This window comes from Pseudomonas triticifolii, from assembly GCF_014358015.1.
In the GTDB taxonomy this organism is placed as follows: Bacteria; Pseudomonadota; Gammaproteobacteria; order Pseudomonadales; family Pseudomonadaceae; genus Aquipseudomonas; species Aquipseudomonas triticifolii.
The window spans coordinates 57,672-115,342 of the sequence record NZ_JACONV010000009.1; the positions used below are offsets into that span (position 1 = coordinate 57,672).

The 57,671-nt window shown below is 57.6% G+C and carries 49 protein-coding genes, 1 other RNA gene and 3 pseudogenes (2 of these 53 cut by a window edge); 33 read left to right on the forward strand and 20 right to left on the reverse strand.

All coding sequences use genetic code 11. From position 1 onward, the window contains the following. From carA to grpE, 5 genes are all read right to left on the reverse strand, one after another. Positions 1-757, reverse strand: the 5' portion of a protein-coding gene (gene carA / locus H8S56_RS14070; protein WP_024688913.1) for a glutamine-hydrolyzing carbamoyl-phosphate synthase small subunit. Its footprint begins 380 nt before the window's first position; 757 of the gene's 1,137 nt are visible here — the first part of the coding sequence; the start codon lies at positions 755-757; the stop codon falls past the left edge of the window. A 273-nt stretch (positions 758-1,030) separates the two neighbouring features. Next, positions 1,031-1,834: a 4-hydroxy-tetrahydrodipicolinate reductase gene (gene dapB / locus H8S56_RS14075; protein ID WP_187518977.1), complete on the reverse strand. Its 804-nt coding sequence runs from the start codon at positions 1,832-1,834 to the stop codon at positions 1,031-1,033. A 20-nt stretch (positions 1,835-1,854) separates the two neighbouring features. Further along, positions 1,855-2,991 (reverse strand): molecular chaperone DnaJ, encoded by a 1,137-nt coding sequence (gene dnaJ / locus H8S56_RS14080; RefSeq protein WP_024688911.1) that lies wholly within the window; start codon positions 2,989-2,991, stop codon positions 1,855-1,857. Between the two features lie 326 nt (positions 2,992-3,317). After that, positions 3,318-5,270 carry a molecular chaperone DnaK gene (gene dnaK, locus H8S56_RS14085; protein ID WP_268946023.1) on the reverse strand — a complete coding sequence of 651 codons (1,953 nt, stop codon included), beginning with the start codon at positions 5,268-5,270 and terminating at the stop codon, positions 3,318-3,320. A gap of 65 nt (positions 5,271-5,335) precedes the next feature. Next, positions 5,336-5,899 (reverse strand): nucleotide exchange factor GrpE, encoded by a 564-nt coding sequence (gene grpE / locus H8S56_RS14090; protein WP_024688909.1) that lies wholly within the window; start codon positions 5,897-5,899, stop codon positions 5,336-5,338. A gap of 270 nt (positions 5,900-6,169) precedes the next feature. Between grpE and recN the strand changes: the two genes are divergently transcribed. After that, the gene (gene recN, locus H8S56_RS14095) at positions 6,170-7,843 is read left to right on the forward strand and encodes a DNA repair protein RecN (RefSeq protein ID WP_024688908.1); all 1,674 of its coding nucleotides are present in this window, start codon (positions 6,170-6,172) and stop codon (positions 7,841-7,843) included. Between the two features lie 51 nt (positions 7,844-7,894). Here the strand turns inward: recN and fur are convergent, their stop codons facing one another. Continuing rightward, a complete protein-coding gene (fur, locus tag H8S56_RS14100) occupies positions 7,895-8,302 on the reverse strand; it encodes a ferric iron uptake transcriptional regulator (RefSeq protein ID WP_024688907.1) in 408 nt (135 codons plus the stop codon). A 98-nt stretch (positions 8,303-8,400) separates the two neighbouring features. On the opposite strand from fur, the gene H8S56_RS14105 reads away from it, so the two are divergent. Further along, positions 8,401-8,925 (forward strand): outer membrane protein assembly factor BamE, encoded by a 525-nt coding sequence (locus H8S56_RS14105; protein WP_187518979.1) that lies wholly within the window; start codon positions 8,401-8,403, stop codon positions 8,923-8,925. A gap of 60 nt (positions 8,926-8,985) precedes the next feature. Here the strand turns inward: H8S56_RS14105 and H8S56_RS14110 are convergent, their stop codons facing one another. From H8S56_RS14110 to H8S56_RS14120, 3 genes are read right to left on the reverse strand one after another with little or no spacing between them, the layout of a single operon-like run. Next, entirely contained in the window at positions 8,986-9,303 is a 318-nt protein-coding gene (locus H8S56_RS14110; RefSeq protein ID WP_024688905.1) for an RnfH family protein, read from the reverse strand. Continuing rightward, complete coding sequence (locus H8S56_RS14115; RefSeq protein ID WP_024688904.1) at positions 9,296-9,730, reverse strand: type II toxin-antitoxin system RatA family toxin; 435 nt, start codon at positions 9,728-9,730, stop codon at positions 9,296-9,298. Before H8S56_RS14115 ends, H8S56_RS14110 begins: the two co-directional genes overlap by 8 nt. A gap of 7 nt (positions 9,731-9,737) precedes the next feature. Further along, complete coding sequence (locus H8S56_RS14120; RefSeq protein WP_187518980.1) at positions 9,738-11,141, reverse strand: sodium-dependent transporter; 1,404 nt, start codon at positions 11,139-11,141, stop codon at positions 9,738-9,740. 113 nt (positions 11,142-11,254) lie between these two features. Between H8S56_RS14120 and smpB the strand changes: the two genes are divergently transcribed. Beyond that, positions 11,255-11,737: an SsrA-binding protein SmpB gene (gene smpB / locus H8S56_RS14125; RefSeq protein ID WP_024688902.1), complete on the forward strand. Its 483-nt coding sequence runs from the start codon at positions 11,255-11,257 to the stop codon at positions 11,735-11,737. 422 nt (positions 11,738-12,159) lie between these two features. Here smpB and H8S56_RS14130 read toward each other — a convergent pair whose 3' ends face one another. Continuing rightward, entirely contained in the window at positions 12,160-12,927 is a 768-nt protein-coding gene (locus H8S56_RS14130; RefSeq protein ID WP_024689138.1) for a GntR family transcriptional regulator, read from the reverse strand. A 397-nt stretch (positions 12,928-13,324) separates the two neighbouring features. Here H8S56_RS14130 and H8S56_RS14135 point away from each other — a divergent pair, with 397 nt between their 5' ends. The 8 genes from H8S56_RS14135 to H8S56_RS14170 all read left to right on the forward strand — a co-directional run bounded on the left by H8S56_RS14135 (position 13,325) and on the right by H8S56_RS14170 (position 23,308). Continuing rightward, on the forward strand, positions 13,325-15,016 hold the full coding sequence (locus tag H8S56_RS14135) for a lactate permease LctP family transporter (protein WP_024689137.1): 1,692 nt from the start codon (positions 13,325-13,327) through the stop codon (positions 15,014-15,016). 84 nt (positions 15,017-15,100) lie between these two features. Further along, positions 15,101-15,937, forward strand: coding sequence for a (Fe-S)-binding protein (locus H8S56_RS14140; protein WP_187518981.1), 837 nt, complete (start codon positions 15,101-15,103; stop codon positions 15,935-15,937). Further along, positions 15,934-17,397 (forward strand): LutB/LldF family L-lactate oxidation iron-sulfur protein, encoded by a 1,464-nt coding sequence (locus tag H8S56_RS14145; RefSeq protein WP_024689135.1) that lies wholly within the window; start codon positions 15,934-15,936, stop codon positions 17,395-17,397. The genes H8S56_RS14140 and H8S56_RS14145 overlap by 4 nt, the downstream gene beginning before the upstream one ends. Further along, positions 17,394-18,065 carry a LutC/YkgG family protein gene (locus tag H8S56_RS14150; RefSeq protein WP_187518982.1) on the forward strand — a complete coding sequence of 224 codons (672 nt, stop codon included), beginning with the start codon at positions 17,394-17,396 and terminating at the stop codon, positions 18,063-18,065. The genes H8S56_RS14145 and H8S56_RS14150 overlap by 4 nt, the downstream gene beginning before the upstream one ends. Beyond that, the gene (locus tag H8S56_RS14155; protein ID WP_187518983.1) at positions 18,062-20,890 is read left to right on the forward strand and encodes an FAD-binding and (Fe-S)-binding domain-containing protein; all 2,829 of its coding nucleotides are present in this window, start codon (positions 18,062-18,064) and stop codon (positions 20,888-20,890) included. Before H8S56_RS14150 ends, H8S56_RS14155 begins: the two co-directional genes overlap by 4 nt. 187 nt (positions 20,891-21,077) lie before the next feature. Then, complete coding sequence (locus H8S56_RS14160; RefSeq protein ID WP_024689132.1) at positions 21,078-21,365, forward strand: hypothetical protein; 288 nt, start codon at positions 21,078-21,080, stop codon at positions 21,363-21,365. A gap of 109 nt (positions 21,366-21,474) precedes the next feature. After that, positions 21,475-21,866, forward strand: a transfer-messenger RNA (tmRNA) gene (gene ssrA, locus H8S56_RS14165). 185 nt (positions 21,867-22,051) lie between these two features. Then, positions 22,052-23,308 (forward strand): integrase domain-containing protein, encoded by a 1,257-nt coding sequence (locus tag H8S56_RS14170; protein WP_187518984.1) that lies wholly within the window; start codon positions 22,052-22,054, stop codon positions 23,306-23,308. A 314-nt stretch (positions 23,309-23,622) separates the two neighbouring features. On the opposite strand, the gene H8S56_RS14175 is transcribed toward H8S56_RS14170, so the two are convergent. From H8S56_RS14175 to H8S56_RS24700, 3 genes are all read right to left on the reverse strand, one after another. Next, the gene (locus tag H8S56_RS14175; RefSeq protein WP_187518985.1) at positions 23,623-26,541 is read right to left on the reverse strand and encodes an AAA family ATPase; all 2,919 of its coding nucleotides are present in this window, start codon (positions 26,539-26,541) and stop codon (positions 23,623-23,625) included. A 598-nt stretch (positions 26,542-27,139) separates the two neighbouring features. Further along, entirely contained in the window at positions 27,140-28,702 is a 1,563-nt protein-coding gene (locus tag H8S56_RS14180; RefSeq protein WP_328803404.1) for an ABC-three component system protein, read from the reverse strand. A 376-nt stretch (positions 28,703-29,078) separates the two neighbouring features. Next, positions 29,079-29,981, reverse strand: a complete 903-nt coding sequence (locus H8S56_RS24700) for a restriction endonuclease (protein ID WP_214654095.1) — start codon at positions 29,979-29,981, stop codon at positions 29,079-29,081. A gap of 408 nt (positions 29,982-30,389) precedes the next feature. Here H8S56_RS24700 and H8S56_RS24505 point away from each other — a divergent pair. From H8S56_RS24505 to tnpB, 6 genes and pseudogenes are all read left to right on the forward strand, one after another. Then, positions 30,390-30,554: pseudogene (locus H8S56_RS24505) on the forward strand (transposase domain-containing protein); the annotation flags it as partial. Between the two features lie 104 nt (positions 30,555-30,658). Then, on the forward strand, positions 30,659-31,204 hold the full coding sequence (locus H8S56_RS14190) for a hypothetical protein (protein ID WP_214654096.1): 546 nt from the start codon (positions 30,659-30,661) through the stop codon (positions 31,202-31,204). Further along, on the forward strand, positions 31,204-32,577 hold the full coding sequence (locus tag H8S56_RS14195) for a 7-cyano-7-deazaguanine synthase (protein WP_187518988.1): 1,374 nt from the start codon (positions 31,204-31,206) through the stop codon (positions 32,575-32,577). The genes H8S56_RS14190 and H8S56_RS14195 overlap by 1 nt, the downstream gene beginning before the upstream one ends. Further along, the gene (locus H8S56_RS14200) at positions 32,574-33,743 is read left to right on the forward strand and encodes an XRE family transcriptional regulator (RefSeq protein ID WP_187518989.1); all 1,170 of its coding nucleotides are present in this window, start codon (positions 32,574-32,576) and stop codon (positions 33,741-33,743) included. The genes H8S56_RS14195 and H8S56_RS14200 overlap by 4 nt, the downstream gene beginning before the upstream one ends. Continuing rightward, positions 33,718-34,344, forward strand: coding sequence for a PIN domain-containing protein (locus H8S56_RS14205; protein WP_187518990.1), 627 nt, complete (start codon positions 33,718-33,720; stop codon positions 34,342-34,344). Before H8S56_RS14200 ends, H8S56_RS14205 begins: the two co-directional genes overlap by 26 nt. A gap of 269 nt (positions 34,345-34,613) precedes the next feature. Continuing rightward, positions 34,614-35,063 (forward strand): IS66 family insertion sequence element accessory protein TnpB, encoded by a 450-nt coding sequence (gene tnpB / locus H8S56_RS14210; protein WP_187518991.1) that lies wholly within the window; start codon positions 34,614-34,616, stop codon positions 35,061-35,063. Here tnpB and H8S56_RS14215 read toward each other — a convergent pair. Next, positions 35,008-35,949: a HEPN domain-containing protein gene (locus tag H8S56_RS14215; protein ID WP_187518992.1), complete on the reverse strand. Its 942-nt coding sequence runs from the start codon at positions 35,947-35,949 to the stop codon at positions 35,008-35,010. The genes tnpB and H8S56_RS14215 overlap by 56 nt on opposite strands. Positions 35,950-36,252: 303 nt before the next feature. On the opposite strand from H8S56_RS14215, the pseudogene H8S56_RS24510 reads away from it, so the two are divergent. After that, a pseudogene (locus H8S56_RS24510) lies at positions 36,253-36,586 on the forward strand (integrase arm-type DNA-binding domain-containing protein); the annotation flags it as partial. Positions 36,587-36,665: 79 nt separating this feature from the next. On the opposite strand, the gene H8S56_RS14220 reads toward H8S56_RS24510, so the two are convergent. The 3 genes and pseudogenes from H8S56_RS14220 to H8S56_RS14230 form a co-directional block, all read right to left on the reverse strand. Continuing rightward, on the reverse strand, positions 36,666-37,829 hold the full coding sequence (locus tag H8S56_RS14220; RefSeq protein ID WP_187518993.1) for an AlbA family DNA-binding domain-containing protein: 1,164 nt from the start codon (positions 37,827-37,829) through the stop codon (positions 36,666-36,668). A gap of 131 nt (positions 37,830-37,960) precedes the next feature. Next, positions 37,961-38,365 carry a winged helix-turn-helix domain-containing protein gene (locus H8S56_RS24515; RefSeq protein WP_328803402.1) on the reverse strand — a complete coding sequence of 135 codons (405 nt, stop codon included), beginning with the start codon at positions 38,363-38,365 and terminating at the stop codon, positions 37,961-37,963. A 27-nt stretch (positions 38,366-38,392) separates the two neighbouring features. Next, positions 38,393-38,917 (reverse strand): annotated as a pseudogene (locus H8S56_RS14230) (type I restriction endonuclease subunit R); the annotation flags it as partial. Between the two features lie 342 nt (positions 38,918-39,259). Here H8S56_RS14230 and H8S56_RS14235 point away from each other — a divergent pair. From H8S56_RS14235 to H8S56_RS14305, 15 genes are all read left to right on the forward strand, one after another. Further along, positions 39,260-40,207, forward strand: coding sequence for a LysR family transcriptional regulator (locus tag H8S56_RS14235; RefSeq protein ID WP_187518994.1), 948 nt, complete (start codon positions 39,260-39,262; stop codon positions 40,205-40,207). Between the two features lie 90 nt (positions 40,208-40,297). Then, positions 40,298-41,101 carry a putative hydro-lyase gene (locus H8S56_RS14240; RefSeq protein ID WP_187518995.1) on the forward strand — a complete coding sequence of 268 codons (804 nt, stop codon included), beginning with the start codon at positions 40,298-40,300 and terminating at the stop codon, positions 41,099-41,101. 93 nt (positions 41,102-41,194) lie between these two features. Then, entirely contained in the window at positions 41,195-41,758 is a 564-nt protein-coding gene (locus H8S56_RS14245) for a hypothetical protein (protein WP_187518996.1), read from the forward strand. A 218-nt stretch (positions 41,759-41,976) separates the two neighbouring features. Then, positions 41,977-42,216 (forward strand): hypothetical protein, encoded by a 240-nt coding sequence (locus H8S56_RS14250; protein WP_024684778.1) that lies wholly within the window; start codon positions 41,977-41,979, stop codon positions 42,214-42,216. A gap of 238 nt (positions 42,217-42,454) precedes the next feature. Continuing rightward, the gene (gene atzF, locus H8S56_RS14255) at positions 42,455-44,263 is read left to right on the forward strand and encodes an allophanate hydrolase (RefSeq protein ID WP_187518997.1); all 1,809 of its coding nucleotides are present in this window, start codon (positions 42,455-42,457) and stop codon (positions 44,261-44,263) included. Positions 44,264-44,278: 15 nt separating this feature from the next. Continuing rightward, positions 44,279-45,388, forward strand: a complete 1,110-nt coding sequence (locus H8S56_RS14260) for a BMP family ABC transporter substrate-binding protein (protein ID WP_024684776.1) — start codon at positions 44,279-44,281, stop codon at positions 45,386-45,388. A 10-nt stretch (positions 45,389-45,398) separates the two neighbouring features. Further along, complete coding sequence (locus H8S56_RS14265) at positions 45,399-46,508, forward strand: ABC transporter permease (RefSeq protein WP_187518998.1); 1,110 nt, start codon at positions 45,399-45,401, stop codon at positions 46,506-46,508. After that, positions 46,501-47,421, forward strand: a complete 921-nt coding sequence (locus H8S56_RS14270) for an ABC transporter permease (RefSeq protein ID WP_024694623.1) — start codon at positions 46,501-46,503, stop codon at positions 47,419-47,421. Before H8S56_RS14265 ends, H8S56_RS14270 begins: the two co-directional genes overlap by 8 nt. 216 nt (positions 47,422-47,637) lie before the next feature. Next, positions 47,638-48,654, forward strand: a complete 1,017-nt coding sequence (locus tag H8S56_RS14275; protein WP_187518999.1) for a formamidase — start codon at positions 47,638-47,640, stop codon at positions 48,652-48,654. 5 nt (positions 48,655-48,659) lie between these two features. Next, entirely contained in the window at positions 48,660-49,346 is a 687-nt protein-coding gene (gene biuH, locus H8S56_RS14280; RefSeq protein WP_187519000.1) for a biuret amidohydrolase, read from the forward strand. A 2-nt stretch (positions 49,347-49,348) separates the two neighbouring features. Beyond that, complete coding sequence (locus H8S56_RS14285) at positions 49,349-50,884, forward strand: ABC transporter ATP-binding protein (RefSeq protein WP_187519001.1); 1,536 nt, start codon at positions 49,349-49,351, stop codon at positions 50,882-50,884. Next, positions 50,881-51,558 (forward strand): cysteine hydrolase family protein, encoded by a 678-nt coding sequence (locus H8S56_RS14290; protein ID WP_187519002.1) that lies wholly within the window; start codon positions 50,881-50,883, stop codon positions 51,556-51,558. Before H8S56_RS14285 ends, H8S56_RS14290 begins: the two co-directional genes overlap by 4 nt. Continuing rightward, positions 51,558-51,944, forward strand: a complete 387-nt coding sequence (gene hpxZ / locus H8S56_RS14295; RefSeq protein WP_187519003.1) for an oxalurate catabolism protein HpxZ — start codon at positions 51,558-51,560, stop codon at positions 51,942-51,944. The genes H8S56_RS14290 and hpxZ overlap by 1 nt, the downstream gene beginning before the upstream one ends. Continuing rightward, positions 51,941-52,636 carry a GntR family transcriptional regulator gene (locus H8S56_RS14300; protein WP_032610409.1) on the forward strand — a complete coding sequence of 232 codons (696 nt, stop codon included), beginning with the start codon at positions 51,941-51,943 and terminating at the stop codon, positions 52,634-52,636. The genes hpxZ and H8S56_RS14300 overlap by 4 nt, the downstream gene beginning before the upstream one ends. Positions 52,637-53,095: 459 nt before the next feature. Next, complete coding sequence (locus tag H8S56_RS14305; RefSeq protein WP_024694620.1) at positions 53,096-53,959, forward strand: sensor domain-containing diguanylate cyclase; 864 nt, start codon at positions 53,096-53,098, stop codon at positions 53,957-53,959. Positions 53,960-54,286: 327 nt separating this feature from the next. Here the strand turns inward: H8S56_RS14305 and H8S56_RS14310 are convergent, their stop codons facing one another. The 3 genes in view from H8S56_RS14310 to H8S56_RS14320 are tightly spaced (at most 45 nt apart) and all read right to left on the reverse strand, a layout consistent with a single transcriptional unit that may run on beyond the window. After that, positions 54,287-55,801, reverse strand: a complete 1,515-nt coding sequence (locus H8S56_RS14310) for an ABC transporter substrate-binding protein (RefSeq protein ID WP_187519004.1) — start codon at positions 55,799-55,801, stop codon at positions 54,287-54,289. Positions 55,802-55,846: 45 nt separating this feature from the next. Then, complete coding sequence (locus H8S56_RS14315; RefSeq protein ID WP_187519005.1) at positions 55,847-56,827, reverse strand: ABC transporter ATP-binding protein; 981 nt, start codon at positions 56,825-56,827, stop codon at positions 55,847-55,849. After that, positions 56,824-57,671 carry the 3' portion of an ABC transporter ATP-binding protein gene (locus H8S56_RS14320; protein WP_187519006.1) on the reverse strand. Its footprint extends 157 nt past the window's final position, so only the last 848 of its 1,005 coding nucleotides appear in the window; the start codon falls outside the window, past its right edge; it ends in the stop codon at positions 56,824-56,826. The genes H8S56_RS14315 and H8S56_RS14320 overlap by 4 nt, the downstream gene beginning before the upstream one ends.

Sequence of the window (57,671 nt, forward strand, 5' to 3'; positions counted from 1 at the left end):
TGATGGCGTAGTCGCAAGGCTCAGGGTCGCCAGGGCCGTTGGACAGGAACACACCATCAGGGTTGTAGGCCAGGACGTCCTTGGCAGGCGTCTGGGCCGGAACCACAGTCACGCGACAACCGCGCTCGACCAGCATGCGCAGGATGTTCAGCTTCACGCCGTAATCGTAAGCGACAACATGATAAGGCAGCTCGGAGGCAGCGATTTCAGGATGGCTATCGGTTTTCAGGTTCCAGACGCTGGAACGCCACTCGTAGGCTTCTTTGGTGCTGACCTCTTTGGCCAGATCCATGCCCTTGAGCCCAGGGAAGCCGCGCGCCGCCGCGATCGCAGCCTCTTCGGAAATATTGTCGCCAGCCATGATGCAGCCGTTCTGTGCGCCTTTCTCACGCAGGATGCGGGTCAGGCGGCGGGTATCGATGCCGGCGATGGCAACGACATTGTTGGCTTTCAGGTAATCATCCAGCGACATCTTGTTACGCCAGTTGCTGGCGACCAGCGGCAGATCACGAATGACCAGGCCTGCGGACCAAACGCGATCGGACTCTGCGTCCTCAGGCGTGGTGCCGGTGTTGCCGATGTGCGGGTAGGTCAGGGTAACGATTTGCTGGGCATAGGAAGGATCGGTAAGGATTTCCTGATAGCCTGTCATTGCGGTGTTGAACACCACCTCACCAACGGTCTGACCGTCGGCTCCAATGGCTTCGCCGCGAAAAATGCTGCCATCAGCAAGGGCGAGTATGGCTGGCTTAGTCAAGAAGACCTCCCGTAAATAAAGCCTGAAAGGGCGTTCGCAGGTTGCAAAAAAGCGGAATGACGTAGATACGTCACCCCGCTTTCTTATAGAATCATCTGCGCGCTTTTAGTGGACACACTAAAGCTGTAGCTTACAGAAAAGGCCCATTTTGGTCTACCACCAATGTGCCTCAAATGCGGGGAAATGCGACAGTTTTTCGATCAGCGACAGTTGGCAAGAGGCCGAATCCCGCACCCTGTACGAAATCCGGCCCGATAACCACAAGTGCATCGATCAATGCAGATCCAGCACGTCCTGCATGTCATAAAGGCCCGGCGCCTTGCCATCAAGCCACATCGCAGCTCTGACAGCACCCTTGGCGAAGGTCATGCGACTGGACGCCTTGTGAGTGATCTCGACACGCTCACCTTCAGCAGCGAACAGCACCGTGTGATCACCGACCACGTCACCCGCGCGAATCGTTGCAAAGCCGATGCTCTGACGATCACGCGCACCGGCCTGCCCTTCACGCCCATAGACCGCAACCTTTTCAAGATCACGACCCAGAGCACTGGCCACCACTTCACCCATGCGCAACGCCGTGCCTGACGGCGCGTCGACCTTATGACGGTGATGCGCTTCAGTGATCTCGATGTCGACGTCATCGCCCAGAACCCGGGCTGCAGTATCGAGCAGCTTCAGGCACAGGTTCACACCGACACTGAAATTGGCGGCGAACACGATCGGGATCTCCTTGCCCGCCTCGACCAGCCGCTGCTTTTCTTCAACGCTGAACCCGGTTGTGCCGATGATCATCGCCTTACCCGCCTTGCGGCAGAACGCAAGGTTTTTCAGTGTTACCGAGGGGTGCGTAAAGTCGATCAGCACGTCGAACTCGTCGACCACTCTTGCCAGATCGCCGGACAGCGGAACACCAATACGCCCCAGCGCTGCCAGCTCACCCGCGTCCGCGCCGACCAGCGTACTGTCAGGACGGTCGATCGCAGCAGTCAACCCGGCGCCAGGCGCCTGCTGAATCGCTTCGATCAAGGTCTTGCCCATGCGCCCGGCGGCGCCTACTACTGCAATACGTCGCATGCCGTTTTCCTTAGATAGCCTTACAAATCGCCGAAGAACCGCTTCACACCCTCAAACCAGCCACTGGCCTTGGGAGAATGGGATTCGTCGTTCTCAAGCGATGTGCGGAACTCTTCAAGCAGCTCGCGCTGACGCTTGCTCAGGTTCACCGGCGTTTCTACCGCCACACGACACATCAGGTCGCCAGCACCCCCACCACGCACGGGCGCAACACCCTTGCCACGCAGGCGGAACTGCTTACCGGTCTGAGTCCCTTCAGGGATCTTCAGTTTGACGCGACCATCAAGGGTCGGCACTTCCAGCTCGCCACCCAATGCTGCATCGGTAAAGCTGATCGGCACTTCGCAGAACAGGTGCTTGCCATCGCGCTGAAAGATGTCGTGTTCACGCACATTGATCACAACGTACAGATCGCCGGTAGGGCCACCTTGAACACCCGCCTCGCCTTCGCCCGACAGACGAATGCGGTCGCCAGTATCGACACCTGGCGGCACTTTGACAGACAGCGTCTTGTACTCTTCGACACGACCTTCGCCGTGGCACGAATCGCACGGATCGGAAATGATCTTGCCGTGACCATGGCAACGCGGGCAGGTCTGCTGCACAGAGAAGAAGCCCTGCTGCATGCGCACCTGACCGATACCACCACAGGTCGGGCACGTAACCGGCGAGGAACCCTTCTTCGCACCGCTGCCATCGCAGGGTTTGCAATTGACCAGCGTCGGCACACGGATGCTGACCGTGGTACCGCGAACGGCTTCCTCCAGGTTCAACTCCAGCGTATAGCGCAGGTCGCTGCCGCGCTGGGCACCGCCACGACCGCCGCCGCCACCGCGACCACCGCCGAAGAAGTCACTGAATACATCACCGAAGATATCGGAGAAATTCGCACCGCCCGCACCACCACCAAAGCCACCGCCACCCATGCTCGGGTCGACACCGGCGTGACCGTACTGGTCGTAGGCTGCGCGCTTGCTGGCATCGGACAGGACTTCATAGGCCTCGTTGGCCTCTTTGAACATCTCTTCCGACGCTTTGTCATCAGGGTTACGGTCAGGGTGATGCTTCATCGCCAGACGGCGATAGGCCTTCTTCAGGTCCGCTTCACTGGAGCCTCGCTCCACTCCCAACACTTCGTAATAATCACGCTTTGCCATAATTCTTCCGCACTCTTGAGGACGTCCGGCAAAACTCTCCTGAGCCTTGCCAAACTCGTTGAGCCCCATACAGGCCCGGACCCAACTCACGTCGATTCAACGATCCTGGTCTTCGTTCAACAGCCAGGAATACCCGACCGAGAAAGCGGCAGAACGAGTCGCCACGCAGGAGCATCGCGATCTTGCCACAGGGCGTGCGGGACAGACCCACACACCGGAATTTTTGCTTGTTCCAGACACGCCAACGCGGGAGCAAGCTCCCGCGCGGCGACATCCTACCAGCCACCGCTCGAAAGAGGTCAACCGGGTTTCAAGTGAGCCTGCGCTTACTTGTGGTCTTTCACTTCTTCGAACTCGGCGTCAACAACGTCATCAGCCTTGGTCGAATCTTCTGCAGGCTTGGCCGCTGCTTCAGGATTCTCGGCCTGCTCGGCGTACATCTTCTGAGCGATTGGTGCGGAAACCTTGGACAGCTCCTCGACCTTGGCTTCGATGGCAGCCTTGTCGTCGCCTTTGATGGCGGCTTCCAGAGCGACCACTGCAGCTTCCACTGCAGTCTTTTCTTCAGCAGTCACTTTGTCGCCTGCATCGGCGACCATCTTGCGAGTCGAGTGGACCAGCGCATCACCCTGGTTACGGGCAGAGGCCAGCTCTTCGAACTTGCGGTCTTCTTCAGCGTTGACTTCAGCATCACGAACCATCTGCTGAATTTCTTCCTCGGACAGACCGGAGTTCGCCTTGATCACGATGGACTGCTGCTTGCCGGTTGCCTTGTCTTTCGCGCCGACGTGCAGGATGCCGTTGGCGTCGATGTCGAAGGTCACTTCGATTTGTGGCACGCCACGCGGAGCCGGTGGAATCTCGGCCAGGTCGAACTTGCCCAGAGACTTGTTCTGACCGGCTTGCTTGCGCTCACCCTGCAACACATGGATCGTCACCGCGCCCTGGTTGTCATCGGCAGTCGAGAACACCTGGGATTTCTTGGTAGGAATCGTGGTGTTTTTCTCGATCAGTGCAGTCATCACACCGCCCATGGTTTCGATACCCAGGGTCAGCGGGCTGACGTCGAGCAACAGAACGTCTTTCACATCACCGGCCAACACAGCGCCCTGGATGGCAGCACCCATGGCAACGGCTTCGTCCGGGTTAACGTCCTTACGGGCTTCTTTACCGAAAAGCTCGGTAACTTTTTTCTGAACCAGTGGCATACGCGTCTGACCACCGACCAGAATCACGTCGTTGATCGCACCGATGTCGATACCGGCATCTTTCAGCGCAGTACGGCAAGGCTCGATGGTGCGCTGAACCAGGTCTTCAACCAGCGATTCCAGCTTTGAACGGGAGATTTTCACGTTCAAGTGCTTTGGACCGGTCGCATCTGCGGTGATGTACGGCAGGTTGACGTCGGTCTGCATGCTGGAAGACAGCTCGATCTTGGCCTTTTCTGCAGCTTCTTTCAGACGCTGCATCGCCAGAGGGTCGCCCTTCAGGTTCATGCCGCTTTCTTTCTTGAATTCTTCGACGAGGTAGTCGATCAGACGAATGTCGAAGTCCTCACCACCCAGGAAGGTGTCGCCGTTGGTTGCCAGCACTTCGAACTGGTGCTCGCCATCGACTTCAGCGATTTCGATAACCGAGACGTCGAACGTACCGCCACCCAGGTCATAAACGATGACAGTGTGGTCGCCTTTCGCCTTGTCCATACCGTAAGCCAATGCAGCAGCGGTAGGCTCGTTGATGATGCGCTTGACGTCCAGACCAGCAATACGGCCAGCATCTTTGGTGGCCTGACGCTGGCTGTCGTTGAAGTAAGCCGGAACGGTGATGACCGCTTCGGTAACTGCTTCACCGAGGTAGTCCTCAGCAGTTTTCTTCATCTTTTTCAGGATTTCAGCGGAAATCTGAGGAGGCGCCATTTTCTGGCCATTCACTTCAACCCAGGCGTCGCTGTTGTCAGCCTTGACGATCTTGTAAGGGACCATCTGGATGTCTTTCTGAACGACTTCTTCATCAAAACGACGACCGATCAGACGCTTTACTGCGTACAGCGTGTTGTGCGGATTGGTCACGGCCTGACGCTTTGCGGACTGGCCGACCAGGATCTCGCCATCATTTGCGTAGGCAATGATCGAAGGCGTGGTGCGAGCACCTTCAGCATTCTCAATGACCTTGGCTTTGCCGTTTTCCAGAACGGAGACGCAGGAGTTGGTTGTCCCCAGGTCGATACCGATAATTCTGCCCATCTTGACTCTCCCGAAACTTTGATTTGGTTGCCGCAACTGCGTTTACAAATTGCGGTAGCTCTTAAACGCTTGACCTGTAAATGGGGGCCTTACAGCTGATTTCAAGCCTGCTCGTCAATTGACGGCGTAACAGGCGATGGTGCCTTGCTGACCACGACCATGGCCGGGCGCAGCAAACGACCATTGAGCTGGTAACCCTTTTGAAACACTTTGAGCACCGTGTTGGGCTCTACATCTGCACTTTCCTGCATGGCCATTGCCTGGTGCTGTTCGGCACTGAACGGCTGACCATGCGGGTCTACGGCTTCGAGCTGATAACGCTTGAGGGTGTCCTGAAACATCTTCAAGGTCAGTTCGATGCCTTCACGCATCGGGCGAATGCTCTCGTCGTCCGGGTTGGACAACTCGATACCCCGCTCCAGGCTGTCGATGATCGGCAATAGATCACCGGCAAATTTCTCCAACGCAAACTTGTGAGCCTTTTCAACATCCTGTTCAGCACGGCGGCGGACATTCTGCAGATCCGCAGCCACTCGCAGGGATTGGTCCTGCGCGGCAGCCAGTTGCTCTTCGAGCACTTGCACGCGGGTCGTCAACTCGTCACCCGCGCCTGCTTCGGCAGCCTGGTCCTGGCTCTGCGCATCCAGATTCTGTTCGTCAGCCATCAGTGTTCTCCTCTAAAAACGTCCGCGATCCTAACTCGCGCTTCTGCCCCCTATATGGGATCGGATTTTTCCGCTTCAAGGGTCATGAACACTGGATGTGTGCATTTCCTCACAAAAACATGGGGAATCGAGCCGCGGAAAAAATCCACCGCCATCACTGCAAGTACTAAAAAACGGCGAACACCAATCAAATCGAGCTAAATCGGGGCATTGTCAGGAGCGAATAAAACACTGTATAAATAACCAGACAAACCGCTCGGGAGCCGCTCAATGCTGGTGCACCTTTCCGTACATAACTACGCCATCGTCGAACACCTCGATCTCGAACTTGATCGGGGCATGAGCGTAATCACTGGCGAAACCGGCGCTGGCAAATCGATCATGCTCGACGCGCTGGGCCTGACACTGGGTGACCGTGCCGACAGCGGCGTCGTGCGCCCGGGTGCCGACAAGGCCGATATCCTGGCCACGTTCGACCTGGACGACATTCCCGAGGCACAGGCCTGGCTCAAGGAGCGCGACCTGGACAACGACGGGCCCTGCATCTTGCGCCGGGTCATTACTGCCGAAGGCCGCTCACGCGCCTACATCAATGGATCGCCCTGCCCTCAGGGGGATCTGAAAGCGCTCGGCGAGCTGCTGATCGACATCCACAGCCAGCACGAACATCAGTCTCTTTTGAAGACCGACACTCATCGTCGGCTGCTCGATGAGTATGCGGGTGCGACCGATCTGGCGCGCCAGGTCAATCTTGCTGCGCAACGCTGGCGTCAGACCCGTCAGGAGCTTGAGCGTCTTTCCAACTCGGGCGACGAACAACGCGCACGGCATCAGTTGCTCAGCTATCAGCTGGAAGAGCTGGAAAGCCTGAGCCTTGGCGAAAATGAACTGGAACAGCTCGAACAGGAACACAAGAACCTGACCAATGCCGAGAGCCTGCTGAGCATTTGCCGTCAGGTGGTCGAGCAATGCAGCGAAAGCGATTCCGGCAATGTGCTCAACGCCCTGACCGCCAGCCTGCATCGACTGGGCAGCGTGAACAACTCACCTTCGGCGCTGTGCGAAGCCACTGATCTGTTGTCCAGCGCCCAGATTCAGGTGGAAGAGGCGATGGGAGAGCTCAATCGCTTTCTCGATCATTTCGACGCGAATCCAGCCAGGCTGCAGCAGCTCGAAGAGCGACTCGACGCCATCTACACGCTGGCACGCAAACACCGTATCCAGCCTAACGAAGTGGCGACAATGCAGCAGAAGCTGCTCGATGAAATAGAAACGCTCAACGCCAACGATGAGTCCATCGAGCGCCTGCAACATGAAGTGCAGGCGTTTGCCCGCCATTATCAGGAAAAGGCACGCGAACTGAGCGACCTGCGCCACACCTCATCGACGAAACTGGCCAGCGCCGTCGAGCAGGAAATCCAGCGGCTGGGCATGCCCGGCGGGCGTTTCCAGATCGAATTGAAAGCGGTACCCGGTACGGAACCGCATCCTCACGGGCTTGAGCACGTTGAACTGCTGGTCAGCGCCAACCCAGGGCAACCGCTCAAGGCGCTGGCGAAAGTAGCGTCTGGAGGTGAGCTGTCACGGATCAGCCTGGCCATTCAGGTCATCACTGCTCAGACCTCCCGGGTGCCGACCCTGGTATTTGACGAAGTCGATGTGGGCATCGGCGGACCGACGGCCGAGATCGTTGGCCAACTGCTGAGACGCCTGGGCGAGCGCGGACAGGTAATGACGGTCACTCACCTGCCGCAAGTGGCAGCGCAGGGGCATCAGCACCTGTTCGTACACAAAGTGCGAGACAGCGACGCCACCCGCACGGCGGTGTCGAAACTGAGCAAGACCGAGCGCATCGAAGAGGTCGCGCGCATGCTGGGAGGCATCGACCTGACCAAGGAATCGCTGGCTCACGCGAAGAAAATGGTCATCACAGCCAAAAGCTGAACCCTGAAAAACACAAAGGCGACCCGAGGGTCGCCTTTTTTGTCGCTGTGCTTACGCCTTTTTGTGACGCACGTAGAGCACCAGATTGTGGTCCACCAGCTCAAAGCCGTGTCTTTCGACAATGGCTTTCTGAAGCTTTTCGATTTCTTCGTCGAAGAATTCGATCACTTCGCCTGACTCCACATTGACCATATGGTCGTGGTGGCCGCCATCTGCCAGTTCGAACACAGCATGACCACCGTCGAAGTTGTGGCGAACCACCAGCCCGGCGGCTTCAAACTGAGTCAGAACACGGTAGACCGTGGCCAGACCGACATCCTCGCTCGCCTCCATCAATGCCTTGTAAACATCCTCGGCACTCATGTGGCGCTGCTCGGCAGAATCGAGCATTTGGAGTATTTTGACCCGTGGTAGGGTCACCTTGAGTCCTGCTTTACGTAGTTCGCTATTTTCAACCATGGTCAGCTTTCTCGCAGACGCTGCTTCGCAGCTTCTCTTAATGCAGGTATGATCGGGGTTTACGTTGTCCCAGCCAAGATAGTGGAAGTCGCCCACCGATGCAAAACACCAAGCTCTTGCTAACCAGTTTCACCTTCGTGGGACTGCTCGCACTCGCCGGTTGTTCATTCCCCGGGGTTTACAAAATCGACATCCAGCAGGGTAATGTCGTCACGCAGGACATGATAGACCAGTTGCGCCCCGGAATGACCCGACGGCAAGTACGGTTTATCATGGGCAACCCACTGCTGACCGACACTTTCCACGCTGATCGGTGGGACTACCTGTACAGCCTGCAGCCAGGTGGCGGTGAACGCCAGCAGGAGCGTGTCAGCCTGATTTTCAACGGTAATGATCAACTGGTCAGCCTCTCCGGTGACTTCATGCCCGGCGTCAGCCGTGATGAAGCAATCCTGGGCAAAGGCAGCGACACCAACGCTGTGCCAGCTGAAAACCAGCCTCAACAACAGCCTGAAGAACCTGCAAAACCAGGCTCGTTGCTGGAGAAGATCCAGAAAGACGTCGACAGTGTCGAGACCGTACCTGTTCCGACTCAAGAGCCTCTGGACGTCAATCCTCGCTGATTCAGAGCGCTCAACAGAAAGCCCGGCATGCCGGGCTTTTTTGTGTGCTGCGTTCAGCCATCATTCAGCCGATGACGCCCTGCTCTGTCGCGCCTTGGCGGCACGCTGACGGCGCACTTCCATGGGATCTGCCAGCAACGGCCGATAGATCTCGATTCGCTCTCCCGCCTCGACGCAACGCGTCGCGGGGTCGGCGACCACTTTACCGAAGATACCGACCGCACAACGGGCCAGGTCCAGCTCAGGGAACTGCTGATCGATGCCTGACGCTGCAAGCACCTGCCGCACTGACGACCCCTCCGGCACCATCAACGCCATCAGCACCTGACGCTCGACAGCGGCATACACCACCTCGACCGAAATCAGCGTGTCAGACATGCAACTGCTTGGCGCGCTGACAAAATGCATCCACCAGAGTATTGGCGGCCTGATTGAACAGCGGTCCCAGAGTTGCGCGCACGATAGGCCCCGCGTAATCGAAGGACAGGTCCAGGCTGATCTTGCAGGCCTTGTCGCCCAACTGCTTGAACGTCCAGACGCCGTGCAACTGCTCAAACGGACCTTCCACCAGATCCATCACGATCGACTCGCCCGGTATCAGCGTGTTGCGCGTCACGAATTGCTGGCTCAACCCACCCTTGGCGATTTCCAGGCTGGCGCGCATCTGCTCCTCGCTGGATTCCAGGACGGTCGCCGACGAGCACCACGGCAAAAACTCCGGGTAACGCGCGACGTCATTGACCAGGTCGTAAAGAAAACGAGCCGGATACGGCAAAAGGGCAGAACGTTGAATATGCGTAGTCATGTGAGCGTCATTTCCAGAGCTGAGCGGCAAACACCACAAGAATGCCGAGCGGCGCCACGTAGCGCATCAAAAAGAACGTCAGGCTGAACAGCAGCGGACTGCGAATCGACAACTCATCGCGTACCGCCTCACGGCCCATCACCCAACCGGCGAATACCACAAAACACAATCCACCCAGCGGCAACATGATGCGCGAGGTGAAGAAATCAATGACTCCGAAGAAGTCCAGGCCACTGGTTGCGCCCCATTGGTAGAGACGGAAAGCGCCTTCATCGTTCACGAAAAACTTGGCCTTTTGCCAGATATTGAACGAGAACACCGTGCCGAGGCCGACAAACCAGCAACTGAATGCCAGCCAGAACGTGACCCAGCCCCGACGAACTCCGGTGCGCTCCACCAGATACGCAACCATCGGCTCAAGCAGGGAAATCGCCGAGCTCCAGGCTGCGACCGCCACCAACACAAAGAACACCACACCCATCAATTGACCAAACGCCACGTTACCGAACGCGAATGGCAATGTTACGAACATCAGGCCCGGCCCCTCACTCGGGTTCAGACCTGCGGCAAAAACGATTGGGAATAGCGCAAGGCCCGCAAGCAACGACACGAAGGTATCGAGCAACGCAATGCCGACCACGGTGGTGCTGATCGAAGCACCTTTGGTCATGTACGCGCCGTAAACCATGATCGAACCCACGCCGACGCTCAGCGAAAAGAACGCATGCCCCATTGCGGGTAACAGGCCGTCGAGCACCTTGTCCGGGTTGAAGTCGAACATGAAATGCACGCCTTCCATGAAATGCCCTGTGGTCAGGCTGTAGCCCAACAGGATCAGCATCAGCAGAAACAGCATCGGCATCATGATCCGCAGACTGCGTTCCAGGCCGGCTTCGACGCCCCTGCCGATCACCACGGCCGACAACAACATGAAAATGGTGTGCCATAAAATCAGACGCCAAGGGTCGGCGATCACAGCACCGAAGTAAGCCCCCACCTGATCAGGTGTCACGCCCTGAAAGTCGCCACGCCCCATGTCGACGATGTAGTCGAGCGACCACCCGCCAACCACACTATAAAAGGAGAGAATCAGCAGCGCCGTGATCATCCCCGCGAAAGCGCCCCAGGACCAGCGACCCGAGTGCCCGGCTTCGACCGCCAGCGTCTTCAACGCGTTGGCCGGGCTCAAGCGGGCGCGACGACCGATAAGCGTCTCGGCCATCATGACCGGAACGCCGATCAGGGCGATACACGCCAGAAACACCAGCACGAACGCGCCGCCGCCGTAAGCGCCGACCATGTAGGGGAATTTCCAGATACTGCCTAGCCCGACTGCAGAGCCCGTGGCTGCCAGAATGAATACCCAGCGGCTCGCCCAGCTACCGTGGACCGAAACCTTGTCCGTCGACATTAAAGAAACGCCCAACCAAAAAAGAGCCCGCATTGTCCGGGATTCAACCATTGTGCTCAAGCACGCGCTTTCCCGTAGCCGACATTGAAGCAACTCCCTATAATGCGCCCCCTATGGCTAAGCTCAAGAAACACCCTACAGGGACCATCGCGCAGAACAAGAAGGCGCGACACGATTACTTCATCGAACACAAGTTCGAGGCCGGTCTGGTCCTGTCTGGCTGGGAAGTAAAAAGCCTGCGTGCCAACAAGGTACAGCTGGTCGACAGTTACGTGCTGCTCAAGGATGGCGAGGCATGGCTGATGGGCTGCCATATCACGCCGCTCAAGACGGCCAGCACGCACGTCATCGCTGACCCGACACGCACCCGTAAACTGCTGCTGAACCAGCGCGAGCTCGAAAAGCTCATCACGTCTGTTCAGCAGAAAGGCTATGCCTGCGTGGCCCTCTCCCTTTACTGGAAGCAGCACTTGATCAAGTGCGAAATTGCTCTGGGCAAAGGCAAGAAGGAATACGACAAGCGCCACACCGAACGCGAACGCGACTCGGACCGTGAGCTGCAGCGTGCCGTGCGCAGCAAGGGCAAGGACGACTGAGCCTTCGCTCATCGCTCCACGTTTCTGCGCCCACGACCTAAACAGTGGGAGCGGACTCGTCCGCGAAGGGGCCGGTGCATTCAGTCAAAGGGTTGCATCTGGAAGTCAGCCTTCGTGGACAAACAAAGCGCCGCCCGGTCCACTCCTACACATTGAAAACCGGTTTCAAACAGTGGGAGCGGACTCGTCCGCGAAGGGGCCGGTATGTTCAGTCGAAGGGTTGCGTCTGGAAGTCAGCCTTCGTGGACAAACGGAGCGCCGCCCGGTCCACTCCTACACGTTGAAAACCGGTTTCAACCAGTGGGAGCGGACTCGTCCGCGAAGGGGCCGGTATGTTCAGTCGAAGGGTTGCGTCTGGAAAGCAGTCTTCGTGGACAAACGGAACGCCGTTCCGCTCCCACGACTCTGCACAGCCAGCACGATCACATTGTGTTGCGTCGCTCTGCCCGGGCTGTGCGCTGCACCTGCTGCCTGACTTCTTCCAGCACTTCCTGCACATAGGTCAGGTGCCTGCTCGACACCTCGCGCGCCTCATCAGCACGACCTTCAATAATCGCCACGTACAACTCCCGATGCTGCTTGATGAGCATGTCGCGAGTTTCTGCGCGCTGCTTGTACATGCCGCCGATGTTGATCACCACGTTGCGCTTGAGCAGGTCGAACAGACCACGAATGGTGTGCAGTAGCACGGCGTTGTGACTGGCTTCGGCAATGGCCAGATGAAAGTTCGCATCGGCTGCACCCTCCTCGGCCCGACTGACCTCATCGGCACGCGAATAGCAATCCAGCAACGACTCGAACGCCAGGCGCAGGCGCTCGCGATCCATCTCGGTAGCGCGCATCGCTGCGTAATACGCGCAGGACGCTTCCAGCGTATGACGAAATTCCAACAGATCGCGCTGAGCATCAGGGCTGCTTTCCAGCAAATGCAGCAACGGGTCGCTGAACGTCGAGCCAATGTTCTCGACCACATAATTGCCGCCACCCTGGCGGCTCACCAACAGGCCCTTGGCCGTCAGTTTCTGAATAGCCTCGCGCAGTGAAGGACGCGACACACCGAACTGCTCGGCCAGTGCCCGCTCGGCCGGTAAACGCCCACCCGATTTAAGGGTGCCTTCCAGAATCATCTTTTCCAGCTGCTCGACGATATCGTCGGACAAACGGCGCTGACGCACCTGATCAAAGCCCATAGCACTTACTCCACCGTCCCGACTCGTTGCCGGGCGCGCGTATTCTGGCTGATTGCCGTCATCAAGGCACCCATCCAATTCAGCCGAAAACCGCGTCGGACACCCCTTTTTCAAGCGTCTGCGACAAAAGTCTCGGCCACACAAATTGACACACCAACAGCAAGGCCACTACTCTAGCCAACAGACATTGTAAATTGGTATTACCAATTATCCAATGCCAGTGTTAGACGGCTAACCTCCGTCGCGCTGCAAGACCTTTCGAACAGAGAGACTTGAGCTGGTGAGCTGTGCGATTCAATCGTCAGCATCGACCAGGCGCTCGCCAACACGACGTCGAATCGAAGCCGCGCACACAGAACACCGGGCCTTACCAAAAATAATTAAGGGGCCTCCCGACATGCAAACATGGCAACAGCTCTACACACCGCTTGGCAGCCTCGGCCTATCCGCCGCTGCTGCACTGATCCCGATCGTGTTCTTCTTCCTGGCGCTGGCCGTGTTCCGGCTCAAAGGCCATATCGCGGGCAGCATCACGCTGGCGCTGTCGATACTGGTGGCGATCTTCGCTTTCCAGATGCCGAGCGACATGGCACTGGCAGCCGCAGGCTATGGATTCGCCTATGGCCTGTGGCCCATTGCATGGATCATCGTGGCAGCGGTGTTTCTCTACAAACTGACGGTCAAGAGCGGTCAGTTCGAGATCATTCGCAGCTCGGTCATGTCGATCACCGACGACCAGCGCCTTCAGGTGCTGCTGATTGGCTTCTGCTTCGGTGCGTTTCTGGAAGGTGCTGCGGGCTTCGGGGCACCGGTGGCCATTACCGCTGCGTTGCTGGTGGGCCTGGGGCTCAATCCCCTTTACGCTGCAGGCCTGTGCCTGATCGCCAACACGGCACCCGTTGCGTTCGGCGCGCTGGGTATTCCGATCATCGTGGCAGGTCAGGTTTCCGGGCTTGATCCATTCAAGATCGGCGCGATGGCCGGACGCCAATTGCCGTTCTTGTCTATCTTCGTGCCGTTCTGGCTGATGTTCATGATGGATGGCGTGCGCGGCGTCAAAGAGACCTGGCCAGCGGCGCTGATCGCAGGCACGACCTTTGCGATCACCCAGTTCCTGACGTCCAACTTCATCGGCCCTGAACTGCCCGACATCACCTCGGCGCTGGTCAGCATCGTCTCGCTGACGCTGTTCCTGAAAGTCTGGCAGCCAAAGCGCGCATCCGACACGGTCGTGACCAGCGGCGGTTCGGCTGCGATCATGGGCGGCCCGGGCGGATTCAACAAACCTCGCTCGTCGGTGGCAACGCCTTATAGCCTCGGCCAGATCATCAAGGCCTGGTCGCCGTTCCTGATCCTGACCGGCATGGTCACGATCTGGACCCTCAAACCGTTCAAAGCCTTGTTCGCGCCCGGCGGCGCTCTGCAGGCCTTTACCTTCAACATCCCGGTGCCGCATCTGGACCAGTTGGTGATGAAGACCGCGCCGATTGTTGCCAAGGTCACGGCGATGCCAGCGGTGTACAAGTTCGACCTGATTGCCGCGTCGGGCACTGCGATTCTGTTCTCCGCCATCCTTGCGATGCTGGTGCTGCGCATCGCCCCGAAGATTGGTCTGACCACTTTCAAGGAAACCCTGATCGAACTGCGCTGGGCGATTGTCTCCATCGGCATGGTGCTGGCGTTTGCCTTCGTCATGAACTACTCGGGCATGTCCTCAACGCTGGCGCTGGTATTGGCCGGAACAGGCGCGGCGTTCCCGTTCTTCTCGCCGTTCCTCGGCTGGCTGGGGGTATTCCTGACCGGTTCCGATACCTCGGCTAACGCGTTGTTCGGATCGCTGCAGGCCACCACCGCCCATCAACTGGGCGTCAGCGATGTGCTGATGGTAGCGGCCAACTCCAGCGGCGGCGTGACCGGCAAGATGATTTCGCCGCAATCCATCGCCGTGGCCTGCGCCGCGACCGGCCTGGTTGGCAGGGAGTCGGACCTATTCCGCTTCACGCTCAAGCACAGCCTGTTTTTCGCCACCATCGTCGGCTGCATCACCTACGCCCAGGCGTACTGGTTCACCGGCATGCTGGTTCATTAATGCCTGAATGACGCATCACCTGACGCCGAACAGACCCGTCGGCGTCAGCCATTCATAACCGGGCCCACCCGGAGACTCAAACTGATGAGTACGATTTTTTACAACGCCGCACCCGACACAGCGCCCAACGCCACCCGCCTCGCGCCTGCTCGCCATGCGCCCCGTGAGTACCCGGCCGATAAACCGAAACGCGTCTACCTGTTCGGCACCTGCGTGGTGGACCTGTTCTTCCCCGAAGCCGGCATGGACGCGATTCACCTGCTCGAACGTGAAGGCATTCAGGTCGATTATCCACAGGCGCAAAGTTGCTGCGGACAACCGGCCTACACCTCGGGTTACACCGATCAGGCCCGAGAAGTCGCGCGTGCCCAGCTTGAGCTGTTCAAGGGAGACGCTCCGGTTGTCGTGCCGTCCGGTTCGTGCGCCGGCATGTTTCGCGAACACTATCCCGACCTGTTCAAAGACGAGCCCGAGACGCTGAAGCAGGTACAGCATCTCGCCGCACGCACGTATGAACTCACTGAATTTTTGCTACACGTCTGCAAGGCACGCCTGAACGACACCGGCCGCCCCACCCGCATCGCGCTGCACACCTCATGCTCGGCACGCCGTGAAATGAACACCCATCTGCACGCTCGCGAACTGCTCGCGCAACTGGGTAACGTAGAGCGCGTCGATCACGACCACGAAAGCGAATGCTGCGGCTTCGGTGGGACATTCAGCGTACGCATGCCGGACATTTCCGGTGCGATGGTCGCCGACAAGACCCGCGCCCTGAAGGAATCCGGCGCCGATCAGATACTCACTGCCGACTGCGGCTGCCTGATGAACATCAACGGTTCGCTGGAAAAACAGCGCGAAGCGATACGCGGCCAACATCTGGCGAGTTTTCTCTGGCAACGCACCGGAGGTCAGCGATGAACATGCAGACCCGCATCCCCGCCGTCGAAATCCACACCCCGGACTTCCGCGAGCGAGCTCACGAGGCATTAGGCGATCCACAGCTGCGCGGCAATTTCCGACGCGCCATGGATTCGCTGATGACCAAGCGCGCCGCCGCCTTCAGCAACGCGGATGAGCGCGAAGACCTGCGCTCGCTGGGCAACGCCATCCGCGCCCGCGCCCTGTCCAAACTGCCCGACCTGCTGGAACAACTGGAACGCAACCTGATACGCAATGGCGTGCAGGTGCACTGGGCGGAAACGGTCGAAGAAGCCAACGCCATCGTGTTGTCCATCGTTGAAGCCCACGAAGCCAAACAGGTGATCAAGGGCAAGTCGATGGTCAGCGAAGAAATGGAGATGAACGACTTTCTCGGCGAGCGCGGCATCGAGTGCCTGGAAGCGGACATGGGCGAATACATCGTGCAGATGGACCACGAAAAGCCCTCGCACATCATCATGCCCGCCATCCACAAGAACGCAGGCCAGGTCGGCAAACTGTTCCACGAAAAGCTCGGCGTGGACTACACCACCGACGTCGATCAACTGATTCAGATCGGCCGTCGCGTATTGCGCCAGAAATTCTTCGAAGCGGACATTGGCGTCTCCGGCGTCAACTTCGCCGTCGCTGAAACCGGCACCTTGCTGCTGGTGGAAAACGAAGGCAACGGCCGCATGGTCACCAGCGTGCCACCTGTGCACATCGCGGTGACCGGCATCGAAAAGGTCGTCGAGAACATGCGCGACACCGTGCCGTTGCTGTCGTTGCTGACCCGCTCGGCGCTGGGTATTCCAATCACCACCTACGTCAACATGATCTCCGGCCCGCGCAAGGCCGATGAGCTGGACGGCCCGCAGGAAGTGCACCTGGTGTTGCTGGACAACGGCCGCAGCCAGGCCTTCGCCGACAGCGAGCTGCGCCAGACGCTGAACTGCATCCGCTGCGGCGCGTGCATGAACCACTGCCCGGTCTACACCCGCGTTGGCGGTCACACCTACGGCGAGGTCTACCCCGGCCCCATCGGCAAGATCATCACCCCGCACATGGCGGGCCTTGCGAAAGTCCCGGATCACCCCAGCGCGTCATCCCTGTGCGGCGCGTGCGGCGAAGTCTGTCCGGTGAAAATTCCGATTCCCGCGCTGTTACGGCGTCTGCGCGAAGAAAACGTCAAAGCGCCAGACGCGCCCAACCGGGTCATGCGTGACCAAGGCAGCAAATTCTCGCGCAAGGAACGTTTTATCTGGAACGCCTGGTCGAGGCTCAACACCTCGCCTGCGCTGTATCGCCTGTTCGGCTTTTTCGCCACCCGACTGCGCGGCCTGACACCCGGCAACATCGGCCCCTGGACACAAAACCACAGCGCCCCGAAACCCGCCGCCCGCTCCCTGCACGAAATGGCCCGCGAGCATCTGGAAAGGAAGTCTGGAGACCAACCATGAGTGCCAAGCAGAACATCCTCGCCAAGCTGCGCAAAAGCCTGACCGGCACCATGCCAGTGTCTGACCTCTTCGACGAGGGGCTGGTCACCGAGCCGTGGCGCTACGCTCCGGAAAACCGGATCGACCAATTGCGCAAACTGATGGAGGCGGTCCATACCGAAATCCACCTGTGCCGCGAACAGGACTGGCCGCGCAGGCTTGGCGAACTGGTCAAGGACCGTCAATTGCCCAGCCTGCTGATCGCACCGGGCACGCCGCACGGCCGCAGGGTCAGCGAACATTGGGCTGCACAGCCCGACCTGCCCGCACTCAAGGCTTACGACCGGCCCATCGAAGAATGGAAAGAAGACCTGTTCGACCACACGCCCGCCAGCTTCACCACCACGCTGGGCGCGATTGCCGCCACGGGCAGCCTGATCATCTGGCCCACACGCGAAGAGCCGCGCCTGATGAGCCTGGTGCCGCCCGTGCATTTCGCGCTGCTTAAAGCCAGCGAGATCTACGACAACCTTTATGAAACCCAACTCAAACAGAACTGGGCAGGCGGCATGCCTACCAACGCGCTGTTGGTGTCCGGTCCGTCGAAGACTGCCGACATCGAACAGGTGCTGGCCTATGGCGCCCACGGTCCCAAGGACCTTGTCGTACTGATCGTGGAGGACGCATGAGTCTGCCTGTTGCCTTTCTGGAAAACGTCCGCCGCCTGATCCCGGAAAAGCGTCGCTTCGACGACCCGCTCTCGACCCTGGCATTCGGCACTGATGCCAGCTTTTATCGGCTGATCCCGAAACTGGTGATCCGCGTCGAATCCGAAGACGAAGTCATCGCCCTGCTCAAACGGGCCCAGGCCGAAAAAGTGGCCGTCACCTTTCGGGCCGCAGGCACCAGTCTGTCCGGGCAAGCCATCAGCGACTCGGTATTGCTGGTGCTGGGCGACAACTGGAACGGGCGCGAACTGCGCAACGAGGGCACACAAATTCGCCTGCAACCGGGCGTCATCGGTGCGCAGGCCAACGCCTGGCTGGCCCCCTTCGGCCGCAAGATCGGCCCGGACCCGGCTTCGATCAATGCGTGCAAGATCGGCGGCATCGTCGCCAACAACGCCAGCGGCATGTGCTGCGGCACCGCGCAAAACACCTATCACACGCTGGCGGGCATTCGCCTGATCCTGGCCGACGGCACGCTGATCGACACCGAAGACGCCGCCAGCGTCGCAGCATTTCGCACAAGCCACGCCGACCTGCTGAATAATCTGGATCGCCTGGCCCAGGAAACCCGCGCCAATACCGAACTGGCCGCGAGAATTCGCCACAAATATCGTCTGAAAAACACCACCGGCCTGTCACTCAACGCGCTGGTGGATTTCGATGAGCCACTGGAGATCCTCAGTCATCTGCTGGTCGGCTCCGAAGGTACGCTGGGCTTCATCAGCGCCGTGACTTACAACACGGTGGTCGATCACCCACACAAAGCATCGGCGCTGCTGGTGTTTCCCGATGTGGAAACCTGTTGCAACGCGGTCACGGTCCTCAAAAGCCAGCCGGTGGCCGCCGTCGAACTGCTCGATCGACGCAGCATGCGCTCGGTGCAGGACAAACCCGGCATGCCCGCCTTCGTACGCGAACTGTCGGAAAACGCCTGCGCCCTGCTGATCGAAGCCCGCGCCGCGTCCCGCACCTTGCTCGACGAGCAATTGATACAAATCATGAGTTCGATGGCCGCCTTCCCAGTGGAAAAACAGGTGGACTTCACCCACGACCCTGTTGAAAACGCTCGCCTGTGGGCCATCCGCAAAGATACCTTTCCCGCCGTCGGTGCCGTGCGCCAGACCGGCACCACGGTCATCATCGAAGACGTGACCTTTCCGGTCGAACAGCTGGCCATGGGCGTGCGCCGCCTGATCGCACTGTTCGACAAGCACCATTACGACGAGGCGATCCTGTTCGGCCATGCGCTGGAGGGCAACCTGCACTTTGTCTTCACCCAAGGCTTCAACAACCCCGACGAAGTCGCGCGCTATCAGGCCTTCATGGAAGACGTCGCGCAGTTGGTGGCGGTGGAGTTCGGCGGCTCGCTCAAGGCCGAACACGGCACCGGTCGCAACATGGCGCCCTTCGTCGAAAAGGAATGGGGCAGCGACGCTTATCAACTGATGTGGCAGCTCAAACACCTGCTCGACCCCAACGGCATTCTCAACCCCGACGTGGTGCTGAGCACCGACCCGCACATCCACCTCAAGCACCTCAAACCCCTGCCCGCCGCCGACGAGATCATCGACAAATGCATTGAGTGCGGGTTCTGTGAGCCGGTCTGCCCTTCAAGAGAACTGACCCTGAGCCCACGCCAACGCATCGTGATCTGGCGCGACATTCAGGCGAAAAAACGTGCGGGCGTGGACACCCGGCAACTTGAGCAAGACTACCGCTATCAAGGCATCGACACCTGCGCCGCGACTGGTCTGTGCGCCCAGCGTTGCCCGGTCGGTATCAACACGGGCGAGCTGGTGAAAAAGCTGCGCAGCCTCGACGCCCATCACGGCAAAACCGCAGGCTGGCTGGCGAACAACTTCAGGACGGCACTGCAAGGCGCGCGCTTCACCCTTCACGCTGCCAATGGCGCACGCATGCTGCTAGGCGCGCCACGGCTGGCGAAACTGTCAGCGTCATTGAGCAAACTGTCGGCCGGCCGAGTCCCGCAATGGACACCCGCCATGCCCCAGGCCGAACACGCGATTCGCTTCACCGCGCCGTTCGACGATCAGCGACCACGCGTGGTTTACCTGCCCGCCTGCGTCTCTCGCGTCATGGGGCCTAGCGCCGGCGATAAAGAGCAGTCATCGCTGATGGACAAGACCCGCAGCCTGCTGGAAAAAGCCGGTTACCAAGTGGTGTTCCCGGACGATCAGGATAACCTCTGTTGCGGCCAGCCTTTTGCGTCAAAAGGTTACGGCGAACAGGCCGACGAAAAACGCCAGCAACTCCTCGCCGCCCTGACCAAAGCCAGCCGCGGCGGCCTCGACCCGATCTACTGCGACACCAGCCCCTGCACCCTGCGTCTGGTACAGGAGCTCAAAGACACCCGCCTGGACCTGTACGACCCGGTGCGCTTCATCCGCACCCACCTGCTGGACAAACTCACCTTCACGCCGCAACAGGAACCGGTCGCCGTCCACGTCACCTGCAGCACCCAACACCTGGGCGAAAGCCAGGCCCTGATCGAACTCGCCAGGCTGTGCAGTACCAACGTGGTCATCCCTGAGGGCATTCATTGCTGCGGGTTTGCGGGCGACAAGGGCTTTACCACACCCGAGCTGAACGCCCATGCCTTGAGGACACTCAAGGGTGCCGTTCAGTACTGTCATGAAGGCATTTCCACCAGCCGCACCTGTGAAATCGGACTGTCGCAACACAGCGGCATCGACTACCACGGACTGGTCTATCTGGTGGACCGGGTGACACACGCAAAACCGCATGATCAAGCCATTAAGCCGTAGATCGCCCCATTTTGGTGCCTTATGGCACCTATATGGCTTTTTCACATGAGCCTGAAAATAAATAGAACCCCTGCGTTTCAACACAGTCAATCTTTTAGGCCCGACAACTTAACGGGCTCCCCAGAAACCTCGGGCAACGGCCTCACTGACCGGCCATACCGAGTCCACAGGCTATAAGGAGAGACACATGAAGCGTACCGCCCTCACAGGATTGTTCCTCAGCGCTGCACTGTTGGCTTCGCCGGTTTTTGCTGCTGACGATTTGTGCAGTGCCAACCTCCAGACACTCAAGGATGCCCAGACTTCTTCCGGCACCAACCTGAGCCCTGATGTGAAAGAAATGATGGCCAAAACCGAAAAAGACGCAATGGCTGCCAAGGCCAGCGGTGACGAGAAAAAATGCGTTGACCTGACCACCCAGGCCATCACCCGCCTCAAAGGCATTGGCTCCGGTAGCGAAGGCGCCAGCAAGTAAGAATCCTGAAGAGGCCAGGCATCACACTGGCCTCATCGGATGCAGCAGACGGGTCGACGTGCCTCGCCGATTGGCGTACACTCCGCCCAGCGACTGCGAAAGCAGTCTCGGGGCCGATTAGGATTCGACGCCGGTGATGAAACTTTAGGTGCATGCCGAGTTGGTAACAGAACTCGTAAATCCACTGTTGCAACTTTCTATAGTTGCCAATGACGAAAACTACGAGGGCTACGCTCTCGCTGCGTAAGCGGCGCGACTAGCTCTTCTGGTAGCTTCGGCTCCAGCAATCATCAGGGGATGCCTGTAAACCCGAAATGATTGTCATATAGAACAGGATCGTCGCCTAGTACGTTGTGGACGAAGCGACTAAAACTTACGCAACTCGCCCAAAGCACCCTGCCCGTCGGGTCGCTGAGGGTTAACTTAATAGACACGGCTACGCATGTAGTACCGACAGCGGAGTACTGGCGGACGGGGGTTCAAATCCCCCCGGCTCCACCAAATTTACATCTAAAGACGTCCCCGGACGTCTTTTTTTGTACCTTGAATCCAGCAAAATCAAGGCTTTAGGGTCTATTAGCGTCCATGGACGTCCGGCAGAATCCACGACATCGGGTATTCCAGATGGTATTCCAAGCCCTTCAGTGGTAATTTTTGGAATACCAATTGATGTCATGGAACACCTCATGTGCGCCCAAGCCACCCGCCTCTCTGACCGCCAGCTCAAAGCGGTAAAGCCGAAAGACAAAGACTACGTCCTCAGCGATGGAGACGGTTTACAGCTACGCGTGAGGGTCAATGGTTCGACGCTCTGGAATTTCAACTATCGGCAGCCGATCACCAAGAACCGCATCAATATGGGTCTCGGCACCTATCCAGAGCTCTCACTCGCGCAAGCCAGGAAGAAGACGGTCGAAGCAAGAGAGCTTCTCGCCCAGGGCATCGATCCGAAAGAACAACGTAGCGAGTTGGAGCAGACAAAAAGGCAAGCAACCGAGCACACGTTCGAGAACGTGGCATCTGCCTGGTTTGAACTGAAAAAAGATTCGGTCACTGAGGCGTATGCCGAGGACATCTGGCGCTCGCTTACGCTGCATGTCTTTCCATCGCTGGGAACAACACCTATCTCGCAGATCAATGCCCCGAGGGTCATCGAGCTTCTGCGCCCTTTGGAAACCAAAGGCAGCCTGGAGACAGTGAAGCGACTGACCCAACGACTCAACGAGATCATGACCTACGGTGTGAACTCGGGAATGATCTTCGCCAATCCGCTCAGTGGCATCCGGGCAGTTTTCAAGAAGCCGAAAAAGCAGAACATGGCAGCCCTCCGCCCCGAAGAGCTGCCAGAACTGATGGTCGCCATCGCCAACGCGAGTATAAAAAGAACAACACGCTGCCTGATCGAATGGCAACTTCACAGCATGACACGTCCCGCCGAGGCCGCCACAACCTCTTGGGCTGACATCGACCTCGACAGGAAGACCTGGACGATTCCAGCGGAGCGTATGAAGAAACGCCGTGCTCACGTCATACCGCTGACTGAACACGCACTTGCTCTATTAGAGACGATCAAGCCTTACAGCGGCCACAGAGAATACGTGTTCCCGGCCGACCGAGATCCACGGGATCACTGCAACAGCCAGACAGCAAACATGGCGCTGAAACGCATGGGCTTTGAAGGTCGATTGGTGAGTCATGGCATGCGCTCCATGGCCAGCACCATCTTGAACGAACAAGGATGGGACCCAGAGCTGATCGAAGTCGCACTTGCGCACGTGGACAAAGACGAGGTGCGTAGCGCCTACAATCGTGCAGATTACATTGAGAGAAGACGCCCAATGATGACTTGGTGGAGCGAGCACATCCAACAAGCCGCCACCGGAAGCTTGTCAGTTTCAGCCATCCAAAGGGCTAGAGGCTTAAATATAGTTTCGATGCAATAGCCAGCAAGGATCGAAAGTCGTTCGGGGTGGCCGGTCCCCTCCTTCTCTCAAATCCCAATATGGTTTCGGCACATAAGTTCAGCCTCCCTACTAACTCGTTTTATCTTCCATAAATTAAACGGTTACCAAATCTAACTTTATGGCGGTTCTGACACGCGAAATAGGGGAGCTAATGCCAGTTATGTGGAATTTTCTAGAATCGTATTTCGCAGGGTGAACGGACAAATCGTCCTACTTGGTTGGTGTTTGTGCGGAAATGAACATCGTGTCAGAAGCGACGCACTGCGTGTTGACCTAACATGAGTCCTCTCTCCTCAATCCAAGTCAATCTCATCCCCCAAACCGGCCACAGCAGAAAGTCCCTCCAACGGATACACGGTACTCAGCCGGATCCCGCTTCGACCATTACCGTCTAGTTCCAGTATTCGAAGAGGCGGCTGCCGCCCACTTGGTGTCTCTACCAAACCTACACCAGCAAACTTTTCTATGAGGTGTCGAGCCAATGCGCGACTAGAGGTGGTAATGACGAGGTTAAGCGTATTACTGCTTTCTAAGACAGTCGCTCGCAAAATGTCGAGAAGACCGACACGATTCAAGTCGTCCAAATGGACGATCGGCTCATCAAGAAAGAATGTCCCGCCGAGGCTACGTGCCCGCGCCAAGAATAATGCGAGCGCAAGATCTTGCCGCTGGCCTTGGCTAAAATCTTTGCCCGGATCGAGCTGCTGGTCCCCTGCGTCAGCGAGCCAATGCAGAAAGTCAGTATCCGCACCGAGATTGATCCGGTCAAAAACACGATTAGCATGCATCCGCGCGAAGAGCGGGTTTACCACTCGGCTCAGGTCTTGAACCTTTTGACGGCTAATCGTGGTATAGGCCTCATAGAACACTGCACGCGCGCGGTTCGCGGCGTCCAACCTACCCGTCATCACCCTTGATTCATCGATTAAAAGTTGGGTCGCCTGCTGAAGCTCCAACAGACGAGAGCGACGAGATTCGGCTGCCCATGCTGCCCGAGCCGCCGTAATGTGTCCTTCAATTACAGTAAGGCGAACGTTTTCTTTTGTGAGTTCAGACATCAATGTATCGAGCTCGGCGTTCGACCATTCAATACCTGGCGAAGCCTCTTGCCATGCCGATTGCAAAGAGGCGAGTTCCGCTGACTTTTGCTCTAAGCCCAGACGGCAATCCTTCAAATTTTGCTGCGCTGCGGCATACTTTGCGCGTAGATCGTCACGATTACTGATCGCAGCCTCGATAGACTTCGCGAGCTCAGCAAGCTCGAGCTGTACCACACGATGTCTTGCCTCGAAGACGGTATCCAAATGTTGGTGCAGGTCTGCGACCTGGAATCCGGAAGCGGGCATGCGAAATTCAGAACCGAAAACTGTAGGTAAAATCCCATCTCGGGCTGACAGCAGCACGGAAATAGCGTCGGCTACATCCAGATGCGCAGCAAGAGACTTGAACTCTTCTGCCGTGGCACCTTGGCTGACACCGAGCCTTTCCAGCTCGCGATCCTGAACAGCATTGGCCAACTGCAGATCCGATTGCTCTTTTTCCAGTCCGAGTAGATATTTTTGCTTTTGCAGAGCTGCATTGAGCTGGGAGTGTGCAAGCGTGGCCGCATCATCGGCTGCGGCAACCCCAGACCTGGCGGCTACAACTAACTCTGGGGCGGCGGAAAGCGTCGCATTGATTGCTGATCTTAGATTTTCAGCATCCTTCCAGTCATGAGAGCAAAGAGGGCATTTTCCAATATCCACACCATGGTCATGATTTAAAAGCTCCCTCGCAGCAGCTTGTAAGCGAGCCACAGGGCTCGCCACAGCATCCAGCAGCTTGGTGGCAGCTTTGGCGTGAGAAACGGTCTCAGCGGCTTTTTCCTGCAAATGCTCCAGCTCCTCACGTGAGGGAGCATCTGAGCGAGCGGCACTAACCTCGAGGTCCAGTTCCGCTAAGCGCTTGGTCTCATCGCTGGATCCGGCACTAGATAACTCAAGCCCTTTCAATTCATGACGACGTTGTTGTCGTGCGCTTGCCGGCCATTGGTATTCAGAGTATTTATGCGAAAGTTCTATGAGGCTTAGAGAAAGATCATCGGCAAAACCGCCATCCAGAAGTGTGGCGACTACCATCGCACCCAGATGAGTCAGTTCATCCTTAGCTTTCGCGAGTTCTTGCGCCAGCAGATAGGTGGCTTCCCGGCGAGAATTAAAATCACTGAGCTCAGTTGCAGCTTGCCGTCCATCCTTTTCAATCTGGGCTAAGGACTGCGCCAACGCAGCCTCAATATTGATCCCTTCAGTGACAGCCATTTCTAGGCTGCTACGAATGCTCCACTTCGCCTCAACACGCTTAGCTGCGTTTGAGCGTGCATCGAATAAGTGTTTGTAACGACTGTGCAACGCGGTGAGAGAGGCGAGTTGATCGTCGAGGTTGGGCTGCGCTACGAACCACTGAGTATCCTCGGGCACAAAGAGATTCGCGGCAGTATCAGCCTCGAGACGCGCCGAGCTCGAGTGCGAAGTCCCGGCCGCTTCATCAGGGCCAAGAGCGAGCTCCAGATCAGTAACTTCCGCGGATCTCGACTCAGTCATTTTTGTAAGATTTCGCAGGCGCCTACCGATCTCAACAATGTACTTTTCACACTGCCGCTCGGCATCAAGCAGATGCCGAATTCCGAGCAAATCCGCGAAGACTTGAGTTCGTCGCTCGATAGTTTCTTCGTCGGTATCGACCAAGGCCGCCAGCGCTTCAGAACTCAAAAAGCGCGTTCCTTTAAGCCACCGCTGACGTAAATTTATAGCCGTTATAGCATGTGCTTCGTCTGCCGCAGCGACCGGAGCCAAGAGGGCCAGAAGTTCGTTGGGACGAAGGGTAACTGCTGCCCCTTCATCGGCACCATATGCTGCAGAAGACTGCGATCCATCAACATATCTTCGGACATATTGTTCCGTTCCATCAATATAGAGGCTCGCAGCGGCGGAGGTAGTGGCGTCATTTTGGCTGGGAAACTTCGGACTCAGAACTAGAGCGTCGAATCCATTACCTTCCTTCAACCTTTCTACTTGGCCTGTAAGCAGCCATTCTGCAGCCTCGCACATTGTCGTCTTGCCGGTGCCGTTTGGAGCGTATACCACGGTCAAAGGTGAGCTGAAATCAAAGCGGACAGAGTCGTTGAGCCCACGAAAGTGAGACACATCGAGAGTGTTAAGTCTAATTCCGCGCATTCAGCGGCCCCTCATGACGTAAAATTGTCCCATTGACGCCAAGCGTCGAAAGCTCGGCCCACAATGCTTGAGCTTCAGAATCCAGCTCTGGCCATTGGAGTTCATTACCCGAGGGGGCAGCTGAATCTGGCAGTCCCAAGACTGTTATGTCGGCTACTCGTTGCCACAAACCCGGCTCATAATTGTAATCTACAGGTGATGAAGGCCAAATCATGTGCTTGCGGCACACCTGCGCCGACAGCTCTAGTCGGCGAATCTCCTCTCGGGCACATGCCTCAGGGGCCTCGGGGATAGCGAGCACTAGATAGCCATCTATTGGGCTTCCAGGAGACAGCCTTTCGTTCCGGACGAGAACTTCATCAAGCCAGGCTTGGCCTTGCGCCGCTGCTCGCTCGATGGAAATATGGTCACTTCCACTGCAGGGCCATAGTAGGACAAGCGCGTAAGACGAAGACCAAAGCGTTGTTCCCGCAGGCGCGGAAATCATTATGCCCAGTGAGGGAAGCTCTGGAGTGTGGTCGAGACCTACTTTGACGCACAGCTCATTAAGCTGCTCGCGGGCGGAGTTCCAAAACTCGGAGTCTTCATTCATGCATCTTTACTCCCTAAAAAAAGAGGCGATCTGACCGAGCAATTCCGCGACTCGCTCGTCATCTTCTGATGCCACGTATTCTGTGTAGACCGCGGCGGCTTTCGACAATCCGAGACCGGCTACTCTGCGCATGCCTCTGAGACCCCTTATGTCGCCTGTCACGGGTGCAAGTGACCCACCAGCGCGAAGATCAGCATTGCCCCTTGGAGTGGTGCTGATGTCATCGCGCCTCTCTGGTGCGATCTCTCCGCTGTCTAGGTCGCCATAACGAGTCGCTCCTAGAACGATTAAAGGCGGATGTGGACCACCTCTATCCCGCCATTCTCCGAGAGAACGTTTTAGCGCCCTAGGTGACTCGTTATGAGAACGCCATATTAGTAAATGCCGGTTTTGAGCGCGGACGATGAGTTGACCAGCGGCACCAGGAGAGTCTTGCCAATCTATTCCATCAATCGATTTCAGCGTTGCTAGCGCGTGAAGGCCGGCTCGAAGAGCGCTGATCACTTCAGGATCATAAACTGCGTCAGGATCGACCGGTTTAAGAGAGCTTGTGCCCTCCAAAATGGTGTTTAGCATGGAACTCGAGTCGGCTGATTGGATAGTGCGCAAATGTTCGCCGATTTCGGCGATGCCTGCATCTAGCCGCGGGGCTGCATTAATGTCAGGCGGATACCTACGTAAAAAACGCTCAATCTCATAGGTGACCTTGTTAGGAGCAGCCGGCACCGGGAGCATCATCCCTGTGTTCTGAATAGGGCAAACCATATTCCCTCTCCAAATCAGCAAGCTGTTAACAGGGGTGTATGGCGGCCAATACACAATACCTGCAGTGACTGATGGGTGTGTCGCTCGTACCACCGCTCCCACAATGCCCTGAGAACTCAGCGCCCGCGTCGCAGTGAGACTTTTCTGACCGTGAGGCATCTCAGTAAATGACGCAAAAACACCACTGAGACTTCTCCATTTATCGTTCGCCTCATCTGCAACGGGCCTATCGTGAGAGACATTGCATAGGACGACTACTCCCCGTCGACCCGCAAGAACGTGGTTCAAAAGGGAGTCAATAGCGATTCCCCAATTCTGGTTGTATCCCGTCTGGAGCAAGGAACCTACGATGAGCGCTGGACGGTCATTGTTCAGGCTCTCGAGTTTGCGGTGGATACGTGCTTGGGGTGAACGCCCATTCTGCCCTGCAGGCATCAGTAAATCAGCACAGATCAGAGGAAATAGGTCCAAGTCGTTGAAACGCAGATGCAAAAGTGTGTCATGGGCCTGCACATCGTCTAACTCGATTGCCTCATAACTTTGCTGGAGAACATTTTTAAGATAAGTGATGCAGTGTGTCTGACCGTTTGGCTCATGAATCCAACACCAACCGCCATTCACACGCATCGCTGGGCTGATGCCATTACGAGCCTGCTCCCAGGCGAGGTGCCTAACCGTGCCGTCTTCGGAGGGCGCCCCATACCATTCGAGTACAGCTTCACCCGACGAGACACCAAATCCGCTGACCAAAACGAGTGGTCGATCGACACCTCTGACAAGAGCGTCAACAGCGTTCCAGTCCACTGAGCCCAATGCCCACTCCGGCGCAACAATGAGCACAGGATCACCACCTGGCGCTATCGTGGACAGGGCAGGTCTCGTCCCATCTGGCCCAGCCTCGAGCAGATTGCGCAGAACATTCAACGCAGTCGTCCGACTTAGATCTCCTAAGGCCTCATCAATGGACGCAGACAGCTGCAGCAGGCATAGATTGAGTCCACCTCTGGGGCGAAGCGCACAATTAACTTGAACGCTCGTGTAGTTGTCTTGAAACTCAAAATTCAGGTCGGGCACGATAGCGCAGCCATTAGCCTAGGGCATCGAAGATGGGACGGTAGAGCAGCATTTTGGCGGGTCAATACGCCATCATCTGCAGAAAAATTATCGTCGAATGAATAAATCACTTAGGGTACAGATCGCGAACACGAATGAAGGGGGAACCGGTCTCTGCCGCGCGGCGGACTTTGATCTTGAGGAGTTCGGATAGCGAAATCTCCCGATCTAACATTTCGTACAGATCTAATCCATCCATGCAAATCACCCGCCTGCCTCGGCCGAAGGCGGCAAGACCATCCTCTGTGAACCCGCTATTGCTTACAAATAGTCCTCGAGTCCAAGCAGCCTTCTGCTCGATCTTCCCATGAAACGTATGCAAGTCGGCGACACCAATGGGTTGGCCGTGCCATTTCGCTTCGAGCAGATAAACCTCGTTGTCCAGCTCAAAACTACCGTCTATTTGCTCACCTCTAAGCCGAAATGGTTCTCGGGCTGCCAGCTGAAATGCATCGAAGAGGTTTTTGAGAAATGCCTCGAAAGCATAGCCACGAGCGTGAGGCAGGAGCGTACCGACTTCTAAAAGGATATTTTTGAATGTGGCGAATTTACACCCTTCAATTACCGGCTCGACCGGTTTCGCTGCCGTCGGTGCGGCCTGCGGTTGACCCGACAGCCGACTTAACAATGCGTGATATCTCTGCTCTGCATTGGCGATTGGGTCTGGGGATTCAGTCCGAATGAGATGTTCGCTCCGCTGCTCCCAAAGGGCAGCGAGCAGCCGAACAGCATCAGAGTCGTTGCAACTCTGTAGGAAGCACTTTAAACGCTTGCCCTTCGAACGACCATTCACCGCAAATTTAGGATCGTCAATATTAACATTCAGCTCAGCCGCGAAAAAAACCGCATAACTGACGTCTGAAAAGTCCAGGACATAACCAGCACCACGGACGAAATCGACGAGGTCGTCTACGAAGCGTAAGTCTATAGGTCTGATCGAGCTAATGTTGGACTCCTTCCTATGACTCACATTTCCTAGGTGCCCAATCTTCCTTCAACACCTAAAGCCAACGCAAGACCGTTCGACTCAGGGAAAGAAAATCGGCTCTTCGGGTAGCTGCGTTTATGGGGCCGTCAAGAAGGTAGCTGAGCGTCAAATACGCCAAAGCCGCGAGCATCGGCCCGCCTTGGCGCAAACGGGCTGAGGGCCACGGCAGCGACCAATGCCTTGACATGAGGCCAACTTGACCAAGGTTCTGGCCTGTCAAGGCCACTCCAATACCACGACCCGAATCAATGCCGCCGACGGCTAAGGCCGGAGTATTCTCCGACGTTTAAGGCCACAACCTTGTCTAAATGCGGACATTTTTTAAAAACCTTCAGGGGTTTTGGCGGATCTCAGGCCCCTCTCCCCACAGCGCTTATGAGCCCTATCTAGTCGGCCAAACCCAATAGCTATGATGCGTATGCCTACTTGAAGGTCGTCCTCACACGCCCGCCCACTCAGCCGGCGAGTGAGATCGAGAAGCTGGTGCCGCATCGTTGGCGACCGGCTTGGTTTCGCCAGACGGGATACCCAATAGCTTACCGCCATTCTTTCTGATTGCGACTTTGACATTGTCAGCTTTTTAGTACTAATATCTGACAATGTCAAAACCGGTATTCACTGGGGGGCTAGACGAAATGAGCGATGGGCCACATAGAAGCTTGAAGCTGCGAAAGCCATGGAAAGAACTGGCAAAGCGTGCGGACCAAGATACCTACGATGCCTCCCAGATAGCTGAGGCTACTGCGCAGGCGGTTGCCAGCGACTTCAAAATGGAGGTGTCGTGGCATCTGATGGAAGCCTTGAAAGCTGTCTTTACCGGCCGTGATAACTCTCTGGAAATGCCAGAGCTTGCGCTGGATCAACTTGAAAATGCGAAAGCCCTAGCAGCAGCCTCCGTTTTTGGAACGAATCTTGTGGAATGGAGCATCACTCTTATCCATGAAGGCAAATTTGGAATTCAAGCACTCCATGACGCGGTAGGCCTCGCCGCCAAAGACCGATGCCACGCAAATATACGTTCGATCGAAGAACACTACCTTCGCGACTCGAATGAGCAAAGAGCAGAGCACGTAAGTAAAAGACTCCAGAACGCCATTTCTACTCTATCGAATACCCAACTCGGCTTGGATCTTGTGGGCCCAGAGCCCACTCGAATCCTCCCCCCTAAGAAAATGAAAGGTCTTGATGACGGGGTATGGTTGTGATGAACACTTTGCCGCCTAAGGAAATAGCTGTAGATATACTTGAACCTGGAGCCCGCAAAAGAAACGGTGTGATCCCGTGTTACATCGAGAAGAACATCGAATTCGACCTTGAGGCTCTCGCGACCTTCTCATCACATGACAAATGGGAGCCCGTGACGCATGACGCGTTACTCATAGCCGCTGCAGTTGAGTTTTGTGATCGCGTCCTTGTCCGCAGCTCCATGAGTTGGGGTAGGCGCTTCATTGTGCATGTGCCAGTTCACGACGTTGAGCGGTGGTCGAGTAACAAGGTAAATCGAGCGCTCGTCAACGCACTGAATCTCCTGACCGGCGACGACTGGAATTTCAACTTTCGACCTCGAAAACAAGCTGCACAGAGACCGCTGCAAGGCCAAATAGCCTTCCCTTCCGATGCAGAGGCGGTCATTGCCTTCAGTGATGGAATGGACTCACGGGCTGTCTCTGAGCTTGAGAGCAAGCGCCTAGGTAAACGCCTTATTCGTCTTCGAATAGGGAACAAACAACACGATATTTCAAAGAAGGAACGTCAGAGGATTCCATTCACGGCCATTCCTTATTCAGTCAAACTTGATGATGCGAGAAGCGCCGAGAGAAGTGCACGCAGTCGCGGATTCAAGTTCAGCATCATATCTGCAATTGCGGCGTACCTGATCGATGCACCAATGGCCATCATCCCCGAAAGCGGACAAGGTGCACTTGCACCTGTGCTCCTTCCGGTTGCGCATGGGTATGAGGATTATCGAAATCATCCTGTCTTCACCAAGCTGATGGAACGCTTTATCGAAGCACTTCTTGATTATCGATTCCAGTACACCTTCCCCAGGCTCTGGATGACGAAAGGCGAGACCCTGCGCGAGTATGTCGAAACCTGTGGCACTAGCGCGGATTGGATAACGACCAGGTCGTGCTGGCAGCAATCCCGACAAGTAGCCGTTTCAGGCGCAAGAAGACAGTGCGGCATATGCGCCGCTTGCATGCTTCGCCGCCTTAGCGTTCACGCTGCTGGATTGGAGGAACCCCCAACGAATTATGTCTGGGAATCCCTAGATAGTACGACCTGGAAGACAGGGGCAGCAAAAGAATTCACCAGTTTTACCGAAGCCTTGCGACAATACGCTATCGCAGGAGTACTTCATTTCGAGCACCTTTCTTCGATTAGGGAATCTTCGCAGTACGAACTGATCAAACGCCGCAGAACGAGCGAACTGGCTCGAGCGCTGGCCGAGTCGCCACATGCCGTGGCGCAGAACCTTGACAGGCTCTTGCAGCAACATGCCAGGGAATGGTCAGCGTTCACGAGCGATATGAGATCAGAGTCGTTCGTGAGGAAGTGGATAGATGGCGCATCATGACCAAACCAGATTTTGAACTGAGCCCAGCTGAACTGGGTGAACGACTGAAGGTCGCGCGCGAAACCGCGGCCCTGACCCAAGACGCAGCGGCCAAAGCAATTGGCTTTGCTCGAACCACTCTCGTGGCCATTGAAAAAGGGCAGCGGTCTGCAAGGCTTGACGAGATCCAGATGCTTAGTCGCTGTTATGGAGTATCCGCTAACTCTTTGCTACGCCGAGAAGCGGTCCATGTGGATCTGGTTCCCCGTTTCCGCTCACTCCCAGACACTGGTGATGCTGGCATCGAGCAAGCTGCTCGGATGCTGAATGATCTCGTCAGGGCGGAAGTAGAACTTGAGAATATTTTAGGCGTTCGGAAAACCTCGAATTATCCGACCGAAAAAAGCATCTTACCTGGCGATGTACGCAAACAAGCAGAGCACGATGCACATAGCCTCCGAAGCTGGCTAGGGCTCGGCGAGAGCCCGATTCAGGATCTGTTTTCGCTGATTGAAATGCAACTTGGAATTCGTGTCTATAGCCGGAGACTTGAATCGAAAGTGTCTGGGCTGTTTGCCTATGACGACGCCGTTGGCGCCTGTATGCTAATAAATGCAGTACATCGGAAGGATCGTCAAACTCAGACTGGCGCCCACGAGTTAGGGCACTTTATAGCGACGCGGCGTCAGCCCGAAATTTATCAAGCCGAAAAATATGAGAACTCGCGTGAAGAGCGTTACGCGAACGCTTTCGGAAGCGCGTTTCTAACGCCAGCCCGTACCGTCATGGAAAAGTTCAAGGAAGTGACTATTGGATCAACTCACCTCACTCGACGGCACATCATCCTGCTCGCTAGCTTCTTTGGCGTTTCACGCCAGGCGATGGTTATGAGGCTTGAAGAATTGGAACTGACGAAAAAGGGAACTTGGGATTGGTTCATGGATAATGGTGGTATAACCGACGACCAAGCCCAGCAGGTACTGGGCTCGATACCTCACGGTTCCACGCCTATGGATGGCGCGCAATCAACGAGGCTTTTTTTATTAGCTATCGATGCCTGGAAGAAGGATCTAATAAGCGAAGGGCAAATGTCGGACTTGCTTAAGCTCGATCGGGCGAAAGTACGCGATTTGCTTGATGAGGCAGAAGAGGATGAAGTTGATGACCTTTTCAAGCTGCCTCACTGATCAAGAAAGCACTCTCGTCCTTGACGCCAGTGTCATCATAAACTTGCTAGCGACCGATCATGCAAGCGCAATCCTGCAAGCAGTTCCAACTCCGATTATTGTCACCGACAGTGTAATTCGGGAGATTGAGTTGGGGGCAGCAAACGGCCGGCCTGAGCCGAAACAGCTTTTGGAGCTACTCCACAATCAAATTTTAAAGAGGGAAGAGCTTTCTGGCATTGCATTAGAGCACTTCTTCGACTTGGTATCCGGATCCACAGCAGCCTCGCTCGGAGACGGAGAAGCCGCGACACTCTCGCTTGCATATTGCAACGGTTTCACTGCTGGTATTGATGAAAAAAAAGCAACCAAGATTTCCTCTGAACGTTTTGAAAATCTACGCCTTATTACGACGGTGGATATTCTCGCCTATGAACCTGTGCGGATTTCGCTCGGACATGAAGCGCTAGCCATAGCAACGCTTCAGGCGTTGAAAAACGCCAGAATGCAAGTTCGCGAAAACCAATTCGACTGGATTAAAGGGGTGATCGGATGTGAAAATGTGAGGTTCTGCCCAAGCCTGAGACGGCTCACAAAACTCAAGGCATCAGGACGTTGTTGAGTCTGTTAATAATAGGCTAGACACTAAAGGATCAGGAAACACGTCTGCGTGTTTAAGCAGTTTGCACTTGGCTCATTATCCCAACTCATAATCCGCATGCTGATCATCTTTGATCAGGTACGCATCGCATATTGGATAGGGTCATACAGATATTGACTAGCTACCTCGAAGGCGCTGTGTGGAATGTAAGCGCTCCATAAACCCCACATCCAAAGCGGTTAACTGATGCCGGATACTGTGCTCCCAATTCCCTTATGAGCCTGTTTGTCATGATGCGACCCGATGCAAAAGTCGAAAAAGTTTATCTATACCCCAAGCCGGTCGACCTCCGAAAGTCCATTGACGACCTAGCCGCCTTGGTCGAGTTGGACATAAAGGTGGTGGTCTTCGACCAAGTACTCTTCGTCTTCCTCAACAAGCCGCGTAACCGAGTGAAGATTTTGTACCACGAGCGAAACGGCTTCTGCCCTTGGCTCAAGCGGCTGGAGTCCGAGCGCTTCAAAACATCGCCCGATGTAAGCGACGAGGCTATTGTGCTGGCCAAGCAGATTGTGGATACCGACTGTACGATGATTGCAAAGGGTATACGGTCGTTGGATGCCTTCAGCCGACGATACCGCCGGGGCAAAGCGGAAAGCCTGTGGGCCGGTAAAATTGCATCCACTAGCAGACCCGTAGATCATCTACCAGGTCGGGTTCATCGATTGCCAGACGAATAACCGCCGCCACGATACCGTCAAGGTAAAAATTTACCAGTGTCATTGATTTAAGAGCTTTATAGTCTTTTAAAAAATCATAAACATTGCCATGAGCAATATCACTTCGTAGCCCGTATAGCTTGGACCAAAGTGCCTCATACTTCATTCCGTCGAACATAGCAGGTCCATCCGGAGCATTCTCACTGCGACGAAGCATTAATTTTAGCTTATTTTTAAGCTGCTTGGTAATACTCTCACCATCAGGTCGACCATTAGTAACTAAAGATTCGATAATCGAAAAATAAGAAAGCGTCAGTAATATTGAATCTGGGCGCAACCTGTCCGTATCGAAATACAAGCTCAATGCCCTACTTACTCTTGAACCATCCGGGAACCCTTTAAGAATCATCCCATGGTAGTGACGCAGACAAATAAGAAACTCCTCATCGACTTGCGCGCACGGCTTCCTATTACCGTCATTTATAATCTCCAACTCATGATAAGAAAGCATTGCCGTGAGCGCAACAGAGTCCTGAGCTGTGTCACGATATAAGCACTCCATACCAAACCTCAGCTTTGGCGAAGTAAGGAGTCCAGCGTGCCTAATGTTTTTTAAGTGCCCGTTAAAACCACTAAACTCAATGACGTATTTAACTGCACCTGGGATGATACAATATCGCGTACGTCGCATTCCACCTTCAGGCTCAGGCTTGGTCTCATTATTCGTAGTTGGAAAAGATACTGTGGCTCCAGAGAAATAGCCCCCAGCAGCCATGACGTTGGCAAACTCAGCTATCTGAAGGTTATTAGCTTTTGAGATGCTGATTCTAGTTTCGATTTCAAAGGGCAACAGCTGTTGCGGAATATTTACGTTGCTCAGCACTATCGCGAAGCCGGTATCATTCATACTGAGGACGCTCCCATCAAAAAAAGTGATCATGACAGAATGACAGAAAAATGGCAGTATTAGCCCTGGAAGCCCAGATTTATGAGGGCTTAATTCGGATTAAAACCTCCCATCATCACTACCACCAAATCTACATCTGAAGACGTCCACAGACGTCTTTTTTTTCCAACTAAATCCAGTAAATACAATGAGTTATCGTCCTGCAGTGTCCGTAGGCTTCCGACAGGCCCTATGATTTCGTGTATTCCAAGTGATATTCCAAGGTTCACCTGCTATTTTTCGGAAATAGCACTGGAATCCACCATGGGGACCCAAGCCTCGTGCCTTTCAGACGTAAAAGTAAAAGCCGTAAAAGCCAAGAGAAGGACTACTCCCTACGGATGGTAATGGCCCGCTGATGCGAGTGAGGATCAGTGGCTATAAGCTATGAAATTTCAGCTACATCCATCCTGTGACAAAAAAAGGATAAACTTGGGGCTTGGTACCTTTCCCGAGGTCAGCTTGGCGCAAGCTCGTAAAATAACGGTTTAAGCGAGGAGGTTCGTTACGCAGGGGCTGATCCGAAAAAAAACGCGACGCTGAACGGCACGCGAAAAAAGCAGCCACGGAACACACTTTCGAAAATATCTCTACAGCCTAATTCAAGCTCAAAAAGGATTCAGTCACCCCAGCGTACGCCGAGGATAGTTGAGCCGCCATCCACGCCAATTAGCATATCAATAAGGCCAATCGACCTTGAGGTAATCACCTCTATTTTTCATCACTTCCAAACTTAACCCCTCACGCACCAACTTTACAGAAACCGGAAGCGTCAAATACACAAAGCCAGGCATATCGGCTGCGATATAGCTAATCTGTATACAAGACAAACTTTCAAAAGGCATCACTAAAAATAGCTCTTCAGTCTGAAGCACCTCACCTGCCCTAACTATATCCGCATCGAACACCGCTGAAAACGTATCCTTGTTTTGCCCTAAACTGGCTTTCACTGCTGTGGGGTCGACGTCGATCCGCGGGTATGGAAAATCAATCCATGCTTTATGCAATGGTCTCGACCGAAGACCTTTTCGGGTTGAAAGCCGGAAATCTTCCGAACCTGCAGGGACACTGATTTCGACCCGCAACGCCCGAACCGATTCCGAAGACGGGTTCCTTAGCTCAAGCCTGAACCCAAAGGATGCCACTTTTTCTTGGATAAACTGGGCTCTCTCCCAAAAATAGTCCTCATTGATCGGCTCCGTCACACCCATCACAGTCTTGTCCCACCAAGTAGTTTTTCCTAGTTTGGGATAATAAGATTTCCACTCTAAGCGGTATTGAACATAATCAATATTAAATGATTCCAGCCGCCGCCCCGTCAAATCGACGGGTGTAACGCTGATGTTAGGGGCTCCCTTCGATATGACTTCCACGTCTTCGAGCCCCATCCGCGCAATTTCATCCAAGCTAGCCAGTCCATTGGAAGAGCCGCGGCGAATGTAGACGTGGTGTGGTTCCACGTCAGCTAACCTCTTCTTGGCGTGGAACGGGCGAGGCTGCGCCTCAATGGTGTATAGACCTAGGATTTTGCAAGCGTAATTTACGGTTCGATACGAGAACCTAATAGGTCGATTGACGTTGCTGATCAGAAACTGCTGCATATCTGCATCACCTTGATCGCCGTCTGGGTCTATGCCAATCACCTCGCGGGTACCGTCCTCAATCCCAACAAGAATGTACGCAGGCGTGGTTCTGCGGGTGTTCGCGAAGGCGAGAAAATCTTTGAGAATGTTGGCTTTATAACCTATGCCTGCGCCGCGAAGAGAATATTCGTATTTGTAGTCAACTACGGTACCTTCCCCTATTTCTAGGAGAAAAGAGATTAGAGCGGCGTCATCCATTGATAAAACTCAAGTCCAAAATTGGGTTGTTCAAGACCCACCTCGCTCCCGGAGAAAGTGCGGGGCTTAATTTTTCCATTATGCCTTGAGGCCGCTGCACAAACCAAATGAGTAAGCCTGCCAGGATTAATCTACCCACTCACACTCTGCCTGATGCTTCCTCCCAAGCTTTCGCGGTTAAGCCTGTAGCAGGTCACACGTAACGGCATCAGCCCTGCCGCCCGGAGCGGAACGCAAATCCCAATTTTTTTCAGTTCTACATAACTGCAGTGAACATCCCATGGAGTATCACCCATGCCACTACACTTGGCCGGAATGCACAGCAGCCCCGCCTTATTCAAATAGGTGCGAGCCCATCCCACTCGGTTGTTGATCACCGTCTGCCGACCGGATGGTAGGCGCTCCTTGCGTTCATCCTCGGTCAATTGGAATTGATCAGCCACCCTCTCTCGCAACTCATTGAGCGGCAACGGCGCACCGTTCTGAACGGTGCTCAACACGGGGCGCATCACACTTTGAAAATCCGGAATTCCCACTGTAACTCCCTAATCTTACCCGTCGCTTTAAGCCCAGCCCACGCGGCTCTCATCGAGGGTGGCCACGGTCTTGAGCATCTTCAAAATCACCAACGCAAACGCCCGGCTCTTCGTCTCACTATCCAGCACTTCCAGCGAGAGCTTCTCGTGGTCAGTCATGGCGTCCAACACTGTGTCGAGGACGCGCTTGGGAAACAGGCCGTGCATCACTTGATCCACAGAATGACTGTTCACTTGGGCCATCACATCTTCCTGACGGCTGATACGCTGGGCAATGCCAGTGAGGAACTGCAACTGGTCGTCGTCGCTCACTTCGGCACCAAAGATATCATTCAGCGCCTCGATGATTTCTGACAAGCGTTTCTTCTCCGCGTCATGGGGCCTGCCGCTGCCCACGTCGCTGCCAAGTTTAAGGGTATATTCGTCGTTTTTCTCGCTCAGGCGTAGCTAGTGTTCGGCGCGCTTGCTCAGGCGGTAGTGGCTCAGTTGCAGCTCGCCTACGTCCACATCGTCTTGTAGTAGACGATCTACCCGCAGGAGCGGGTGCAGGTGCAGGTGCAGGTGCTTATAGATGCGGTGGCTGTGCCAGCAATCGCTGACCATCCGCGGTGGCCCGCGTACTGCCAAATCATAGTGACGAACGGTGCTGGTCAGACCGAATGCAAACGGGTGGTCACGTGGAGTGCAGTACCGAACTGGCATGAATCAATCCCCCCCCCCCACGACGCATCCCGCCGCAGCAACCAAACGGCTCATCACACCACCCCAAACCAGCCTCAAACAAAAACCCCGCCCCACCCCATAAAAAACTTTGATACCCCCCGCAACGAACTCTGGAGTAACAATTGCAGCTCGACGTCTCTCAAGACAACCACAAGAGCCAAGAGAACCAAGATGAACCTCAAATTCCTCGAGACCTTCGTCTGGGTCGCTCGTCTTCAAAGTTTCAGCCTTACCGCCGAAAAGATGTTCAGCACCCAGGCGGCGATTTCCAGTCGGATCGCTTCGCTGGAGGATGAGTTGGGGCTGCGGCTGTTCGTGCGGGACTCGCGTGGGGTGTCGTTGACGCCCGAGGGTCTCAAGGTGCTCGACTACGCCGAGCAGATGCTTGAGGTGCAGCGGGCGTTGAAGCAGTCGCTGGCTAACCCCAGTTCACAGCGGGGGTTGGTGCGTATCGGGGTGATGGATACGGTGATCCACACCTGGTTCAGCCCGTTGATATCGACCTTGATGCAGACCTTCCCCGCTGTGGAAATCGAGATCACCGCCGATGCAGCACGCAACCTCTGCGAGCAGTTGCAAAAGGGTTATCTGGACATCGTTTTCCAGACTGACCTGATCCGCCACGACAGCGTGCGCAACCTTGAGCTTGGGCACTATCCCATGCACTGGATCGCCGCCAGCAACTCGATCTATGCCCGGCCTTACGCCTCGCTCGCCGAGATGGCCAGCGAGCGCATCATCACCTTCGTCAAGCACTCACAACCGCATCAGGATGTGCGCAACCTGTTGCATGCCCACGGCATCAGCACTCCGCGTGTGAGTTGCGTCAATTCGGTGTCGGCCATGACCCGGCTGATTCGTGACGGCTTCGGCATTGGTGCCTTGCCGGCGGCATTGGTGGCCAACGCCCTGGCCAGCGGCGAACTGATTCAGTTGGAGCCTGGCACGCGCCTGCCACAACTGGACGTCGTGGCGTCCTGGCGCGCCGGGGTCGGGCTGGAGTTGATCGAGAGCATCGTTGGCATGAGCCGCCAGGTCGTCTGCCAATACGCCGCGGATGTCGGCCCGCAACGAATGGCCGCGGCGCCGGGCCTCGACGGTCGACATCCCCTTGAATAACGATTAGTTGTTCGGGGTACCAATATTCCTTGTTGGACGGCGCTCTTCCGGTTTTCTAAAAAGGGCTATCGAACCCAAGGAGATACCGTGATGAGTCAACCCGCCCTGTCGTTAGAACACGCGCAGCAAAAAGATCCACTGGCCTTACGCCAAGCCATCGCCGCCGGGCATTATCAGGGCCACACCGCTGGCCTGGGCCAAGGCCGGGTACAAGCCAATATCGTGATGCTGCCCAGTGATTGGGCGAACGAGTTTCTGCGGTTTTGCACGCTCAATCGTCAGGCCTGCCCGGTGCTCGACGTGACGGAGCCCGGTGATCCGTACTTTCGCAATCTCGGGATAGCCATTGATATCCGCCATGACGTGCCCCGCTACAGGGTCTATCGCCATGGCGAGCTGAGCGAAGAGCCGACGGATATCGAGCATTTGTGGCAGGACGACATGATGGCTTTTGCCATCGGCTGCTCCTTCTCTTTTGAGCAACCGCTGCTAGACGCTGGCATCCCCATGAGGCACATCGATCTGAAGCGCAATGTCGCTATGTACCAGACCAACATTGATACACGCCCTACCGCCCGCCTGAGCGGCAAACTGGTGGTGAGCATGCGCCCGATGAAAGCCGCTGAAGCGATCAAGGCGATTCAGATCACTGCGCGTATGCCCAACGTCCACGGAGCCCCCGTGCACATCGGTGATCCCGCGCTGATCGGCATCCACTCGCTGAGCAGCCCGGACTACGGAGATGCCGTACCGCTCGAAGCCGACGATATTCCGGTGTTCTGGGCCTGCGGTGTGACGCCGCAATCGGTGATGCAAGCCTCACGTCCGCCCCTGTGCATCACCCACGCCCCTGGTTGCATGCTGGTGACGGACCTGTGGAATAACGCCTTATAACGACGTGCGGACTCGCGTGCGGACTCACGTAAACAGGTCACGCGAGCCGCCCACGGACTGTTCTCAACCTTATAGGGATGCGACGGACACACCATGAATACGGCTCAACGATCGATACGACAATACATAAAAGCCAAGGACGGCAACCGCCCACATTTGCTATCCCAGGCCTTTGCGCCAGAAGCGATACTGGACATGCACGTGCGCACGGGGTCTATCTCGTTTCCACCTCATCTTGAGGGGCTTGGACCGATAGGCGACGTGCTGGTCAGACGGTTCGGCCAGACGTTCGAAAACGTGTACACGTTCTGCGTGGGCAGCCCACCTGAACCCGAGGCAAAAACCTACCAGTGCCAATGGCTGGTCGGCATGTCCGACAAGAACTCCGGCGAAGCACGCGTCGGTTGCGGTCTTTATGAATGGCAGTTCAGCCCAGAATCGGGGCTTGTCGAAAGGCTCACGATCACCATAGAACACATGAAAACACTGCCAGCGACTGACCTGCAGAGCACCATGGAGTGGCTGTCGGCCTTGAATTACCCGTGGTGCTCGCCTGAGGCGTTAGTGAGCAACGCTCCAGACATCGACACGCTCGACGAAGTGATTCAGTACGTTACGGCCAATAGTCCAGCCAGCGTCCCGCAAGTGGCTACATAGCCATTTCAGGCTCGGGGCTGGACGATGCGCCATTCACACCGGCGCATCCCTCACATCGAGCGCATGCGCTTGATCAGAGAAGGTGCAGCGTAACGAGTGATCCTGATTAAAGAAGGCAACGTGTTCACACAGTCGCACGGCTGATGTTTTCGGGTGTGATCGGCATTTTGACGTAAAATCCTCCCCACGCCCGTCCCCAGCGCCATGAGACTCACAGCATGCCCCAAGAAAAACTCGACCTCTTACGCCTTCAAAAACCCATCCGCGACGAGATGAATGACCTGCTCCGCGCGCTTAACGCCGCCAGCACGCCTGCGGACCTTGAGGCCGAACGAGCCATCCAGATTGAGGTCATCCAGAACCTCGAAAGCTCGCGCAAATTGCGTGCGGCAGATGCGGAGGCGTTGTTCATCATTTTTGATGATGCCGTAGAGGCAAGGCTGGAAGCGTTGTCGTAGGTTTCATTACGCGTGCGCATCCCGACGTCATGAGCCTCAATTCCACAGCACGGCGTTAACGTAAAATCACGTCCCCTTTTTGTGCACCCTCCCGTTGCGGTGCTCAACAACAGCGCGCAAGTCATCCCGCACCTTGCTGAAAAATTCGCTACAGCCCGCTGAAAATAAAGCCTGACCGCCTCTCGGCACGAAACCTGCTCTGGCACATTCAATCTTGTATACATGAATGAACACGCCAATGACTGATCTTGATATCGCTGCCATCCAGACGTCTTTACGCACCGGCCAGACCTCGCTGGCGACCTTTCTGCAGGACCTGTCTGCGCGCATTGATGCAGACGACCGCCCGGAAGTCTGGATTCATCGCGAGCCGGTTTCGCGCCTGCTGGAAAGGGCGAAAACGCTTGAGCAGCTCGCGGAAGAACTGGGCGATGCGCTGTACGAGACCCTGCCGCTATTCGGCATTCCGTTCGCAGTGAAGGACAATTTCGATGTTGCGGGGCTGACCACCACGGCGGCGTGTCCGTCGTTTGGTTACGAGGCTCAGGCCACGGCGCATGTGGTGCAGCGCTTGCTGGACAGCGGCGCGGTTCTGATGGGCAAGACCAATCTGGACCAGTTCGCGACGGGGCTGGTGGGTGTTCGTTCGCCTTATGGAGCGGTGCGCAACGCATGTGATCCGGCGTATGTCAGCGGCGGGTCGAGCTCGGGTTCTGCGGTGGCGGTGGCGCGGGGTCATGTGTGTTTTGCGTTGGGCACAGACACGGCGGGTTCGGGCCGGGTGCCTGCGGGTTTCAACGCAATCGTCGGGCTCAAACCGAGCCTGGGGTTGTTCAGCAGCCGTGGCGTGGTGCCTGCCTGTCGCACGCTGGATTGCCCGTCGATTTTTGCCAACGATGTGGCGCAGGCCTGGCAGGTCGCGCAGGTGATGGCGGATTTCGATGCGCAGGATCCAGGCAGTGTCGCGGTGCAGGCGTTGCCGGTGCTGCGTCGTGCGCGACGGGTTGCCGTGCCGCAAACGTGTGAATTCTTTGGCGATGCTCAGGCGGCGGCCGCGTTCGACAAGGCGCTGAAGTCGCTTGAAAGCGATCCCCAGGTGACGCTGACCTACGTTGCGTTCGATGTGTTTGCCGAGGCGGCTGCCCTGCTCTATCAAGGACCGTGGGTGGCCGAGCGGCGCGCGGCGGTGGGTGAATTTTTCGAGACGCCTGCCGCGGACATTCACCCGGTGGTGCGCGGCATTTTGCAGAGCGCGGATTCGTACGATGCCGTGGACAGCTTCAAGGCGCGTTATCGCCTGGCCGAGCTGACTCGCGCGGCGCAAGCGCTGTTGGCCGACGTCGATGTGCTGGTGGTGCCGACTGCGCCGTGCATGCCGACCCTCGAAGCGGTGCTGGCCAATCCGGTCGAGCTGAATTCGCAGCTGGGCTACTACACCAACTTCGTCAACCTGATGAACATGAGCGCGCTGGCCATCCCGGCACATCGGCGTGAAGACGGTCTGCCTGCGGGTATCACGCTGATCGGTCCGGCGGGCGCGGACCAGCGCCTTGCCGAGATCGCGGCAGGCTGGCAGGCCCGTTTCGGTGCGGTCGATCAGCGCGACCGGGTGGCGCTGGCTCCCCTGCCCTTCAACGTCGCGACCGTTCAGGTGGCGGTGGTTGGCGCCCACCTTCAGGGACAACCACTTAACTGGCAGTTGCTGGAAGGCGGCGCTCGCCTGCGCAGCCTGACCACGACCAGTGCCGACTATCGGCTGTATGCGCTGGCGAACACCACGCCAGCCAAACCGGGGCTGGTTCGGGTGCCTGCCCACGGCGTGAACATCGAAGTGGAAGTCTGGGAAATGCCACTCAGCCTGTTCGGCGCGTTTGTCGCCGCCATTCCCGCACCGCTGGGCATCGGCTCGTTGCAGTTGGCCGACGGTGAGTGGGTCAAGGGTTTCATCTGCGAACCGTATGGCCTTGCGGACGCGCTGGACATCACCGAATTCAAAGGGTGGCGCGCTTATCGCGCCGCGCACACCACTTCTTCCACGGCTCATTGATCAGGGGTAGCACCAATGTCGAATGTCGATCGTCGCAGCTTCATCAAACTGGCGGGCATTATCGGTCTCAGCGCGGCGCTGCCGTTCAGCCGTGCGTACGCGGCCGATGCGCCGCTGGTGGTGGGTTTCATTTATGTGGGAGCCCGCGATGACTTCGGCTACAACCAGGCCCACGCGCAAGCCGCTGCCATCATCAAGACGCTGCCCAACGTCAAAGTGATCGAAGAAGAAAACGTCCCGGAAACCGTGGCCGTGCAGAAGACCATGGAGGCGATGATTCGCCAGGACGGCGCGACGCTGATCTTCCCGACCTCGTTCGGTTACTTCGACCCGCATGTGATCAAGGTGGCGAAGAAATACCCGGACGTGCGTTTCGCCCACTGCGGCGGACTGTGGAAGGAAGGTCGCGACCCGATGAACGCGGGCAGTTTCTTCGGCTACATCGATGAAGCCCAATACCTGAACGGTGTCGTTGCCGGGCACATGAGCAAATCGAAAAAGCTTGGCTTCGTGGCCGCCAAGCCGGTGCCGCAAGTGCTGCGCAACCTCAACGCCTTTGCCATGGGCGCACGCTCGGTTGACCCGAGCATCATGACCACGGTGATTTTCACCGGCGACTGGTCGTTGCCGATCAAGGAAGCGGAAGCCGCCAACAGCCTGATCGATCAGGGTTGTGATGTGCTGACCTGCCACGTCGACGGCCCCAAGGTGATTGTCGAGACCGCCGAGAAACGTGGCGCGATGACCTGCGGCTACCACGCCAGTCAGGCGGCACTGGCACCGAAAGGCTACCTCACCGGTGCCGAATGGAATTGGGAAACGCCTTACCGCGCCCACGTTGCAGCGATCCAGACCGGTGCGCCGATGATCAACTTTCTGCGCGGCGGTTTGAAGGAAGGCTTCGTCAAAACCTCACCTTACGGGCCAGCCGTCAGTGCCGAGGCCAAGCAGAAAGCCGACGCCATCAAGGCGCAGATGCTGGCGGGCAGCTTCGTGATTTTCAAAGGCCCGCTCAAGGACAACAAGGGCCAGGTGGTGATCGCCGACGGCGTGGTACAGGCGCAGACCGATATCGCCCTGGAAAGCATGAATTATCTGGTGGAAGGCGTTGTTGGCCAGATCTGAGGAGCGTCCGATGTTCGTCTCGCGAACCCTGCGGCGTCTGGCCGGGGCCATGTTGCCGGGGCTGCCGACGCTGTTGGCGGTGTTGTCATCGTGCGTGCTGTTTCTGCTGTTTCTCACGGTTCAGGGCAAGCCTGCGTGGCAGGCTCTGCAACTGGTCGGCGAAGGCGCGTTCGGCTCCTGGTTTGCGCTGGAGAACACCTTGCAACGCGCCGCGCCGTTGATGCTCACCGCGCTCTGCGTGGCACTGCCGGCGCGAGCCGGGCTGATCATCATTGGTGGCGAAGGTGCGCTGGTGCTGGGCGGGCTGGCAGCGGCCGTCACACCGCTCTGGCTGCCGCCCGTGGCACCGTGGCTGATGCTTGGATGCATGGGCATTGTCGCGATGCTGACCGGCGCGCTGTGGATCGGCCTGAGTGGCTGGATGCGCCAGCACCGGGGCGTCAACGAGACCATCAGCAGCCTGTTGCTGTCGTACATCGCGCTGGCGCTGTTCAGGCAGATGGTCGAAGGGCCGCTGCGTGATCCGGCAAGCCTGAACAAACCGTCCACGCCGCCACTGGATGATGCCTATCTGGTCGGCACCATCAGCGACAGCTTTGAAGTGCACTGGGGTCTGGTGGCGGGCGTGGTTGCCTGTCTGCTGGCCTATGTACTGGTGCGCCACAGCGTGAAGGGTTTCGCCCTCGCCGTGGTCGGTGGCAACGTGCGAACGGCTCTCATGATCGGCCTGCCGGTGGACCGGCTGATTCTGTTGAGCTGCCTGCTCGGCGGTGCAGCGGCGGGTCTGGCGGGTATGTTTGAAGTCACGGCCGTGCAAGGCAGTGCCAACGTTGCGCTGATCGCCGGTTACGGCACCAGCGGCATCCTTGTGGCGTTCGCCGCGCGCCATCATCCGCTGGCGATCATCTTCTGCGCGATCCTGCTCGGTGGTCTGGAAGCCAGCGGCGGCCTGTTGCAGCGCCGTCTTGGCCTGCCGGATGCCACCACCCTGATCCTCGAAGGGCTGCTGTTCACCAATCTGTTGCTCTGGGAGGCCCTCAGCGGGCGTCTGGCGGCCTGGAAAATCAGGCTCGCGCAACCGCAGCCGACCCTGGAAAAAGGAGCACCGCAACGTGGCTGATATCGACCTGAGCACCTTTTTGCTGGCGCTGTTGGCCGGTTCGATCCGCGTCGGTACACCTTTCCTTTTCGTCAGCCTGGGCGAATGCCTGACGGAAAAGAGTGGCCGCATCAATCTGGGCCTGGAAGGCATTCTGGTTGCCGGGGCGATGTCCGGGTATGCCGTCGCGTGCCTGACAGGTTCGGCCTGGCTGGGCGTGGCTGCGGCAGCCGGTGTCGGGTTGTTGCTGGGCTTGCTGCATGGCATTGCCTGCTCGCTGCCGCGCGTCAACGACATCGCGTTCGGCATTGCACTGATCCTGCTCGGCACCGGTCTGGCGTTCTTTCTCGGCAAGGCGTTCATCCAGCCGCAAGCGCCCATGCTGCCGTCACTGGCGCTGGGTGCATGGAGCAGCGAAGAACGCTTGCGCTCGGCCCTGAACATCAACGTGCTGTTTTTCATCGGCGTGGCCCTGGCCTTTGCGCTGCATTGGGGTCTGCGCAGCACGCGCTGGGGCCTGATGCTGCGACTGGTGGGCGACCATGCCGAGACCGCGCAGGCGCTGGGCTATCGACCCATCACCGTGCGCATCATCGCCACAGCCATCGGCGGCGCGCTGGCGGGCATTGGCGGCGCGTACCTGTCCTTGTATTACCCAGGCAGCTGGAACGAAGGCCTGTCCAGCGGTCAGGGCCTGATGGCTGTCGCGCTGGTGATTTTCGCTCGCTGGCGGCCACTCGCCTGCCTGTGGGCATCGCTGCTGTTCGGCGCAGCCGGGGCGATTGGTCCGGCGTTGCAGGCCGTGGGCATAAGCAGCGGCTACTACCTGTTCGCGGCCGCGCCCTACGCGCTGACCCTTGGCGTGATGTACGCAACCTGTCGGCGTGGCCGCACCCTGAGCGGTGCGCCCGGCGAATTGAGCATGACCCGATGAACACATTTCCAGAGGAGGTCCCGCGCCGTCTCCTACGCCGCGCTGTCGCGCAGCAAACTTCGTGGGAGCGGACCGGGCGGCGTTCCGTTTGTCAGCGGACACTGTGTTTCAGTCGCTACATATTTGTCGAAAGTACCTGCCTTTTCGCGGACAAGTCCGCTCCCACAAAATCGCCTTTATTCAGCGGGCTACACGTTTTTTTATAGGAGGCATGACATGGCCAGTGGTCTTGGTGGCTTGAACAAATCGCCCAACGGCGTAGTGATCGGTCTGGCGCAACTGGCGCTTCCCGATCCGCACACCCGCGAGGCGCTGTGGACGCAAACCCAGAAAGTGGTGTCGATGGTTGCCAAGGCACGACGCAGTAATCCCGGCATGGACCTGATCGTGTTTCCCGAGTATTCGCTGCACGGTCTGTCCATGAGCACTGCGCCAGAGATCATGTGCAGCCTGGACGGTCCTGAAGTTGCGGCGCTACGTCAGGCCTGCCGCGAGCATCGTATCTGGGGCTGCTTCTCGATCATGGAAGCCAACCCGCACGGCAACCCGTTCAACAGCGGCCTGATCGTCGATGACATGGGCGAGATTCAGCTGTATTACCGCAAGCTGCACCCTTGGGTGCCGGTTGAGCCTTGGGAACCGGGCGACCTGGGCATTCCGGTGTGCAAGGGTCCGCGCGGCAGCACGCTGGCGCTGATCATCTGCCACGACGGCATGTTCCCCGAGATGGCCCGCGAGTGCGCCTACAAAGGTGCAGACATCATGCTGCGCACGGCAGGCTACACAGCGCCGATTCGTCATTCGTGGAAGATCACCAACCAGAGCAACGCCTTCACCAACCTGATGCAGACCGCCAGCGTCTGCATGTGCGGCTCGGACGGCACGTTCGATTCAATGGGCGAAGCGATGTTCGTCGACTTCGACGGCACGCTCATGGCCGAGGGCGGCGGGCGTGCGGATGAAATCGTCTGCTGTGAACTGCGCCCGGATCTGGTCCGCGAAGCGCGCCTGAACTGGGGTGTGGAAAACAACATTTATCAGTTCGGCCATCGCGGTTATGTCGCCGTCAAAGGCGGTGCGCAGGACTGTCCCTACACCTACATGCACGACCTCGCCGCCGGTGAATACCGTCTGCCGTGGGAAGCGGACGTGGTGCACACCGATGGCAGCGCCTGCGGTTTCGATGCGCCCGAACGCACGTTCAAACCCACCCCGACCACGTGGAAGGAATAACCCCGATGAGTGAACGTTATCTGGCTTCCGAGCCCTATCCGTGGCCATGGAACGGCAAGCTCAACGCGAATAACACGGCGCTGATCGTGATCGACATGCAGACCGACTTCTGCGGCGTTGGCGGTTACGTGGACAGCATGGGCTATGACCTGGCGCTGACCCGTGCGCCCATCGAGCCGATCAAGGGGCTGCTGGCGCTGATGCGTCCGCTGGGTTTCACCATCATTCATACCCGCGAAGGCCATCGCCCGGACCTCAGCGACCTGCCCGCCAACAAACGCTGGCGCTCGCAGCGCATCGGCGCGGGTATTGGTGATCCAGGCCCTTGCGGCAAGATTCTGGTGCGTGGCGAGCCCGGCTGGGAACTGATCGAAGAACTCGCCCCGCTGCCCGGTGAGATCATCATCGACAAGCCTGGCAAGGGTTCTTTCTACGCCACCGACCTGGAGCTGGTACTGCGCACCCGAGGCATTGAAAACCTGATCCTCACCGGTATCACCACCGATGTGTGCGTGCACACCACGATGCGTGACGCCAATGATCGCGGCTTCGAGTGCATCCTGCTCGAAGACTGCTGCGGAGCCACCGACCCGGCCAACCACGCGGCAGCCTTGAGCATGATCAAGATGCAGGGCGGTGTGTTCGGTGCCGTCGGCCATTCATCGATGCTTCGCGATCTGCTGGAGGCGTGACCATGCGCGCCCTGAGTCTGGAAACCATCGGTGCCAGCAAACGCTTCGGCACCTTTCTCGCGCTGGATGACGTGTCATTCAAGGTGCGGGCCGGCACGGTGCATGCGCTGCTGGGCGAAAACGGTGCCGGCAAGAGCACGCTGGTCAAAGGCATCATCGGCTACGGCCCGTTGCAGTCGGGCAGCATTCTGGTCAACAACCGCGAACACGAGATTCGTAACCCGCGCGACTCGCACCAGTTGCAGATCGGCATGGTGTACCAGCATTTCACCGTCGCGCCGGGCCTGAGCGTGGCGGAAAATCTGGTGTTGTCTCGCGGCGACCTGCCGTGGCGCATTGACTGGGCTGCCGAGCACGAACGCCTGCAAGCCTTCATGGCGCGCATGCCGTTTCGGCTCGACATCCAACGGCCGGTCAGCAGCCTGGCCGCCGGTGAAAAACAGAAGCTGGAGATTCTCAAGCAACTGTATCTGGAGCGTCGGCTGGTGATTCTCGACGAACCGACCTCGGTGCTCACGCCCCAGGAGGCCGATGAAGTGCTGGGGCTGATGCAGCAGATGGCGCACCGTGGCGAGTTGACCGTGCTGATGATCACCCACAAGTTTCGCGAGGTCAGCACCTACGCCGACGACGTTACGGTGTTGCGCAAAGGACGCTGGGTGGCGAGCAGCGCGGTCGCAGATACCACCACGCAGCAAATGGCCGCGTGGATGATGGGCCATGCGCACACAAACAGCGTCAGCAGTGATCGCCCGCCCGTGCCTGAGCGCGCGCCGCAGTTGCAGGTCGAGCAGCTCGACGTGCCGGGCGATAAAGGCACGCTGGCAATAAAAAACCTGAGCCTGGCGGTGCGGCCCGGAGAAATCCTCGGCATTGCCGGTATCTCCGGCAACGGCCAGCGCGAACTGACGGAAGCCTTGTTGGGCCAGCGGCCCTTCAGTGCCGGACGCGTACTGATCGGGGGACAGCCTTATCACGCCAGCCGCGAACAAATGCAGCGCCTGCGCGTGTTCAGCCTGCCGGAAGAGCCGCTGCGCAACGCGTGCATCGGCGGGCTCAGCGTTGCCGATAATCTGGCCCTGCGCAATTTCGACCGCCCGCCCCTGTGCCGTCAGGGCTGGCGTATCGACCGTCGCGCGGTCGCCGCTCAGGCACGCGGTCTGATCGAGCGTTTTCAGGTCACGCCCAACGATCCGAACCGACCCATCGGCACCCTGTCTGGCGGCAACGTGCAACGGGCTGTGCTGGCCCGCGAACTGACCTCGGACATTGCCGTGCTGATCGTCGCCAACCCGGTGTTCGGTCTGGACTTCGCCTCAGTGGCGCTGATCCATCAACGCTTGATCGACGCCCGCAACAGCGGTGCCGCCGTGCTGCTGTTGAGCGAAGACCTCGACGAATTGCTGACTCTGGCAGACCGCATCACCGTGATCCACGACGGCGAGCTGGTCTTCGAAACCCCAACCCGAGACGCCGATCGCACTGAGCTGGGTCGACACATGGCGGGCGCTGAACAGTTGCAAAAGGAGTCAGCATGATCGACGTGCCTGCCAGACCAACCCATTTTGCTTTCGACCCCGCCCGCACGGCGCTGGTGATCATCGATATGCAGCGCGATTTTCTCGAACCCGGCGGGTTTGGCGCAGCGCTGGGCAACGACGTGCTGCCACTGCAAGCCATCGTTCCGACCGTGCAGGGGCTGCTCGCGCTGGCACGCGCCCACGGCATCCACACGATCCACACCCGTGAATCCCACGACACCGAACTCGCCGATTGCCCGCCCTCCAAACTTGAACACGGCCTTGAGGGCCTGCGCATTGGAGATGTCGGGCCGATGGGGCGGATTCTGGTAAGTGGCGAGCCGGGCAATCAGATCATCGACGCGCTGGCACCGATGGCGGGCGAGTGGGTCGTCGACAAACCGGGCAAAGGCATGTTCTTTTCCACCGGCCTGCACGGGCGACTGAGCGCGGCGGGTATCACCCATTTGATCTTTGCGGGCGTGACCACCGAGGTCTGTGTGCAGAGCAGCATGCGCGAGGCCAATGATCGCGGGTATCGCTGCCTGTTGATCGAAGACGCCACCGAGAGTTACTTTCCCGCCTTCAAGCAGGCGACGCTCGACATGATCACCGCCCAGGGCGGCATCGTGGGTCGCGTGACGCCGTTGTCGGCACTGGAGCAGGCACTACAGACAAGGAATACACACTGATGGATATCAACCTGCCCCATGTGGTGGCCGCCGTCACCGATGCGTTCGTCGATTACGAACGTGCCCTGCTGGCCAACGAACTGACCACGCTGGATGACTATTTCTGGAAGGCCGAACATACCGTGCGTTACGGCGTGGCAGAAAACCTGCACGGCGCTGACGCCATCGCGCTGTATCGACGCCACTGCCAGCCTGTAGGTCCAGGACGGCAATTGGTACGTACGGTCGTCAGCACCTTTGGTGAGGATTTCGCCACCGTCAGCACCGAGTTTCACGACGGTGTCACGCAACGACTGGGCCGCCAGATGCAGACCTGGGTGCGGTTCGAGGGCGCGTGGAAAGTGGTCGCCGCCCATGTGAGCATCGACCTGAGCACGCTGGAATGAAGGCCGTGACCACTCCGCATTCCACCAACGCGCTGGCCGAAGAGGTGTATCGTCGATTGAAACAGGAAATCTTCGATTTCTACCTGCTGCCCTACGACCGCTTCACCGAAAACCAGTTGGCCGACCGTTATCAGGTTTCGCGCACACCGGTGCGCGACGCGCTGTACCGTTTGCAGCGTGAGGGCTATCTGGAAGTGGAGTTTCGCCGGGGCTGGTCGGTCAAGCCGCTGGACTTCACCCAGATCGACCAGCTCTACGATTTGCGCATCGTGCTGGAATGCGCGGCCGTGGAACGCATCTGCGCATCGGCCGAGGTTCACCCGGAACTCAACGTCCTGCGCGGACACTGGCTGGTGGACAAAGCTCAGTGGCACACCGACATGCAAATCGTCGCCGACCTCGACGAGCAGTTTCACACCCAACTGGTGGCCGCATCGGGCAATCAGGAAATGGCCCGCGTCCATCATGACGTCACCGAGCGTATTCGCATCGTCAGGCGCCTGGATTTCTTCAAGAGCGCGCGCATCGAACACACCTACCTCGAACACGCCGCCATCCTCAATGCCCTTCACGCGCGCAAACGCGATGAAGCGCTGTTACTGCTGCGCTCTCATGTGGAGATCAGCAAACTGGAAGTTCGCAAGTTGACCATCTCGATGCTGAGCGATGCGCGGCGTCAGCATAAAGCGTGAGCGATTTGGCGGCGGCAGGTCGAGCGGGTGGATGACATCGCTCATCAAACAACGCAAGGTCTACCGGGACAACGCGCTTTCGCGGGTGACTTCTCCGCGTCTTCGACGCTGCGCTGTCTCGCCGCCAATACGAGGTTGTGGGAGGCGGCTTGCCGACGATGAAGTCGGCACGGTCTATCAGAAGAATCGCGTCATTGTTTGTGGCGAGACTCTTGAAACGGTCATTCGCCACAACAGATCGTCCCTACCTGATGCTGTGAATGCCACTTCAGCCAACACGAACATTACTTGAAGACGCTTGGACAGCGCATGGGCTCAAGCGATTGTCGACCATCTGACAGAACAGTCCTGCGGATACTCATGGACCGTCAAAAAAGCATCAAAGAGCCATTATTTTCTCCCCGCCTCGCTTTGCGATCAGGCTATGATCGGCTGACCTGATCTGGACGTCACAGAACCATGCCCGTCGACCTGCAAGCGCTCTACCCCAAGCTCATCCATCTGATGCTGGATACCGTCTTCGTGGTCGACAGCGACAACCGGATCGTATTCGTCAGTGATGCGTGCGAGGCGCTGCTTGGCTATCGTCCTGCAGAGTTGATCGGTCAGCACATCATCGACTACATGCACCCCGATGACCTGGCGGCCACGCGGGCTTCCATTGCGCGGGTCATGAGCGGGCAACCGCACTTCGATTTCCGTAACCGCTACATTCGCAAGGACGGCGGCATCGTTTACATCCTGTGGGCCGCGTTCTGGTCTGAGGAGGTCGGTGCGCGGATCGGCGTTGCGCGGGACGTGACCGCTCTTGCCAAGGCCGAGGAAGAGCTGCGCTTCATGGCCCATCACGATCCGTTGACGGCGTTGACCAATCGGTCCCTGTTCAACGAACGCCTGCACACAGCGCTGCGCGAGGCGCGTCAGGAACAGACGGCTCTGGCGTTACTCTTTCTCGATGTGAACGACTTCAAAGCCATCAATGATGTGCATGGACATGCCGTGGGCGATCAGGTGCTGTGCATGGTCGCGCGGCGGCTGGAGCGCTGTATCGGCGACACCGGCATGGTGGCGCGCATTGGCGGCGATGAGTTCACGGTGCTGTTGACCGATATCCAGTCTCAGGAAGCCGTGTCCAGAAAGATCGAGCATATTCTTGCCGTCATGGCCGAACCGCTGGACACCGACCTTGGCGAGGTGCAAATGCCGTCCTGCAGCATTGGCGTCGCCTGCTATCCACTGGATGGCGAAGACGCCGACACACTGCTCAGTCATGCCGACAGCGACATGTACCGGATCAAAAGGCAACGGCCTGCGCACGGCTGATCGTTGGGTGGATTTATCCCCGAAATGGCCAGTACATCCAGCCGAGATGCAGCGCCTGAAACACAGTCTTCGCGGACAAGTCCGCTCCCACATTGAGAATGCATCCAGCGCGGGAGCGGCATTGCGACGTGGTGAGGCCTCCCACGAGCTGGCGCTCATCGTTATATACAAGCTTTGCTGCAACCAACGGACTGGGGGAGGCGGCTTGCCGGCGATGCGTCTCAGAGGCAACACATCAGCGACTGAACTGACGCTATCGCCGGCAAGCCGCCTCCCACAGGTCCGCATTCAGTCAGACATTTCTTTATTGGCCCCGTTTGCGCGCCTTCAGCGCTTTACTGTCTCTTCCAGCGTGAAACGACCCAGCGGGTTCTGGCCGAAGTGTTCGATGTTCTTGCGTGACACGCTGATGTACGGGCTGTAATAAAGGTCGATCCAGTTCACGTCGGCCTTGGCCATTTTTTGCAGGTCGATGTACATCTGCTCGCGCTTTTCAGGGTCCATTTCAACGCGGGCGGCGGCGACCAGTTCCTTGACCTTGTCGTTCTTGTAGCGGGTCATGTAGTTCATGTTGGTGTCATGACCGAGCACAAAGGTGGTCTTCTGGTCCGGGTCGAGGATGTCATTGGTCCAGTACATCACGGAGATGTCGTAGTCACCGGCAATCAGCATGTCCCAGCTCTGGCTTGGGTCGACCTTCTGCAGCGTGGCGGTGACGCCGACCTTGGCCAGTTGCTGCTGCAGCATGACGGCGATCTGCTCGTCGACTTCGTTGCCTGCGTTGACGATGTAGTTGAGTTTCAGGTCAGACGCACCGGCGTCAGCCAGCATCTTCTTGGCTTTGACCGGGTCGTAAGGACGTTGCAGGTTGTCGGCGTAGTGGTACAGCGCACCTTTGGGAATGTAGGAATTGGCGACAGTCCCCAGCCCGAAGGTTGCGGCGTTGACAAGGGCGGTCTTGTCGATGGCCATGTCCAGCGCCTGACGCACTTCCACTTTCGCCAGTGCGCCGTGCTCGTGGTTGATCAGCAAATGATCTTCGCGGGTGGACGGGTCCAGGTGCACGACCAGGCCAGCGTCTTTTTTCAGGTTCTCGACGCGGGAAAAGGGCACATAGATCGCAGCGTCCAGTTCACCTTTCTGGACCTGGAGCATGCGGGTATTGTCGTCCGGCACGGATATCCACTCAACGCCGTCGAGGCTGACCGTGGAGGCTTCCCAGAAGTTGGGGTTCTTTTCCAGGATCACGCGGTCGCCACGCCGCCACTCTTTGACCGTAAACGCTCCCGAGCCCACTGGCTTCTCGGCATAGGCCTCTTCGCCGAGGCTTTTCATGGCCTTCTCGGAAAGTATCGACACGTTAGGCAGCGCCAGTTGCGACAGGAACGAAGCCGACGGGTGCTTGAGGGTAATCACCAGCGTGTGCGGGTCGCTCGCCACCGCAGTGTCGATGACCTTGTACGAGTCGCTCCACAGCGAGCCCTTGTCGTCACGAATACGCAGCAGGCTGAATACCGCATCGCTGGCGGTCAGCTCCGAGCCATCGGAGAACTTCGAGGGGCGAATCTTCAAGGTGTACGTCAGCCCGTCCGGCGAAATGGTCCAGCTCTCTGCCAGCCCTGGCACCAGCTTGGTCCCCTTGTTGTCGACACGGATCAGCACATCGTAGACGTTGGAGAACACCCAGTTGTCGATGTTCTGCGCGCTCTTGATCGGGTCGAACGTGGTGCCGTCTTCGCGACGCCCAATGGTCAGTACGCCAGCGGCTTCCGCCACCCCCGCGGCCAGAGAACAGGCCGCCAGCATGGCGACGGTCAGCAACTTCACAGGTCGTGCTTTCATATACGGAAACTCCTTGTCGGTATCGAGAACGGATAGTGGTGCGGATCAGACAACGGGGGTTTCAAGCACACAGTCGTAGCGCTGCGCGCCCACATGGCGCGTGGGCGGCGCGGTGCGAGAACAATCGGGTCTGGCAAACCGGCAGCGCGGATGAAACGCGCAGCCATCGGGTAGATGCAGCGGGCTGGGTGGTTCGCCTTGCAGCGGCTCGCCAGGCAGCGGACGGTTCGGGTCGATCTCCGGGATCGCCTGAATCAAGGCTGCGGTGTAGGGATGACGCGGGCTGAGAAACACCGACTCGACAGGTCCTTCCTCGACGATGCGGCCCAGGTACATCACCGCCACGCGATCACAGAGTCGACGCACGATGGCCAGATCGTGGGCAATGAACAGAATGGCCAGGTTCATGCGCTCGCGCAGTTCCAGCAGCAGGTTGATGATCTGGCCCTGAATGGACACGTCCAGCGCCGCCACGCATTCGTCGGCGATGATCAGGCGCGGCTCGATGGCCAGCGCGCGGGCAATGCCGACCCGCTGGCACTGCCCGCCACTCAACGCACCGGGCTTGCGCTCGGCGAACTCGGGGCGCAAGCCGACCATGTCCAGCAACTCGATGACCCGAGCCGGGATGTCGGACCTGGCGACCTTGCGCTGCACGTGCAGTACCTCGGCCAGCGTGGCACCGATGGTCATGCGCGGATTGAGCGAAGAGAACGGGTCCTGAAAGATCATGGCCGTTTCGCTGCGCAGGCGCTGCAGATGAATGCCACTGCCCTGCGCCACATCGACATCGTCGAACACGATCTGCCCGGACGTCACGTCGTTCAGGCGCAGAATGGCGCGGCCCAACGTGCTCTTGCCGCTGCCGGACTCGCCTACCAGCCCCAGCGTCTCGCCTGCGCCGAGGGTCAGGGACACACCGTTGACGGCCTGCACCCACTGTTTGTGCAGGCCCATGAAACCTGTGCCTGAGGCAGGGAAGCGCACCACCAGATCATTGACGCTCAGCAGTAACGGGCTACTCATGAGCACACTCCTTGCACACCAGCCAGCGCCATCGGTAACGGGTAATGACAGGCGGCAGCGTGGCCATCGTCCATCGCGCGCATCAACGGCAACCGGTCGGCGCAGCCCTGCGCAGCGTGCGCGCAACGGGCATGAAAGCGGCAGCCTTGCGGCAGCGCATCGAGCAACGGCGGCTGGCCGGGAATGGTGCGCAGCAACGCATTGCCCGCGCTGCTGGCAGGCTGACAGTCAATCAAACCACGCGTATATGGATGACGCGCATGAGCCAGCACATCACGCTTGCTGCCGTGCTCGCACAAACGCCCGGCGTACATCACCGCAATGGAATCGCAGGTTTGCGCGACCACGCCCAGGTCGTGGGTGATCATGATCAACGACAGCCCGTGACGGTCGCGCAGGTCCATCAGCAGACGCAGGATCTGCGCCTGAACGGTCACGTCCAGCGCGGTGGTCGGCTCGTCGGCAATCAGCACTTGAGGGCCGCAGCCCAGCGCAACGGCGATCATGGCGCGCTGACGCATGCCGCCGGAAAACTCATGGGGGTAGTTGTCCACTCGGGACGCCGGATCGGGAATTCCGACCTGGCGCAGAAGGTCGATGGCCTGCGCCCTCGCCTCGCGCTTCGACGAGCCCTGATGCAGACGAAAGCCTTCGGCAATCTGCTCGCCGATGCGCATCAACGGGTCGAGGTGACTGCTGGGGTTCTGGAAGATCATGCCGATGCGCCGCCCACGCATGGCACGCATTCGGGTGGCATCGAGCGTGAGCAGATCGACATCGCCCAGCAGCACCGAGCCGCCGCGCACCTGCAGGTCCGGCGACGGCATCAATTGCATCAGCGCCC

Bases quoted from the DNA above. Each gene is read 5' to 3' on its own strand.
- dapB (WP_187518977.1), bottom strand. From the start codon at position 1,834: ATGCGACGTATTGCAGTAGTAGGCGCCGCCGGGCGCATGGGCAAGACC.
- dnaJ (WP_024688911.1), bottom strand. From the start codon at position 2,991: ATGGCAAAGCGTGATTATTACGAAGTGTTGGGAGTGGAGCGAGGCTCC.
- grpE (WP_024688909.1), bottom strand. From the start codon at position 5,899: ATGGCTGACGAACAGAATCTGGATGCGCAGAGCCAGGACCAGGCTGCC.
- recN (WP_024688908.1), top strand. From the start codon at position 6,170: ATGCTGGTGCACCTTTCCGTACATAACTACGCCATCGTCGAACACCTC.
- fur (WP_024688907.1), bottom strand. From the start codon at position 8,302: ATGGTTGAAAATAGCGAACTACGTAAAGCAGGACTCAAGGTGACCCTA.
- H8S56_RS14105 (WP_187518979.1), top strand. From the start codon at position 8,401: ATGCAAAACACCAAGCTCTTGCTAACCAGTTTCACCTTCGTGGGACTG.
- H8S56_RS14110 (WP_024688905.1), bottom strand. From the start codon at position 9,303: ATGTCTGACACGCTGATTTCGGTCGAGGTGGTGTATGCCGCTGTCGAG.
- H8S56_RS14115 (WP_024688904.1), bottom strand. From the start codon at position 9,730: ATGACTACGCATATTCAACGTTCTGCCCTTTTGCCGTATCCGGCTCGT.
- H8S56_RS14120 (WP_187518980.1), bottom strand. From the start codon at position 11,141: ATGTCGACGGACAAGGTTTCGGTCCACGGTAGCTGGGCGAGCCGCTGG.
- smpB (WP_024688902.1), top strand. From the start codon at position 11,255: ATGGCTAAGCTCAAGAAACACCCTACAGGGACCATCGCGCAGAACAAG.
- H8S56_RS14130 (WP_024689138.1), bottom strand. From the start codon at position 12,927: ATGGGCTTTGATCAGGTGCGTCAGCGCCGTTTGTCCGACGATATCGTC.
- H8S56_RS14135 (WP_024689137.1), top strand. From the start codon at position 13,325: ATGCAAACATGGCAACAGCTCTACACACCGCTTGGCAGCCTCGGCCTA.
- H8S56_RS14140 (WP_187518981.1), top strand. From the start codon at position 15,101: ATGAGTACGATTTTTTACAACGCCGCACCCGACACAGCGCCCAACGCC.
- H8S56_RS14145 (WP_024689135.1), top strand. From the start codon at position 15,934: ATGAACATGCAGACCCGCATCCCCGCCGTCGAAATCCACACCCCGGAC.
- H8S56_RS14150 (WP_187518982.1), top strand. From the start codon at position 17,394: ATGAGTGCCAAGCAGAACATCCTCGCCAAGCTGCGCAAAAGCCTGACC.
- H8S56_RS14155 (WP_187518983.1), top strand. From the start codon at position 18,062: ATGAGTCTGCCTGTTGCCTTTCTGGAAAACGTCCGCCGCCTGATCCCG.
- H8S56_RS14160 (WP_024689132.1), top strand. From the start codon at position 21,078: ATGAAGCGTACCGCCCTCACAGGATTGTTCCTCAGCGCTGCACTGTTG.
- H8S56_RS14170 (WP_187518984.1), top strand. From the start codon at position 22,052: ATGTGCGCCCAAGCCACCCGCCTCTCTGACCGCCAGCTCAAAGCGGTA.
- H8S56_RS14175 (WP_187518985.1), bottom strand. From the start codon at position 26,541: ATGCGCGGAATTAGACTTAACACTCTCGATGTGTCTCACTTTCGTGGG.
- H8S56_RS14195 (WP_187518988.1), top strand. From the start codon at position 31,204: ATGAACACTTTGCCGCCTAAGGAAATAGCTGTAGATATACTTGAACCT.
- H8S56_RS14200 (WP_187518989.1), top strand. From the start codon at position 32,574: ATGACCAAACCAGATTTTGAACTGAGCCCAGCTGAACTGGGTGAACGA.
- H8S56_RS14205 (WP_187518990.1), top strand. From the start codon at position 33,718: ATGACCTTTTCAAGCTGCCTCACTGATCAAGAAAGCACTCTCGTCCTT.
- tnpB (WP_187518991.1), top strand. From the start codon at position 34,614: ATGATGCGACCCGATGCAAAAGTCGAAAAAGTTTATCTATACCCCAAG.
- H8S56_RS14215 (WP_187518992.1), bottom strand. From the start codon at position 35,949: ATGAATGATACCGGCTTCGCGATAGTGCTGAGCAACGTAAATATTCCG.
- H8S56_RS14220 (WP_187518993.1), bottom strand. From the start codon at position 37,829: ATGGATGACGCCGCTCTAATCTCTTTTCTCCTAGAAATAGGGGAAGGT.
- H8S56_RS14235 (WP_187518994.1), top strand. From the start codon at position 39,260: ATGAACCTCAAATTCCTCGAGACCTTCGTCTGGGTCGCTCGTCTTCAA.
- H8S56_RS14240 (WP_187518995.1), top strand. From the start codon at position 40,298: ATGAGTCAACCCGCCCTGTCGTTAGAACACGCGCAGCAAAAAGATCCA.
- H8S56_RS14245 (WP_187518996.1), top strand. From the start codon at position 41,195: ATGAATACGGCTCAACGATCGATACGACAATACATAAAAGCCAAGGAC.
- H8S56_RS14250 (WP_024684778.1), top strand. From the start codon at position 41,977: ATGCCCCAAGAAAAACTCGACCTCTTACGCCTTCAAAAACCCATCCGC.
- atzF (WP_187518997.1), top strand. From the start codon at position 42,455: ATGACTGATCTTGATATCGCTGCCATCCAGACGTCTTTACGCACCGGC.
- H8S56_RS14260 (WP_024684776.1), top strand. From the start codon at position 44,279: ATGTCGAATGTCGATCGTCGCAGCTTCATCAAACTGGCGGGCATTATC.
- H8S56_RS14265 (WP_187518998.1), top strand. From the start codon at position 45,399: ATGTTCGTCTCGCGAACCCTGCGGCGTCTGGCCGGGGCCATGTTGCCG.
- H8S56_RS14275 (WP_187518999.1), top strand. From the start codon at position 47,638: ATGGCCAGTGGTCTTGGTGGCTTGAACAAATCGCCCAACGGCGTAGTG.
- biuH (WP_187519000.1), top strand. From the start codon at position 48,660: ATGAGTGAACGTTATCTGGCTTCCGAGCCCTATCCGTGGCCATGGAAC.
- H8S56_RS14285 (WP_187519001.1), top strand. From the start codon at position 49,349: ATGCGCGCCCTGAGTCTGGAAACCATCGGTGCCAGCAAACGCTTCGGC.
- H8S56_RS14290 (WP_187519002.1), top strand. From the start codon at position 50,881: ATGATCGACGTGCCTGCCAGACCAACCCATTTTGCTTTCGACCCCGCC.
- hpxZ (WP_187519003.1), top strand. From the start codon at position 51,558: ATGGATATCAACCTGCCCCATGTGGTGGCCGCCGTCACCGATGCGTTC.
- H8S56_RS14300 (WP_032610409.1), top strand. From the start codon at position 51,941: ATGAAGGCCGTGACCACTCCGCATTCCACCAACGCGCTGGCCGAAGAG.
- H8S56_RS14305 (WP_024694620.1), top strand. From the start codon at position 53,096: ATGCCCGTCGACCTGCAAGCGCTCTACCCCAAGCTCATCCATCTGATG.
- H8S56_RS14310 (WP_187519004.1), bottom strand. From the start codon at position 55,801: ATGAAAGCACGACCTGTGAAGTTGCTGACCGTCGCCATGCTGGCGGCC.
- H8S56_RS14315 (WP_187519005.1), bottom strand. From the start codon at position 56,827: ATGAGTAGCCCGTTACTGCTGAGCGTCAATGATCTGGTGGTGCGCTTC.